43 protein-coding genes and 3 pseudogenes (2 of these 46 cut by a window edge) are annotated in these 57,671 nt (G+C 70.7%); 17 read left to right on the forward strand and 29 right to left on the reverse strand.

The window, feature by feature from the left end; all coding sequences use genetic code 11:
- Positions 1 to 917 carry the end of an FG-GAP repeat domain-containing protein gene (locus tag ACIA8E_RS25765; protein WP_399301683.1) on the forward strand. The gene continues 2,023 nt to the left of window position 1, outside the view, so 917 of the gene's 2,940 nt are visible here — the last part of the coding sequence; its start codon lies beyond the left edge, outside the window; the stop codon is at positions 915 to 917.
- 86 nt (positions 918 to 1,003) lie between these two features.
- A complete protein-coding gene (locus ACIA8E_RS25770) occupies positions 1,004 to 4,366 on the forward strand; it encodes an ATP-binding protein (RefSeq protein WP_399301684.1) in 3,363 nt (1,120 codons plus the stop codon).
- Between the two features lie 26 nt (positions 4,367 to 4,392).
- On the opposite strand, the gene ACIA8E_RS25775 is transcribed toward ACIA8E_RS25770, so the two are convergent.
- From ACIA8E_RS25775 to ACIA8E_RS25810, 8 genes and pseudogenes are all read right to left on the reverse strand, one after another.
- Positions 4,393 to 6,279: an ABC transporter ATP-binding protein gene (locus ACIA8E_RS25775; protein WP_399301685.1), complete on the reverse strand. Its 1,887-nt coding sequence runs from the start codon at positions 6,277 to 6,279 to the stop codon at positions 4,393 to 4,395.
- A gap of 205 nt (positions 6,280 to 6,484) precedes the next feature.
- Positions 6,485 to 7,870, reverse strand: coding sequence for an ABC transporter ATP-binding protein (locus ACIA8E_RS25780; protein WP_399301686.1), 1,386 nt, complete (start codon positions 7,868 to 7,870; stop codon positions 6,485 to 6,487).
- Positions 7,871 to 8,008: 138 nt separating this feature from the next.
- Positions 8,009 to 9,280 (reverse strand): MFS transporter, encoded by a 1,272-nt coding sequence (locus tag ACIA8E_RS25785; protein WP_399301687.1) that lies wholly within the window; start codon positions 9,278 to 9,280, stop codon positions 8,009 to 8,011.
- Between the two features lie 3 nt (positions 9,281 to 9,283).
- Positions 9,284 to 10,708, reverse strand: a complete 1,425-nt coding sequence (locus ACIA8E_RS25790) for a CitMHS family transporter (RefSeq protein WP_399301688.1) — start codon at positions 10,706 to 10,708, stop codon at positions 9,284 to 9,286.
- A gap of 121 nt (positions 10,709 to 10,829) precedes the next feature.
- Complete coding sequence (locus tag ACIA8E_RS25795) at positions 10,830 to 13,109, reverse strand: molybdopterin-dependent oxidoreductase (protein WP_399301689.1); 2,280 nt, start codon at positions 13,107 to 13,109, stop codon at positions 10,830 to 10,832.
- A gap of 199 nt (positions 13,110 to 13,308) precedes the next feature.
- Positions 13,309 to 13,929, reverse strand: a complete 621-nt coding sequence (locus tag ACIA8E_RS25800; protein ID WP_399301690.1) for a TetR family transcriptional regulator — start codon at positions 13,927 to 13,929, stop codon at positions 13,309 to 13,311.
- Positions 13,930 to 13,975: 46 nt separating this feature from the next.
- Positions 13,976 to 14,191: pseudogene (locus ACIA8E_RS25805) on the reverse strand (hypothetical protein); the annotation flags it as partial.
- 53 nt (positions 14,192 to 14,244) lie between these two features.
- Entirely contained in the window at positions 14,245 to 14,448 is a 204-nt protein-coding gene (locus ACIA8E_RS25810; RefSeq protein WP_399301691.1) for a hypothetical protein, read from the reverse strand.
- A gap of 389 nt (positions 14,449 to 14,837) precedes the next feature.
- Between ACIA8E_RS25810 and hmgA the strand changes: the two genes are divergently transcribed.
- The 3 genes from hmgA to ACIA8E_RS25825 all read left to right on the forward strand — a co-directional run bounded on the left by hmgA (position 14,838) and on the right by ACIA8E_RS25825 (position 18,314).
- A complete protein-coding gene (hmgA, locus tag ACIA8E_RS25815; protein WP_399301692.1) occupies positions 14,838 to 16,175 on the forward strand; it encodes a homogentisate 1,2-dioxygenase in 1,338 nt (445 codons plus the stop codon).
- 63 nt (positions 16,176 to 16,238) lie between these two features.
- Positions 16,239 to 17,024: a GntR family transcriptional regulator gene (locus ACIA8E_RS25820; protein ID WP_399301693.1), complete on the forward strand. Its 786-nt coding sequence runs from the start codon at positions 16,239 to 16,241 to the stop codon at positions 17,022 to 17,024.
- Positions 17,025 to 17,096: 72 nt separating this feature from the next.
- Positions 17,097 to 18,314, forward strand: a complete 1,218-nt coding sequence (locus ACIA8E_RS25825; protein ID WP_399301694.1) for a type ISP restriction/modification enzyme — start codon at positions 17,097 to 17,099, stop codon at positions 18,312 to 18,314.
- A gap of 21 nt (positions 18,315 to 18,335) precedes the next feature.
- Here the strand turns inward: ACIA8E_RS25825 and ACIA8E_RS25830 are convergent, their stop codons facing one another.
- A complete protein-coding gene (locus ACIA8E_RS25830; protein ID WP_399301695.1) occupies positions 18,336 to 19,043 on the reverse strand; it encodes a TetR/AcrR family transcriptional regulator in 708 nt (235 codons plus the stop codon).
- 64 nt (positions 19,044 to 19,107) lie between these two features.
- On the opposite strand from ACIA8E_RS25830, the gene ACIA8E_RS25835 reads away from it, so the two are divergent.
- Both ACIA8E_RS25835 and ACIA8E_RS25840 read left to right on the forward strand, forming a co-directional pair.
- Positions 19,108 to 20,085: an ATP-binding cassette domain-containing protein gene (locus tag ACIA8E_RS25835; RefSeq protein ID WP_399301696.1), complete on the forward strand. Its 978-nt coding sequence runs from the start codon at positions 19,108 to 19,110 to the stop codon at positions 20,083 to 20,085.
- Positions 20,082 to 20,909, forward strand: coding sequence for an ABC transporter permease (locus ACIA8E_RS25840; protein ID WP_399301697.1), 828 nt, complete (start codon positions 20,082 to 20,084; stop codon positions 20,907 to 20,909). The genes ACIA8E_RS25835 and ACIA8E_RS25840 overlap by 4 nt, the downstream gene beginning before the upstream one ends.
- A gap of 106 nt (positions 20,910 to 21,015) precedes the next feature.
- On the opposite strand, the gene ACIA8E_RS25845 is transcribed toward ACIA8E_RS25840, so the two are convergent.
- Positions 21,016 to 22,761 carry an amidohydrolase gene (locus ACIA8E_RS25845; protein WP_399301698.1) on the reverse strand — a complete coding sequence of 582 codons (1,746 nt, stop codon included), beginning with the start codon at positions 22,759 to 22,761 and terminating at the stop codon, positions 21,016 to 21,018.
- Between the two features lie 213 nt (positions 22,762 to 22,974).
- Here ACIA8E_RS25845 and ACIA8E_RS25850 point away from each other — a divergent pair.
- A pseudogene (locus ACIA8E_RS25850) lies at positions 22,975 to 23,144 on the forward strand (CoA transferase); the annotation flags it as partial.
- A gap of 60 nt (positions 23,145 to 23,204) precedes the next feature.
- Here ACIA8E_RS25850 and ACIA8E_RS25855 read toward each other — a convergent pair.
- Positions 23,205 to 23,468: a hypothetical protein gene (locus ACIA8E_RS25855; protein WP_399301699.1), complete on the reverse strand. Its 264-nt coding sequence runs from the start codon at positions 23,466 to 23,468 to the stop codon at positions 23,205 to 23,207.
- Between the two features lie 278 nt (positions 23,469 to 23,746).
- Between ACIA8E_RS25855 and ACIA8E_RS25860 the strand changes: the two genes are divergently transcribed.
- Entirely contained in the window at positions 23,747 to 25,387 is a 1,641-nt protein-coding gene (locus ACIA8E_RS25860; RefSeq protein ID WP_399301700.1) for a serine/threonine-protein kinase, read from the forward strand.
- A gap of 19 nt (positions 25,388 to 25,406) precedes the next feature.
- Here ACIA8E_RS25860 and ACIA8E_RS25865 read toward each other — a convergent pair whose 3' ends face one another.
- Positions 25,407 to 26,216, reverse strand: a complete 810-nt coding sequence (locus tag ACIA8E_RS25865) for an SGNH/GDSL hydrolase family protein (protein ID WP_399301701.1) — start codon at positions 26,214 to 26,216, stop codon at positions 25,407 to 25,409.
- A gap of 264 nt (positions 26,217 to 26,480) precedes the next feature.
- Here ACIA8E_RS25865 and ACIA8E_RS25870 point away from each other — a divergent pair, with 264 nt between their 5' ends.
- Positions 26,481 to 27,575, forward strand: a complete 1,095-nt coding sequence (locus tag ACIA8E_RS25870; RefSeq protein ID WP_399301702.1) for a DUF5925 domain-containing protein — start codon at positions 26,481 to 26,483, stop codon at positions 27,573 to 27,575.
- Positions 27,576 to 27,725: 150 nt separating this feature from the next.
- Here ACIA8E_RS25870 and ACIA8E_RS25875 read toward each other — a convergent pair whose 3' ends face one another.
- Positions 27,726 to 28,100, reverse strand: coding sequence for a GntR family transcriptional regulator (locus ACIA8E_RS25875; RefSeq protein ID WP_389035247.1), 375 nt, complete (start codon positions 28,098 to 28,100; stop codon positions 27,726 to 27,728).
- A 69-nt stretch (positions 28,101 to 28,169) separates the two neighbouring features.
- Here ACIA8E_RS25875 and ACIA8E_RS25880 point away from each other — a divergent pair, with 69 nt between their 5' ends.
- Positions 28,170 to 29,090 (forward strand): GNAT family N-acetyltransferase, encoded by a 921-nt coding sequence (locus ACIA8E_RS25880; RefSeq protein ID WP_399301703.1) that lies wholly within the window; start codon positions 28,170 to 28,172, stop codon positions 29,088 to 29,090.
- Positions 29,071 to 29,580, forward strand: a complete 510-nt coding sequence (locus ACIA8E_RS25885; RefSeq protein WP_399301704.1) for a DUF402 domain-containing protein — start codon at positions 29,071 to 29,073, stop codon at positions 29,578 to 29,580. The genes ACIA8E_RS25880 and ACIA8E_RS25885 overlap by 20 nt, the downstream gene beginning before the upstream one ends.
- On the opposite strand, the gene ACIA8E_RS25890 is transcribed toward ACIA8E_RS25885, so the two are convergent.
- Positions 29,490 to 31,055 carry a trifunctional class I SAM-dependent methyltransferase/NUDIX hydrolase/VOC family protein gene (locus ACIA8E_RS25890; RefSeq protein ID WP_399301705.1) on the reverse strand — a complete coding sequence of 522 codons (1,566 nt, stop codon included), beginning with the start codon at positions 31,053 to 31,055 and terminating at the stop codon, positions 29,490 to 29,492. The genes ACIA8E_RS25885 and ACIA8E_RS25890 overlap by 91 nt on opposite strands.
- Positions 31,056 to 31,453: 398 nt before the next feature.
- On the opposite strand from ACIA8E_RS25890, the gene ACIA8E_RS25895 reads away from it, so the two are divergent.
- Both ACIA8E_RS25895 and ACIA8E_RS25900 read left to right on the forward strand, forming a co-directional pair.
- Positions 31,454 to 32,131: a GAP family protein gene (locus tag ACIA8E_RS25895; protein ID WP_399301706.1), complete on the forward strand. Its 678-nt coding sequence runs from the start codon at positions 31,454 to 31,456 to the stop codon at positions 32,129 to 32,131.
- A gap of 524 nt (positions 32,132 to 32,655) precedes the next feature.
- Complete coding sequence (locus tag ACIA8E_RS25900; protein WP_399301707.1) at positions 32,656 to 33,690, forward strand: lytic polysaccharide monooxygenase; 1,035 nt, start codon at positions 32,656 to 32,658, stop codon at positions 33,688 to 33,690.
- A gap of 19 nt (positions 33,691 to 33,709) precedes the next feature.
- Here the strand turns inward: ACIA8E_RS25900 and ACIA8E_RS25905 are convergent, their stop codons facing one another.
- From ACIA8E_RS25905 to ACIA8E_RS25920, 4 genes and pseudogenes are all read right to left on the reverse strand, one after another.
- Positions 33,710 to 34,603, reverse strand: coding sequence for an esterase/lipase family protein (locus tag ACIA8E_RS25905; RefSeq protein WP_399301708.1), 894 nt, complete (start codon positions 34,601 to 34,603; stop codon positions 33,710 to 33,712).
- A 190-nt stretch (positions 34,604 to 34,793) separates the two neighbouring features.
- Positions 34,794 to 35,801, reverse strand: a complete 1,008-nt coding sequence (locus ACIA8E_RS25910; protein ID WP_399301709.1) for a hypothetical protein — start codon at positions 35,799 to 35,801, stop codon at positions 34,794 to 34,796.
- Positions 35,798 to 39,295, reverse strand: coding sequence for a DNA polymerase III subunit alpha (locus ACIA8E_RS25915; RefSeq protein ID WP_399301710.1), 3,498 nt, complete (start codon positions 39,293 to 39,295; stop codon positions 35,798 to 35,800). Before ACIA8E_RS25915 ends, ACIA8E_RS25910 begins: the two co-directional genes overlap by 4 nt.
- Before the next feature lie 324 nt (positions 39,296 to 39,619).
- Positions 39,620 to 39,811 (reverse strand): annotated as a pseudogene (locus ACIA8E_RS25920) (glycosyl transferase); the annotation flags it as partial.
- Positions 39,812 to 39,822: 11 nt separating this feature from the next.
- Between ACIA8E_RS25920 and ACIA8E_RS25925 the strand changes: the two are divergent.
- Positions 39,823 to 40,137, forward strand: coding sequence for a hypothetical protein (locus ACIA8E_RS25925; RefSeq protein ID WP_399301711.1), 315 nt, complete (start codon positions 39,823 to 39,825; stop codon positions 40,135 to 40,137).
- An 81-nt stretch (positions 40,138 to 40,218) separates the two neighbouring features.
- Here ACIA8E_RS25925 and ACIA8E_RS25930 read toward each other — a convergent pair whose 3' ends face one another.
- Positions 40,219 to 41,304, reverse strand: coding sequence for a S1 family peptidase (locus tag ACIA8E_RS25930; protein WP_399301712.1), 1,086 nt, complete (start codon positions 41,302 to 41,304; stop codon positions 40,219 to 40,221).
- A gap of 391 nt (positions 41,305 to 41,695) precedes the next feature.
- Here ACIA8E_RS25930 and ACIA8E_RS25935 point away from each other — a divergent pair, with 391 nt between their 5' ends.
- Positions 41,696 to 42,571: an alpha/beta fold hydrolase gene (locus tag ACIA8E_RS25935; protein ID WP_329164545.1), complete on the forward strand. Its 876-nt coding sequence runs from the start codon at positions 41,696 to 41,698 to the stop codon at positions 42,569 to 42,571.
- Positions 42,572 to 42,628: 57 nt separating this feature from the next.
- Here the strand turns inward: ACIA8E_RS25935 and fxsT are convergent, their stop codons facing one another.
- From fxsT to fxsA, 4 genes are all read right to left on the reverse strand, one after another.
- The gene (fxsT, locus tag ACIA8E_RS25940) at positions 42,629 to 46,564 is read right to left on the reverse strand and encodes an FxSxx-COOH system tetratricopeptide repeat protein (protein WP_399301713.1); all 3,936 of its coding nucleotides are present in this window, start codon (positions 46,562 to 46,564) and stop codon (positions 42,629 to 42,631) included.
- Entirely contained in the window at positions 46,548 to 47,903 is a 1,356-nt protein-coding gene (fsxC, locus tag ACIA8E_RS25945) for an FxsC protein (RefSeq protein WP_267008147.1), read from the reverse strand. The genes fxsT and fsxC overlap by 17 nt, the downstream gene beginning before the upstream one ends.
- A gap of 212 nt (positions 47,904 to 48,115) precedes the next feature.
- Positions 48,116 to 50,377, reverse strand: a complete 2,262-nt coding sequence (fxsBH, locus tag ACIA8E_RS25950) for a radical SAM/SPASM protein FxsBH, inactivated beta-hydroxylase extension form (RefSeq protein WP_399301714.1) — start codon at positions 50,375 to 50,377, stop codon at positions 48,116 to 48,118.
- 31 nt (positions 50,378 to 50,408) lie between these two features.
- Positions 50,409 to 50,576, reverse strand: coding sequence for an FxSxx-COOH cyclophane-containing RiPP peptide (gene fxsA, locus ACIA8E_RS25955; RefSeq protein WP_399301715.1), 168 nt, complete (start codon positions 50,574 to 50,576; stop codon positions 50,409 to 50,411).
- A gap of 212 nt (positions 50,577 to 50,788) precedes the next feature.
- Between fxsA and ACIA8E_RS25960 the strand changes: the two genes are divergently transcribed.
- The gene (locus ACIA8E_RS25960; protein ID WP_399301716.1) at positions 50,789 to 51,715 is read left to right on the forward strand and encodes a DUF4231 domain-containing protein; all 927 of its coding nucleotides are present in this window, start codon (positions 50,789 to 50,791) and stop codon (positions 51,713 to 51,715) included.
- Between the two features lie 52 nt (positions 51,716 to 51,767).
- Here ACIA8E_RS25960 and ACIA8E_RS25965 read toward each other — a convergent pair whose 3' ends face one another.
- The 6 genes from ACIA8E_RS25965 to ACIA8E_RS25990 form a co-directional block, all read right to left on the reverse strand.
- Entirely contained in the window at positions 51,768 to 52,247 is a 480-nt protein-coding gene (locus ACIA8E_RS25965) for a hypothetical protein (protein ID WP_399301717.1), read from the reverse strand.
- A gap of 208 nt (positions 52,248 to 52,455) precedes the next feature.
- Positions 52,456 to 53,355 carry a S1 family peptidase gene (locus ACIA8E_RS25970; protein ID WP_399301718.1) on the reverse strand — a complete coding sequence of 300 codons (900 nt, stop codon included), beginning with the start codon at positions 53,353 to 53,355 and terminating at the stop codon, positions 52,456 to 52,458.
- A 296-nt stretch (positions 53,356 to 53,651) separates the two neighbouring features.
- A complete protein-coding gene (locus tag ACIA8E_RS25975) occupies positions 53,652 to 54,476 on the reverse strand; it encodes a DUF1684 domain-containing protein (RefSeq protein ID WP_399301719.1) in 825 nt (274 codons plus the stop codon).
- A gap of 4 nt (positions 54,477 to 54,480) precedes the next feature.
- A complete protein-coding gene (locus ACIA8E_RS25980) occupies positions 54,481 to 55,824 on the reverse strand; it encodes an NtaA/DmoA family FMN-dependent monooxygenase (RefSeq protein ID WP_399301720.1) in 1,344 nt (447 codons plus the stop codon).
- Positions 55,821 to 56,888, reverse strand: a complete 1,068-nt coding sequence (locus ACIA8E_RS25985; RefSeq protein ID WP_399301721.1) for an LLM class flavin-dependent oxidoreductase — start codon at positions 56,886 to 56,888, stop codon at positions 55,821 to 55,823. Before ACIA8E_RS25985 ends, ACIA8E_RS25980 begins: the two co-directional genes overlap by 4 nt.
- Before the next feature lie 21 nt (positions 56,889 to 56,909).
- Positions 56,910 to 57,671: the 3' portion of an ABC transporter substrate-binding protein gene (locus ACIA8E_RS25990; protein WP_399301722.1), read on the reverse strand. Its footprint extends 213 nt past the window's final position; only the last 762 of its 975 coding nucleotides appear in the window; its start codon lies beyond the right edge, outside the window; it ends in the stop codon at positions 56,910 to 56,912.

Consider the following 57,671-nt stretch of genomic DNA (forward strand, 5'->3'; position numbering starts at 1 on the left):
ACCTCAACGGCGACAAGCGAGCCGACATCGTCGTGCCGACCGACAAGCTGCGGGCCTACCGCGGTGACGGCTCGAAGCTGTGGACCTACGCGGCGCCCGACAGCGCGGGCAGCGTCGTCTTCGGTGACCTCGCGGTGGGCGAGGGGCGGGTGTACGCGCAGTACGCGAGCGCCGACGCCTTCGAGAAGGAGTCACCCGCGGCCGACGGTGTCGCACTCGATGCCAAGAAGGGCACCGTACGCTGGACCGCCGCGCCGAAGGCCCCGGCCGAGAGCGTGGACGGCAAGCTGTACGGAGCCGTCCTGAACCACGGCGTCTTCACCTCGCCGGAGATCCCGTACGCCGGCGGTCACGCGGTCGTCTACACCTGGCTCGCCGCGACCTCGACGACGGCGGAGGGCACGCCTGACGGTTCCAGCCTGCGTGCGGTTGTCGAGATCCGCGACAGCCGCACGGGCGAGGTCCTCCACCACGGCGTCGCCGGAGGCCCCTGGAACGTGGGCAGCTACTTCACCGGACCCGAGGGGCTCGTCCTCGCGGGGACGGCGTCCTTCCGCACCTACTCGGCCGACGGCCAGGACCACCGTATCTACACGCTGCCGTCGACGGAGACCGGCGGGTTCCTCACCGGTCCCGGCGGACGGCGCCTCCTCGTGGGCGGCATCCAGGGCGGCCTCGACCTGTGGGATCCGTCCGTGCTGACGACGGGCGACGACTACCCCGCCGCCGTGGGCAGCACCACCTTCATCGGAGCCCGGGAGTACTTCTCCGGCGACCTCGACGGTGACGGTGTCGACGAGGTCGTGAACCTCGGCTTCGACGAGACCGGCTTCGACCGCATGACCGAGCTGCTCGGCGGCCGGTATCTGCAGCAGTTCACTGCCATCTCCCAGATGACGGTGTCCACGCTCTCCTGACGGGCCTCGTCCTGCCGCGGGCCCCTCGGACTCCGGTCCGGGGGGCCCGCGGTCTGCGCGGACCGGCGCGTTACAGTGGCGCCCTCATGAACGCGGAGCACACGGGACACGGCACACAGGCCGGCCCCCCACTCCTGCGCCTGCACCTTTTCGGTGGGTTCCGGGTGACTCGCGATGGCGGGCCCCCGCTCGCCGACAAGTGGCCGCGCCCCAGCGCCCGCGCCCTCGTGAAACTCCTCGCCGTCTCCCCCGGCCACAGCCTTCACCGCGAGCAGGCCATGGAGATCTGCTGGCCGGACTCCGACGCCCAGGCCGCTCTCGGCAGTCTGCGGGTCGCCCTGCACGCTGCCCGCCGCGCCATCGAGCCGGAGCTGGCCGCCCGCGCCTCGTCGTCCTATCTGACCGGCGAGGGCACCTTGCTGCGGCTCGACCCGCAGACCGTGGTGATCGACGCCGATCAGGCCGAGACCCTCGCCGAGCAGGCCCTGGCCGAGGGTTCGGCCGAGTCGCTGGCCGCCGCACTCGCCGCGTTCACCGGCGAGCTGCTGCCCGAGGACCGGTACGCACCCTGGGCCGAGGCCCGGCGCGAGCAGCTGTCCGCACTGTGCGACCGGGTACGAATCGCCCTCGCCGAAGCCCACCTCGCGGACGGCGAGACCGAACTGGCCACCGAGGTGGCGCTGCGCGCCGTGGCCGCCGCGCCCGCCGAGGAGCGCGCCCACCGGGTGCTGATCGACGCCTATCTGCGGCAGGGCCTGCGCCGGCAGGCCGTGCGCCAGTACCACCTGTGCCGCGAAGCGCTCGACGCAGAGCTGGGCGTGCGCCCGGGGCCCGCCACCGAGCAGCTGCATCTGCTTGCCCTGGACGCGGCCACGGCGGTGCTGCCCGCCGTCTCCGCTCCCGTGCTTCCCGCCGCGATACGCACCCCGCCCGGTCCTCCGCTGCGCGGCCGCACCGACGAGCTCGATGTGTTGCTGTCCGACGACGGTCCGCCGGTACGGCTCATCGAGGGCGAGGCCGGGGTGGGCAAGACCCGGCTGACGGCGGAGGCGGCCCGGCGGGCGGCCGAGGACGGGACGACCGTGCTGTGGGGCGCGGGTCACGACGCCGAGGGCCACACGCCGTACGGCGCCTTCGTCGAGGCACTGGACGCCTGGATGGCCGACAGACCGTCCGCCGAACGGGCCGGAATCGGCAGCGAGTACCCCGAACTCGCCTCGCTGCTCCCCTCGTTGGGCCAGATCGACGCGGGCGCGGAACGCAGCCCGGAGGAACAGCGCGACCGGCTGTTCCGGGCGACGGCCGGGTTGCTGGGCGATCTGGCCGCCACCGCGCCGGTGCTGCTCGTGCTGGACGATCTGCACGCCGCCGACTCGGGGACGTACCAGCTGCTCAGCCATCTGGCCCGGCGGGCGGTGGCCACCGGCGCCGACTGGCGGTTCGCCGTGACGTACCGGGCCGAGGAGTTCGCGGCGGCGGACCCCAGGCGCACCGCGTTGGACAGTCTGATGCGTCAAGGACTGGCCCGCACCCTGGAGCTGGGGCGGCTCGACCGTGCGGAGTGTCTGGCGATCGCGGCGGACGCGGGCGCCAGGACCGGGCTCGACCGGGTCTGGGAACTGTCGCTGGGCAACCCCCTCTTCGCCCTGGAACTGGCCCGGACCGTCCACGAGGGCACGAATCCCGCCGCGCTCAGCGCGCCGGAGGGCGTACGACAGCTGGTGGCGGCGCGCCTGGCACGGCTGGGGCCGGCGGCGCGACGGGTCGTGGAGGCCGTCTCCGTGGCAGGCGGCGGCGCTGCGCTGTCCGAAGTGCTCGACATGACCGAGCACGGGCTGCATCCGCCACTGTCGTCCGCCGAAGCGACGGATGCCGTGGACGCGGCGATCGCGGCGTCGGTGGTGGCTGAGCGGACCGTGGTGGTCGGCGGGCGGCCACTGCCCGGTCTCGCGTTCCGGCATCCGCTGGTCCGGCTGACCTGCTACGACGGGCTGTCCACGGCCCGTCGCCGGCAGCTGCACTCGGCGTACGCGGAGGCGGTGCTGCGGCGCAGGCCGGACGCCGTGGACACCCTGGCCTCACATCTCGCCCGCGCCGATGACCCCCGGGCCACCCACTATCTGCGACAGGCGGCCGAGCGCGCGGCCGCCCTGTGCGCCAATGACACCGCGGACCGCTACTACGCCGAACTGACCGCCCGGCTCGACGCGTTGGCCTCCGACGCGGCGCAGGCCCGGATCGACCGCGCCGTCGTGCTGCGCCGGATGGCCCGCTACCAGGAGGCGGCGGCAGTGCTGCGCGAGGCGCTGGACGACATGGTGCGGCGCGGCGACGAGGACGGTCAGGTGCTGGCCGCCGCCCGGCTGACCGAGGTGCTGGTGAAGTACCGCGGCACCGACGAGGGCGAGGAGCTGCTGCGCACCTACCCGCCCGGTCCGCGCACCCTGCCGCTGGCCTCCGCGACCCACCATCTGGCGGCGGCGGTCCTGCGGTTCGTGACCGGCCGGTACGGGTCGGCGCACACCGCGGCCCGTACCGCACAGGACGCCGCGGACGCCATACCGGGCAGCGAACGCCGAGGGCTGCTGGCCCGCGCCCTGGGGATGCAGGCGACCTCGCTCGGCCTCGCGGGCCGGTTCGCGCAGGCCCGCGAGGCGGCCGATCTGGCGCTGCCGCATGCCGAGGCGTACGGCGACCAGGAGTTGCTGGCCACCGTCGTCTCCGTACTGCGCGAACATGCCCGGCGATCGGGCCGGCTCGCCGAGGCGGTCTCCTTCGGCCGGCGGGCCCAGCGGCTCGCCGAGCACACCGGCGACCCGACCGCGGTCGCCTTCGAGCGGGCCAACCTCGCCGAACTCCACTTGCTTCTACGGGAGTTCGAGGAGGCCCGGGAACATGCGGAGGCCGCGGCACAGGAGACCGACGGGCAGCCCGCATGGTGCACCCCGTACGCGCTGGCCGCACTGGCCCGGTTCCGGATGAGGACGGATGAACCGGGCGCCGCGGAGCTCCTGGCCCGCGCCGCGGAGGTGGCCGAGGCGCAGGGCGACCGGCAGGCGGTGTACGAGGTGCGGACGGCGCAGGCCGAGCTCCTGGTACGCACCGGACGCCCGCAGGAGGCCCTTGCACTGCCGACCGACGACAGCGGTCCCGATTCGGCCGCACTGCTGGCGTGGTCGGAGCTGCTGTCAGGACGCCCGGAGCGCGCGGTGCGGCTGGCGGTGGATGAGGCCGTGCGCGCCGAAAACGTCGGCGAACAGCTGTCGTTGACCGACGCGCGTACGGTTCACGCGGCGGCACTCGCGGCGCTGGGCCGGGCGCAGGAAGCGCACGACGAGTTCGGCCGCGCCGCCACCCTCGCGGCTGAACTCCCGTATCCGGCTGGGTCGTTCGCGGTGGCGCAGGCCGCCGGGGCGGACTGGGCCACCCGTCCGGTATTCCCCGGCTGACCTGCGGCACCGGCGGCTTCGCCGGTTCAGCCGAGCTCCGCGGGCTCCGCGCCCGGACGCTCGAACTGGGTGCGGTACAGCTCCTCGTACCGGCCGCCGGCCGCGAGGAGTTCCTCGTGGGTGCCCCGCTCCACGATCTGCCCGTTCTCCACGACGAGGATGAGATCCGCCGTCCGTACGGTGGAGAGCCGGTGGGCGATCACCACCGCGGTGCGTCCCTGGAGGGCTTCGGCCAGTGCCTCCTGGACGGCCGCTTCGGAGGTGTTGTCCAGATGCGCGGTGGCCTCGTCGAGGATGACGACGCGCTGGCGGGCCAGCAGCAGCCGGGCGATGGTCAGCCGCTGGCGTTCGCCGCCGGAGAGGCGGTATCCGCGTTCACCGACGACGGTGTCGAGCCCGTCGGGAAGTGAGGCGACCAGACCGTCCAGACGTGAGCGGCGCAGAGCGTCCCAGAGGTCTTCCTCCGTGGCTTCGGGGCGGGCGAGCAGGAGGTTGGCGCGGACCGACTCGTGGAAGAGGTGGCCGTCCTGGGTGACCATGCCGAGCGTGTCGCGCAGGGTGTCGGCGGACAGGTCGCGCACGTCGATGCCGCCGATGCGTACGGAACCCTCGTCCGTGTCGTACAGCCGGGGCAGCAGCTGCGCGATGGTCGACTTGCCCGCGCCGGACGATCCCACGAGTGCCACCGTCCGGCCGGGTTCGGCGCGGAAGGAGACGCCGCGCAGCACTTCGGCGCCGCCGCGGGTGTCCAGGGTGGCTACGTCTTCGAGCGAGGCGAGGGAGACCTTGTCGGCGGACGGGTAGCCGAAGCGTACGTCGTCGAATTCCACGGACACCGGCCCCTCCGGGACCGCCCGTGCGTCCGGCTTCTCCTCGATGAGCGGCTTGAGGTCGAGGACCTCGAAGACCCGCTCGAAGCTGACGAGCGCGCTCATCACCTCGACGCGCGCCCCGGCAAGGGCGGTCAGCGGCGCGTACAGCCTGGTCAGCAGCAGGGCGAGAGCGACCACCGCCCCGGCATCCAGCTGTCCACGCAGTGTGTAGTACCCGCCGAGCCCGTAGACGAGGGCGAGCGCCAGCGCCGATACGAGGGTGAGCGCCGTGATGAACGCGGACTGGGCCATGGCCGTACGGACGCCGATGTCACGGACTCTGCCCGCCCTGGCGGCGAATTCCGCGGATTCGTCGGCGGGCCTGCCGAAGAGCTTGATCAAGGTGGCGCCGGGCGCGGAGAAGCGCTCGGTCATCCGGGTTCCCATCGCCGCGTTGTGGGCGGCGGCCTCCCGCTGGAGTCTCGCCATCCGCGTCCCCATCCGGCGTGCGGGCAGCACGAACACCGGCAGCAGGACCAGCGCGAGTGCGGTGATCTGCCAGGAGATGCTGAGCATCACGCCGAGGGTGAGAAGGAGGGTGACGACGTTGCTGACGACGCCCGACAGGGTGTTGCTGAAGGCGCGCTGGGCGCCGATGACATCGTTGTTGAGGCGGCTGACGAGCGCGCCGGTGCGGGTGCGGGTGAAGAACGCGATCGGCATGCGCTGCACATGGTCGAAGACCGCGGTCCGCAGATCGAGGATGAGCCCCTCACCGAGGTTGGCGGAGAGCCAGCGGCCGACCAGCCCGAGTCCGGCCTCCGCGACGGCGATCACGGCGATGAGCACGGCCAGTCGCGTGACGGCGCCCGCCTCCTTGCCGGACACGATCGCGTTCACGACGCGGCCGGCGAGCACGGGGGTGGCGACGGCGAGCAGCGCCGTCGCCACGCTCAGTACCAGGAACAGGGCGACCCGGCGCCGGTGCGGGCGGGCGAACGCGGCGATGCGCCGCAGGGTGTTCCGGTCGAAGGGGCGTCGGTCCTGCTGCGCGTTCATGACGTTGTGGAGCTGCGTCCACGCGGTGGCTTCCATGCTCATGGGAAGACCGTACGACCTCCACCGGACTTGAGGTCAACGCCCGGGTCCGACCGCTGCCCGGCGCCCCGGAAGGGTGCCCGCACCGCCCGCACAGTCCAGCCCGGCCCGCGACACTTCCGGTCGCACGACGGGACTGTGCCGGCATGTGCCGGCATCTTCCAGACGTCGAGTCCTAGACGTGCCGGCATCTTCCAGACGTCGAGTCCTAGACGTCGAGTCCGGGGATGTCCTTCGGCAGGGGGCAGATCCGGCGGCCGTAGTGGTCGAAGACGTACAGATGCGCGAGGTCGACAAGGAGTGGCACCTGTCCACCGATGCGCAGCCGCATGTCGGGGCCGGTACGGACGACCAGGTCGCTGGCCGTGATCGCGGGGCGGTCGGGGGTGCGGATGGCGGGCCGCCCACGGTCGGGTTCCGGTTCGTCGAGGGCGACGACGGGGCCGCTGATGTGGCCGGTGGCGCGTCCCCTCAGCCGTTCCAGTACGCCCACCCCACCGCCGGAACCAGCGCCGATGCCGCTGCTGCCTGCGGCGCGGCGGCGGCGCTGGGCGGCCCTGTCGGGACGGGCCGATTCGAGGTCGGGCACCACGGCGGGCTGCGACCCCGTGTTGAGGTGGACCAGTGCCTCGTGGCCCTGGTACTCGACGTGTTCGACGATGCCGCTCAGCGCGACCTCGCCGGGGCGGGCCTGGCTGTGCGCGGCGATCCTGGCCGCCTCCGAGCGCAGTCCGACAATGACCTGGCGGCCCTGCTGGATACGGAGCAACTGGTGGTCGGGGCTGAGCGGTTCGGGCAGTGGCAGCCGCTGGCGGCCGAGGTCGATCGACATGCGCCCTTCGAGGGGTGCGTGGACGACGGCCTGGAGGAGGTTGATGCGCGGGGTGCCGACGAACGCGGCGACGAAGACGTTCTCCGGCAGGGCGTAGACCTCGCGCGGCGCGCTGACCTGCTGGAGTCGTCCGCCGCGCATCACGGCGACCCGGTCACCGAGGGACATCGCCTCGGCCTGATCATGCGTCACATAGACGGTGGTGACACCCAACTCCCGGGTCAGCTGCGAGATTTCGGCCCGCAGATGGTTGCGCAGCTTCGCGTCGAGGTTGGAGAGCGGCTCGTCCATCAGGAACACGGAGGGCCGGCGCGAGATGGCCCGGCCCATGGCGACGCGCTGACGCTCACCGCCGGAGAGCTGACCCGGGTAACGGTCGAGGACGCTTTCGATGCCGAGCATCCTGGCCGTGTTCTCGACGCGAGCGGTGTGGTCCTGGCCGGGGTTCTCCAGCTTCAGCGGGAAGCCGATGTTGGCCCGGTTGGTCATGGTCGGGTAGAGCGCGAAGTTCTGGAACACCATGGCCATGCCGCGCTCGCGGGGCGCTATGTGATTGGCCGGTTCGCCGTCGAGCAACAGCTCACCCTCGGTGATCTCCTCCAGGCCGGCGATCATGCGGAGCACGGTCGACTTGCCGCACCCCGAGGGGCCGAGCAGGACGACGAACTCGCCCGGGTCGATGGAGAGCGAGAAGCGGTCGACGGCACGCTGGGTCCGTCCGTACGCCTTGCTGACGTTGTGCAGGGAGATGGCGCGAGTCATGTGTGGGTCCGCCCGGGAGGATGGTGAGGCAGAGCGGTGGGGAGCGGCTGCAACGCGCTGAAATTAGCCCACTACCCGGGGTGCTGGGAATGACTCGTGCAAAGGTTGCGCAGTACTGGGGTGGGTGAGCCGGAAGCATCAGGTGCGATTCCGGTTCACGGCGGGCAGTTCGGACCTGGGAACGGGTGCGGGTGCGGGCGCGGGAACGGCCGGGGTCGCATCGGCGGTCCTGGCGCGCCCTCCGCGCATTCCCAGCCCTGCCCCCGCGAGCAGAAGCGCACCCAGCATCACGAACGGCGCGGCGGTACCCGCCACTCCGGCGATCACACCGGCGGACGCGGGGGCCGCGACCTGGCCGAGCCGGTTGCCGGTCAGCCGGAGAGCGAGCGCGGTGGAGCGGGCCTCCGCCGGGGCCGCCTGGACGACGGTGGTCATCGACAGGGGCTGGCCGACCCCTAGGCAGAAGCCCAGCACGGCGAGCATCGTGGCCATGGCCCAGACGGGGACCGGCAGGGCGATGCCCGCACAGAGCAGCCCGGCCAGCAGACAGGTCGTGGTGAGGAGCGCCGTACGGCCCAGGAGGCGCAGCATCGGCGTCATCACCAGGCGGCAGGCGATGGTGGCGGCGGCCCGCAGGCTGAGCAGCAGCCCGATGGTGGCGGGGGCGATGGAGCGGTGCTCGCCGACGACGGGCAGATAGGCGGTGAGGATGTCGGTCGCGGAGAGCACGGCGAGGCTGATGAAGATGCCGGCCGGAACACCGCGGGTACGCAGGATGCGGCCGACGGGCACCTTGTCGGCCCGGGCCGCCGCGCGGGCGTCCGGCGCCGTGCGGTGTTCGATGCGCCAGAGCGAGACGAAGGACGCGGCGGCGACGGCCGCCGAGACGACCAGGGCGAGTGCGCTCGTACGGGCCAGGGCGCCGTCCCGCTCGGAGATCACGTACCCCGCGGCGATCGGCCCGATGAGCTGGCCGAGCGAGGCGCCGATGGTGAAGTGGCCGAAATTTCGGTCCTGTTCGGCGGGGGCCGACTGACGGGCGACGATCGACTGGGCGCCGATCACGAAGCAGAGATGGCCGAGCCCCATCACACCGCTCCACGCCGCCATCGCCGGAAGGGAGCCGGCCGTACCGCTGAGGGCGCAGCCGCCGGCGATCAGGACGACACCGAGCGGCAGCAGGGGTGCGCACCGGCCATGGTCCGTCCGGCGGCCGAGCGGGACTGCGGCGAAGAGCGGGAGGAGTGCGTACACCCCGGTGATCACGCCGATGGCGCGCTCGTCCGCACCGAGCGAGAGAGCCCGGTAGGAGACGGCGGGCCGCGCCATCGACACCGCCCCCTGCGCGAAGGCGAAGGCGATGACGAGGCGCAGCAGCCAGCTCCTGCCGGGCTCTTCCGTGTCGGCCATGGATCAGATGATGCCGAAGAGGAGGCCGGCGCAGAGCACCACCAGTGAGGTGAGCGCGGCCCATTTGACGGTAAACCTGGTGTGGTCGCCGAATTCGACCTTCGCCATGCCGACGAGCACATAGACGGCGGGGACCAGCGGGGACGACATGTGGAGCGGCTGGCCGACCAGGGAGGCGCGGGCGATCTCCAGCGGGGAGACGCCGTGGGCGGCGCCGGCCTCGGCGAGCACGGGGACGACGCCGAAGTAGAAGCCGTCGTTGGACATGAAGTAGGTGAGCGGGATGCTCAGGATGCCGGTGATGATCGCCATGTGCGGGCCCATGCCGTCCGGGATCGCGCCGACGAGCCAGTCCGCCATGTGCTCGACCATGCCGGTGCCGGAGAGCACGCCGGTGAATACGGCGGCGGCGAAGACCATGCCGGACACGTTGAGGACGTTGTCCGCGTGGGCCGCGATGCGGGCCCGCTGGTCGGGCATGTGAGGGAAGTTGACGGTGAGGGCGAGGGCCGCGCCGAGCAGGAAGAGCACCGGGATCGGCATCAGTTCCATGATCATCGCGGTGAGGAGGGCGACGGTGAGGCCGGCATTGAACCAGTAGAGCTTGGGCCGCAGAGTGGCACGGTTCGGGTCGAGGCCCTTGAAGCCCTCGTCGTCGTCCGCGTCGCCGTGGGCCGCCGCCGCGGGCTCGGCGTCCGCGCCCGTACCGGTTCCGCCGGAGGTCTTGCGGGTACGGTCGCTGCCGTCGGCCGCCTCGCCCGCACCGACGAGAACCGTCTCGGGCTCCTGGACCATGGCCTCGTCGAGGGTGAGGAAGCCCAGCCGCTTGCGCTCGCGCCGGCCGAGGACGACCGCCAGGAGGATGACCGCGAGCAGTCCGACGCCGAGCGCCGGGATCATCGGGACAAAGATGTCGCCCGCGTCCAGCTTGAGCGCGGTGGCGGCGCGGGCGGTGGGGCCGCCCCAGGGCAGGGTGTTCATGACACCGTTCGCCGTCGCGGCGACACCGGTCATCACGACGAGGCTCATCTTGAGGCGCTTGTAGAGCGGATACATCGCCGAGACGGTGATCATGAAGGTGGTGGAGCCGTCGCCGTCCAGCGAGACGATCGCGGCGAGCACCGCCGTACCGACGACGATCCGCATCGGGTCGGCCTTGCAGAAGCGCAGGATGCCCCGGACGATCGGGTCGAAGAGGCCGACGTCGATCATCACACCGAAGTAGACGATGGCAAACATCAGCATCGCGGCGGTCGGGGCCAGGTTGCCCACGCCGTCGATCACGTAGTCACCGAGCTTGGCGCCCTGCCCGACGGCGACACAGAACAGTGCGGGGATCAGGACCAGCGCCGCGATCGGCGACATCTTCTTCATCATGATCAGGACCAGGAAGGTCGCAATCATGGCAAAGCCGAGGATTGTCAGCATGTGGGATACCTATCGTTCACCTTTGAACTCCCACCGGAGTCGGCGGTCCGGATGACGTTAGGGCGCGTCTTGGTGCATTAACAAGACGTTGACATGTGAGCAATACGAGCAAAACCCCAGGTCAATGGCCAGGTGGGGTGCTCGGCGCCACCGCGACGGGGATGCCGTTGAGGACGGCGGTGCCGGACAGCGGGTCGAGCAGGGTGCCGTCGAGGAGCTGGTTGACGTTGACTCCTGGGGCGGCGGACGCGACGGACGTCCGGGTGCCGGGCCGGTCGTGTCCCCATCCGTGCGGGAGGCTCACCACTCCGGCCCGGATGCCCTCGGTGATCTCCACGGGTGCGGTCAGTGCGCCGCCGGCCGCGGTGATCGTGGCGGGGGTACCGTCCGCGAGTCCGAGCCGGGCCGCGTCGGCCGGGTGCATCTGGAGGGTGCAGACATTCGAGCCGCCACCGAGCGAGGCGACGTTGTGCATCCAGCTGTTGTTGGAGCGCAGATGGCGGCGGCCGACGAGGACGAGCGAGTCGGCTCCCGGCCGGTCGGCGAGCGCGGTGCGGAGCCTCGGCAGGTCGGCGGCGATCGCCGCGGGGAGGAGCTCGATGCGCCCGCTGCGGGTGGTCAGGACCTGCGGGATGCGGGGCCGGAGCGGGCCGAGATCGATGCCGTGGGGATGGGCGAGGAGCCGGTCCAGGGTGAGGCCGCCGGGGTCGACGCCGAAGCCTTCGCCGTACGGGCCGAGGCGGAGCATCAGGTCGAGGCGGCGTTCCGGCCCGGTGCGGCCGGTGAGCGCGGCGGCGAGTTCGGCGGGGGTGCGGCCGTGCACGGGCGAAAGAGGATCGGCGACGGCCTTGGTCAGCGCCCGGTCGATGATCATGGCGTCCACGGCGGCCACGGCGGACCGGTCGGCTCCGCGCATCCCGGAGACGGCGAGGACGAGCCGGGCGAGGATCTCGCTCTCGTCGAGGAGGCCGTCGTCGAGCGGGACGGCGGGGCGGGTGTAGCGGACCTGGTTGCGTACGGCGAGTGCGTTGAACGCGAAGTCGAAATGGGCGCTCTGCGACGGCGGCGGCGGGGGCAGCACCACATGGGCGTGGCGCGAGGTCTCGTTGAGGTACGGGTCGACGCTGACCATGAAGTCCAGCCCGGCCAGGGCCCGGTCCAGACGGTCGCCGTCGGGTGCGGAGAGCACGGGGTTGGCGGCGAGGACGATCAGGGCGCGGATCCGGTCGTCCCCAGGGGTCTCGATCTCCTCGGCGAGTGCGGCGACGGGCAGTTCGCCCTTGGCCTCGGGGTGCCCGGAGACCCGGCTCGTCCAGCGTCCGAGGGCGAAGCCCTTGCCGGGGGCGGCGGGCCTGGGGGCGCGGGCGGTGGCGGAGAGCGGGAAGAGGGCGCCACCGGGGCGGTCGAGGTTGCCGGTGAGGATGTTGAGGACGTCGACGAGCCAGCTGGCGAGGGTGCCGTGCGCCACGGTGCAGCTGCCGATGCGCCCGTAGACGGCGGCGGTGGGGGCGGCGGCCAGCTCCCGGGCGATCGCACGGATGGTCGCGGCGTCCACGTCGCACGCCCCGGCGACCGCCTCGGGGGTGAACTCCCGCACGGCATCGGCTACTTCGTCGAGCCCTTCGAGATGGTCGGTGAGCGTACCGGGGTCGGTCAGCTTCTCTTCGAAGAGTACGTGGGTGAGCGCGGCGAGCAGGAGTGCGTCGGCGCCGGGTCGGATGGCGACATGCCGGTCGGCGAGGCGGGCGGTCCGGGTGCGGCGGGGGTCGACGACGGTGAGGGTGCCGCCGCGACGACGCAGCGCCTTGAGCCTGCCGGGGAAGTCGGGAGCCGTGCAGAGGCTGCCGTTGGATTCGAGCGGGTTGGCGCCGAGGAGCAGCAGATGGTCGGTGCGGTCGATGTCCGGCACCGGGATGGTGTTGGGGTCACCGAAGAGCAGTCCGCTGGAGACGTGTTTGGGCATCTGGTCGAGGGTGCTCGCGGTGAAGAGGGCCCGGGTACGGAGCGTGGCGAGCAGGGTGGACGGATAGAGCGCGCCGGCCATGGTGTGCACGTTCGGGTTGCCGAGGACGACACCGACGGACTGTTGCCCGTGCTGCTCCGTCAGTGCGGGCAGGGCTGCCGCGATCGCGTCGAACGCCTCGCTCCAACTGGCCTCCTGCAGCACGCCGTCCTTGCGGACGAGGGGGGTGCGGAGCCGGTCGGGGTCGGCGTCGAGCCCGCCGAAGGACGCGCCCTTGGGGCAGATGAAGCCCCGGCTGAAGGCGTCGTCCCGGTCGCCGCGGGCGCCGGTGACCCGTGTCCCCTCGATGGTGAGGGTGAGTCCGCAGGTGGCTTCGCACAGGGGGCAGATGCGCAGGGCGGTGCGGGACTCGCGGGAACTGCTGGAGTCGTGCGGCATGGGCCCTCCCCGGGGCGGCAACAGCGGAGACGCGGGCAAGCACGGCCGAGCATACCGACCGGTACGCATGGTGGGGAGGTGTTGTCGCGGCGATGTTGCCGGGCGGGGGATCTCGTCGGACTTCCGCGAACCGGGGTGCGGCGCGGTGCGGTGCCGTGCGGTGGGTTGCCCTGCCGTGGGGTGCCGTGCGGCGTCGGATTCAGTCCAGGACCCGGGCCAGGTACGCCTGGATCAGGACGCGGGTCTCGGCGACGATGGCGTGATCGCCCGACGGCTCGGTACGGAAGGCGAGTTGGAGGAGCGCGTCGGCGGCTTCGACGCAGACCAGGATGGTCCGGAGCAGATCTTCGTCAGGGGTGCGCCCCAGATGGCCGGAGAGCAGGTGGGTCAGCCGGTCCGCGACGCGGTGGTTGGCGTCGGAGGCCGGGTCGTCCACGGGGGCCGGAGCGCTGAAGTCGACGAGCGCGAAGCCGGGAACGGAGCGCTTCATCTCGAGGTATTCGTCGAGCACGGCGTCGATGGCGCTGCGCCAGTCGGCCGCCGGGATGGTGGCCAGGCGGCCGGTGATGCGCTCCGCGTAACTGTCCAGGTTGCGCCGGGCCAGGGCGTCGGCGAGGGCGCGCTTGTTGGAGAAGAACCGGTAGACGGATCCGATCGGGACTTCCGCGCGTGCCGCGACGGCCCGGGTGGAGAGCTGCTCGTAACCGTTCTCGTCGAGGAGTTCGGCGCAGGCGTCGAGTATCCGGGAGAGGCGTTCGGCACTGCGCTGCTGCACGGGGGCGCGGCGGAGGTTCGTATTCGCATGGGGCACGGGCTCCATGATGCCGTGGCTCTCCTCTGCGGGACGGGCGGGTGCGCACCTGCGGTCAGGCCAGCAGCAGGGTCAGTCCGCCGATGGTGTACGCGATCATCAGGGCCAGCAGGGGGAGTTGCCCCACGACGACGCGAGCGGGCGGGAAGAGGCGGACGGACCGGTCGTGGGCGGCGACGACGCCGAGGACGTACCCGATGACGATCGCGGCGACCTTGAGCGTGGCGATGCCGCCGGGGACCAGGGGCGGTTCGGGCGGGACCGGGTTGTCAAGACGTCGTCGATGACCAAACTTCCTGGACCAGCGCGTGCAGCAGGTTGAAGCTAATGCGCCGGGCACCCGGGCAATTCCGGGGCCGGGCATCCGTGCAGCTTCTCCCCCGGCATCATCAGCCACCAGGCATGGAGAAGGTTCCACATCGCCCGGGCGGCATGCGCCTGCTCATCAATCTTGAAAGACAGGACAGCAGGTAGCACGAGCCGGGCCTTGTGCCCGAACTGCCGTTTCCCCACGACCTGCTCGCTCATGAACGCGAAGCCAGCACCCACCATCGACACCCCATCCAACCTGAACAACAATGCACGAGTTTGCCTCCACACCACCCACGACCGGCACATTTACATACTCATTACCACCAGGAATCTTCGAGTAGCGATCACTGCCTCCATGCCGACGCGATACGCAGTGACCTCGCAGGGCTCCCAGCCCAGCAAGAGAGAAGTCTTCGTGTCCACGACATGTGCGGGAGAGTAGAGCATTGTTCAACTTTTGGAACCCCCTCGTGCGCTATGGACCAGAGGATTTCCGGCACGACCTCACCCCGGATCCGCGGCGCGCCACCGCCCCGCCCCGTTGACGTGCCCCGATCTGATTCCTACGGTGGCCCATAGGATTTCTTCGGCACCGGGAGCGCGGCATGGGCGGCACCAGCGGCATCGAGCAGGCGAGGAAGACGGCGGAAGCGCTTGCGCACTCCCCCGGTTTCGGCAATGAGCACAACTCCGAGGCGGTCCCGGGGGCGCTGCCGCACGGCCGTAACTCGCCGCAGCGAGCGCCCCTCGGGCTCTACGCCGAGCAGCTCAGCGGCTCGGCCTTCACCGAACCGCGCGCCCATAACCGCCGTTCATGGCTCTACCGGATCCGCCCCTCGGCCGCCCACCCGCCGTTCGTCCGGATCGACAACGGCGCGGTGCGCACCGCCCCCTTCACCGAGTCCGTCCCCGATCCGAACCGGCTGCGCTGGGACCCGCTCCCCGAGCCCGCGCCCGGTACGGACTTCCTGGCAGGCCTGTGGACCCTCGGCGGCAACGGCGACGTCACCCAGCGCACAGGCATGGCGGTGCATCTCTACCACGCCAACACGGCGATGACCGACCGGGTGTTCAGCGACTCGGACGGCGAGCTGCTGATCGTCCCTGAGCGCGGCGGCCTGCTGCTCCGTACCGAACTGGGCCTGCTGCGCGCCGACCCCGGCCACATCGCACTGATCCCCCGCGGCGTCCGCTTCCGCGTGGAACTCCTCGACGACTCCGCCCGCGGCTATGTCTGCGAGAACTACGGTCAGCCGTTCGCGCTACCCGACCTCGGACCGATCGGCGCCAACGGCCTTGCCAACGCCCGGGACTTCCTCGCCCCCGTCGCCGCGTACGAGGACGAGGACCGCCCGGTCCAGGTGATCAACAAGTTCTGCGGCAACCTCTGGTCCGCGACGTACGACCACTCGCCGCTCGATGTGGTCGCCTGGCACGGCAACCACACCCCGTACGTCTACGACCTGCACCGCTTCAATGTCATCGGTTCCATCAGCTACGACCACCCCGACCCGTCGATCTTCACTGTGCTGACCTCGCCGTCCGACACCCCCGGTCTGGCCGGTGTGGACTTCGTCGTCTTCGCGCCGCGCTGGCTGGTCGGCGAGGACACGTTCCGGCCGCCGTACTTCCACCGCAATGTGATGAGCGAGTACATGGGGCTGATCGAGGGCGCCTACGACGCGAAGACGGCCGGCAAGGGCGGCTTCGTGCCGGGCGGCGGTTCGCTCCACAACATGATGTCGGCGCACGGACCGGACCGGGAGACCTTCGACCGGGCGAGCGCTGCGGAGCTGAAGCCGCAGAAGATCGACGACGGTCTTGCCTTCATGTTCGAGACCCGCTGGCCGGTCACGGCGACCGGGCAGGCGGCAACCGCCGACCATCTGCAGCGCGGGTACGACGACGTGTGGCAGGGTCTCGAACGCAACTTCCGGCCATAGGCGAAGGCCGCCCCTTCCAGCCCCGCTCGTCGCGTCCGCAGTGTCGCAGTACGGAGAGTCCAGGTGACCCAGGTGCCTCAACTGCCCCAGACACCCCGGGTGACGGCCTTCGCCCCCGACTCGCTGGTACTGAACCGCAAACTGCCGCTGTGGTATCAGGTCTCGCAGTCCCTGCGCGCCTCCATACTCGGCCGCGCCCAGGACGCCTCGCTGCGGCTGCCGACCGAGGAACAGCTCGCCGCGCACTACGGCGTCAGCGTCCTCACGATGCGGCAGGCGCTCAAGGAGCTGGAGACGGAGGGGCTGATCAGCAGACACCGGCGGCGCGGCACCTTCATCGAGCCGCGCGCCCGGCGGGTGTCGCCGGTGCGGCTGCTCGGCTCGATCGATGCGATCGTCGCCCAGCAGTCGGGCGAGCGGACCACGGTTCTCGGCCATGGTCCGCTGGCACTGACGGGCGATCTCGTGGAGTACTTCCCGGAGTGCCCGGAGGTGGTCGGCTACCGGCGGCTGCGCTGTGACGGCGACAGCGGTGAGCCCACCAACTGGGCGGAGAACGCCGTGCATCCCGAGGTCGCGGCCCGGCTCGATGCCGCCGATCTCGAACGCTGGCCGATGACGAAGGTGCTGCGCGACCGCGTCGGCGTCCGGATCTCGAAGATCACGGACACGGTCGAGGCACGGCTCGCCGACCCGGCCACCGCCGAGCTCCTCCAGGTCCCGCTGCTCAGCCCGATCCTCTTCTACACGGGGGTGACGTACGACGAGAGCGGCCGGGTGGTGGATGTGGCGCAGATCCGGTACCGGGGTGACCGGTTCTCCTTCTCGGTGACGGTGGAAGCGCACTGACCGGCCACCCTCCCGCGTCACGCCGTTACGATGCCGGGGGCGGGCAGACGTGGCGACGGGGAGGACGACACGGTGGCAGCACGGGCGGGCGCCGGAGCCGGCGGGGACGACGACATCCCATTGCTCGACGACCTCATGCCATGGTCCGTACGACCCCTGCGCACCGGGCGCCAGTGGGTGACGGCTCCGGACACCGCTTCCCTCAAGGCCCGTTGGGCGCGGCTGGTGAGCGCCGAGGGAGCCGAGCGCGAACGGCTCTTCAGGCCCACCCGTTCCCGTAGCCCGCAGACTCCGGTCGCGGCGTTGCCCGGACAGTCCGGCTCCACCGCCCGGTTCGCCCGGGAGTCCGGCCCGTGCCCCGAGCCGGTACGGATCCTGCACGGCCCGTTCGACGAGCAGTGGCTGATCCCCGACCACCGGCTGATAGACGCCGCCCGCCCGGAGCTGTGGCGGGTCGCCGACGGCCACCAGCTCTTCGCCGTCGAGCACGGGTACGTCCCGCAGGACGCCGGTCCCGCCCTGTCCGTGACGGCACTGCTGCCCGACGGCCACTCCCCGGCGGGCCGCCCCGGCCGGATCCGGCCGCTCTACCGGCGGCCCGGTGGACTGGAACCCAATCTGGCGCCCGCTCTGCTCGGGCTGCTGCGTGCCCGGCACGGGGACACGGTCACCGCGGAGTCCGTGCTGGCGTGGATCGTCACGGCGGCCCGCCACTCTCCCGCCGGGTGTGTCGTACCGCTGCCCGCCGACACCGCACGCTGGTGGGCCGGGGTGGAGCTGGGCCTGGAGCTGCTGCGGCTGCAGCTGCGCGGTGCCCGTGGCGGGGAGCGCCCCCGGCTGCCCGGCGGGCGGCGCCCCTATGTGCGGGCCGCGGTACCGGCCGCGCCGGGCACGCTGGAGTACGACCCCGGTGACGAGGCGCTCCTGCTGGGTACCGGACGCATTTCGCCGGTACCGGCGGGGGCCTGGGAGTTCCGGGTGGGCGGGGTGCGGATGCTGGAGCTGTGGTTCGAGCGGCGGGCCTCGTCGGACGGGGCGGACGGGCTGGAGGCGATACGGCCCCGGGGCTGGCCCCAGGAGTGGACCTCGGAGCTGCTGGAACTGATCACCGTGCTGGCACTGATCACCGAACTCCGGCCCCGGCAGCTGGCGTTGACCGACGGCCCGCAGCTCACCACCGGTGAACTGCGGGCGGCCGGTGTCCTGCCGGTCGCGGCGACGGCCCGCCGGCCCGCGTCGGTGCTCGACCATCAGGAGGAGGGGCCGGACGGGCAGTTCGCGCTGCTGTGACGGCATCGGGGCGCATGCGCGCTACCGGTCGAACGAGTCCAGTACCCGGTGCAGCGCCCGGTCGAAGACGCCGTCCAGATCGATCGGCCCGGGGTCCTCGGCGAATCCCGCCGCCATCCGCGGATACTTCCCGGTCGCGATCTGGCTGATCAGATAGCCGGTGCGCGCGGCGTGCTCCTGTTCCTCGGACCAGGGCAGCGACCGACTGCGCTCCGCCGTGGCGATCTCGTTGGCCACATAGGTGGTCACCACGCCGTTGACCATGGCGATGAGTTCCATCTTCTCGCCGAACCGTGCGTCGACCCCGTCCAGGCAGCTGAGTGTGTACTCCAGATACCGCAGCGCGTTCGGGCTGAAGCCGTACACGGGTGACATGAGCCGCGGCACCCAGGTGTGGCGGTGCATCATCTCGCGGGCCTGATGGGCCAGCGCGATGAGATCGGCGCGCCAGTCGCCGGACGGCTCCGGGAACTCGTACCCGCCGCTGACCGCGTCGAGCATCAGCTCGTACAGGTCCTCCTTGCGGGGCACGTAGTTGTAGAGCGACATCGTGCCGCAGCCGAGCTCCGACGCGACCTTCCGCATGGACACCGCGTCGAAGCCCTCCGCATCGGCGATACGGACGGCGGCTGCCGCGATGTCGGCGCGGCTGAACGCGGGCCTGGGGCCACGGCCCGCACGCTCGGGGCGCGCCCAGATCACTTCGGGTACAGCGGGTCGCCCCACCATCGATCATCACCTCGTTCACCATCCTAGTTACGTACACCGTACGTAGTGCGATACGGTGGGCCGCATGACAACTACGTACGCTGTACTTAGTGAAGGTCTGGAGAAGCACTACGGCGATGTCCATGCGCTGCGCGGGCTCGATCTCGCTGTCGCCGAGGGCGCCGTCTGCGGAGTGTTGGGGCCGAACGGCGCGGGCAAGACCACCGCCGTCCGGGTGCTCACCACGTTGACCGCCCCGGACAGCGGCAGCGCCAGGGTCGCGGGGCACGACGTGGTGCGCGAGGCGGCCTCGGTACGCGCGGCGATCGGCGTCACCGGGCAGAACGCCTCGGTCGACGGCGAGCTCACCGGCCGGCAGAACCTGCGGCTCTTCGCCAAGCTCCTACGGTTCCGCGGCGAGGCCGCGCGCATCCGCGCCGACGAACTCCTGGAACGCTTCGAGCTGACCGACGCCGCGGACCGCCCGGCCCGCACGTACTCGGGCGGCATGCACCGCCGCCTCGACCTCGCCGCCAGCCTGCTGACCCGGCCGAGGGTGCTCTTCCTGGACGAGCCGACCACCGGACTCGACCCGCACAGCCGCAACCAGATCTGGGCGGCGGTACGCGAACTGGCCGGCCGGGGCACGACCGTCCTGCTCACCACGCAGTATCTGGAGGAGGCCGATCAGCTGGCCGACGACATCGTGCTGATCGACCGGGGCCGGACCGCCCACCGCGGCACCCCCGCCGAGCTGAAGGCCCTCATCGGTTCGTACGCCGAGGTGGTCGTCCCCCAGGCATCGGCGCTCATCCCGGCAGCGGCCGTCCTCGACCAGCTCACCGGCGCCGAACCGGTGCTCGACCATGAGCGCCGCACCGTGGGCGCCGTCGCGACCGACGCCACGCTCACCCTCCCCCGTATCGTCCGCGAACTCGACGCGGCCGGCGTACCGCTGATCGATGCGAGCCTGCGCCCGCCGACGCTCGACGAGGTCTTCCTCCGCCTGACCGGCCGCGGCGACGGCCGCACCTCCCCGCCCCTGAAGGAGACGGCAGCATGAGCAGCACCGTACTGGCCCATGAGCAGCGCACCGGACCCGCCACGAGCACCCCGATCGCCGACAGCCTGGCCGTGCTGGGCCGCCATCTGCAGCGGATCAAAGCAGCCCCGGGGGTGGTGATCCTGACCCAGACCATGCCGATCACGATGCTGCTGTTCTTCGGCTACGTGTTCGGCAGCGCCCTGGCCATGCCCGGCCAGGAGTACCGCGCGTTCCTGGTGCCGGGTCTGCTCGCGTCGACGGCGGCCAACGGCATCATGACCGGGATGTTCCAGTCCGCGCAGGACTGCCACCGCGGGGTGATGGACCGGTTCCGCACACTGCCGATGAGCCGGCCCGCCGTACCCTTCGGCCAGACCGCCGCCGATCTGCTGACCACGGCCATCGGCATGGTCCCGCTGATCCTGGTCGGACTCGCGGTCGGCTGGCGGATCGAGGGCGGCCCGCTCGCCGCTCTCGGCGCCTTCGGGCTGCTGCTGCTCCTCCGGTTCGCCACCTCGTGGATGGGCTGCTGGCTGGGCCTGCTGATCCGCAACGAGGAGGCGGCCGGCCAACTGGGCAGTGCCACTTTCGTCCTGCCGCTGCTGTCCAGTGCGTACATCCCGACCGACAACCTGCCGGGCTGGCTGCGGACGGTCGCGGAGTGGAACCCGATCAGCGCCATGGCCGCCGCCACCCGCGACCTGTTCGGCAACGCATCACCGCCCGCCGACGCCGCCTGGCCGGTCACCCACCCGGTGGCGGGCACACTCGCCTGGTCGGCGGTGCTGCTCGCGGTCTTCGTACCGCTGGCCGTACGGCGCCATGCGCGCGGCGGCGAGTGACCCGGGCCGGCTCCGGCGGCCCTGAGCGCCGTTCCCGCCGCCGGGCAGGCGTCACCCGGTGCCGTGGCACCGGGGCATGCTGCGCACCCGCCCCGGCGCCCGCCCGCTACTTCTGCGGTGTCAGCTCCGGTCCCAGCGAGGAGAACTTCTCGTGCGAGACGACCCGCTTCGGCGGCCAGGTGATGTTGTTCGGCGGCCACTTCTGTCCGGTCTTCTTCAGGAACCAGGCCGGCGGCTCGTACATCGGCGGCTCATAGCCTTCCGGCAGCGCCGTCTTCCACTCCAGCCCCTTGGTGCGTTCCGCGAACTCGGCCTTGATCGCCTTCAGCCGCTCCGGCTGCGTGATCAGATCGACCGCGGTCGCCGCCAGATACTTCGCCGCCGCGAGCACCGCCCCCTGACCGGGAGCGGCGGCCGCGCACGCGGCCGTGGACCAGGTGTGCATCTTGGTGCCGATCGGGGCCAGGGCCGCGCCCATCGACACGGTCGGCACATTCCAGCTGATGTCCGCGACATCGGTCGAACCGCCGCCCATGAAGACCGGGTTGGGCGGGGTGAGCGCGCCGACCTTGTCGTGCATGCCGGCGGCCGGCAGTCCGAGTGACTCCTGGAGTTCCTTCGCCAACGCGTGCGCCTCGTCGGTGAACGCGGGCGGACCGATCTGCGTCATGTTCTCGTGCAGCAGTTCGGCGAAGGACTTCGACGGCAGCTGGTTCCAGCAGGCCGAGGTGATCCGGTGTCCGACCGTGGTCTGGCTGGCCTTCGCCGCCGCTTCGGAGACCGCGATCACCTTGTCGAGCAGCACCTGGACGCGGGCCGGGCTGCCTTCGCGTACGTAGTACGAGATCTCGGCGATCTCCGGGGTGACATTGGGGATGTCACCACCGTTGTTGATCACCCAGTGGAGCCGGCCCGACGGGGCGAGGTTCTCCTCGCGCAGGAACTCCGACATCGTCGCCATCATCACGGCGGCGTCCAGCGCGCTCTTGTTGCCGAGCGGGGTGCCGCCGTGTCCGGCGACCCCGAGGAAGGTGAACGTCACTGCCGTCATCGCGGTGGTGGTGCCCCAGCCGGTGGCGTTGGCCGTGGACGGATGCCAGTCCAGGAAGGCGTCCAGGCCGTCGTACACGCCCTTGCTGACCGCGTACGTCTTGCCGATCAGTGCCTCCTCGGCCGTCGAGCCGAAGAACTTCACGGTGACCGGAAGCCGGTGCTTCGTCGCGGCCTGGGCGACGGCTGCCGCGGCGGCCGCCGCGGCCGTTCCCAGCGCACTGTGACCGCAACCGTGTCCGGGGCCGTAACCGGGCGCGAACGGGTCGTGGATGTACTCGCGCGGGTCGTGGTGGCCGACCCCCTTGTTCTGCGAGAGGCCGGGCAGCGCGTCGTACTCCCCGCTGAAGCCGAGGACCGGGCCGCCGCTGCCGTGGCGGAACGTGGCGGTGAACGCGGTCGGGAAGCCCGCGGTGCCGAACTCGACGTCGAAGCCCGCCTTCTCCAGGAATCCGGCCTCGGCCAGTGAGGAGTTCCACTCGCGCAGGCTGAGCTCGGCGTGGTCCCAGATCTCCGCGTTGAGCCCGGTGATCCGACCGCTGTTGCCATCGATCCAGCCCATCGCCGCCTGCTTGGCCGGGCTGTCCTGCGCCAGCCCCTTCGGCGCCTCGTAACCGTCGTCCGTCGTGGCGTCGGCCGCCTCGGAGGCCGCGGCCATCGCCGGGTCGGCGTCGGCCGCCATCACTGCGGTGGTCACCCCTGCCGCGCCGAGCATCTGCATGATCCGTCTCCGGCTGAGGACCGGACCGGCCGCCATGGCCGCTTCGTGCGCGTGCTCGTGCTGATCGTGCAGGTCACACATGTACGCCTCCGGGGGTGAGGTGCCGTGTACGTGCCAAACGATCAGCACCCTGGCCCTGGAAGTTTTCGACGTCAACATCTCGTGATGAAAAAGTTGTTACGTACACGGGCCCCCACGCACCCCCATCCGCCCGTACGACGCACGGCGGGTGTGGCACCGGCGCGGCGAACAGGCGCCGAGGCTCATGGAGTTGACAGGCGATCCAGGCATGGGCGCACCGTGCTGCCACCGATCACGATGCCGGGACGGGGCGGCACCGTGGGCGGAAGCCGGGGATGGGGACCGAACCGGCGCTCGGCGAGCACACCGAAGCGCTGCTGCGGGCCGCGGGGATGACGGACGAGCAGGGAGCAGCGCTGCGCCGGGACGGTGTGATCGCCTGAGCGGCCCGAGCGGTGGGCCGGATCAGTCAGGGGCCGGATCGGTGGTGACGGGCCGTCGGGTCAGTGGCGGCCACCGAAGAGCGAGCGTCGCAGTCGCCGCAGCGGCGCGAAGAGCGAGACACGCGCGCTCTTGCTCCGGCGGGTGTGCGCGGCGTCGCGCGAGGTGAGCTCGAGCATCAGCATCGTCGCTTCCGCGGTCTCGCGCTGCGGGACGGCGGGACCGCCGAGCACTGCGAGATGGCGGTCGAGGCGCGAACTGGTCGCACTGCTCCCACATGTGATGGCAGGCACACGCGGCCTGCTGCGCATCGCTATCTGTTCCATGTCACTCCCCACCCGTACGAGGGCACCCGGCCCGGGCAGGTTAACCCTATCCCCCCACTATGACACTCGTGTATCCCGGTCGTCGGATTGAGCACACACATACGGAGGTTGACGATCGGGTCCATAATTCGCTCCATTCCAGGGCGAGTTGGACAGATCGGGAGCGGTTGCACCGCAGCGGCGGATTGTTGCGCAAGGGGGTCTGGAACGGGCCGGTCTGAGCTAGCGTGGAGAGGTTTCCGCCGTGCTGCCGCCACTCCTGCGGATGGGGGATCACCGTGAGCGAAGTGCCGGGCGACGACCGACTGATCGCGGGCCGCTACCGCCTGCTGGGGCCCCTCGGCCAGGGCGGGATGGGGGTCGTGTGGCGGGCGCGCGACGAGGTGCTGGGGCGCGAGGTCGCCGTGAAGGAGGTCCGCGCTCCGTCGGGGCTCGCCTCCTCCGACGTACAAAGGCTGTACGCGCGCCTGGAGCGGGAGGCGTGGGCGGCGGCCCGGGTCTCGCACCGCAATGTGGTGACCGTCTACGACGTGGCGACCGAGGACTCCCGCCCGTGGATCGTGATGGAGCTGATCCGGGGGCTCGCGCTCTCCGAAGTGCTGGACGCCGAGGGGCCGATGACCCCTCAGCGCGCCGCGCGCGTCGGCGCGGAGGTGCTGGCCGCGCTGCGCAGCGCCCATGCCTCCGGGGTGCTGCACCGTGATGTGAAGCCCGGCAATGTGCTCCTCGCCAACGACGGGCGGGTGGTGCTGACGGACTTCGGTATCGCCATGGTCGAGGGGACGTCCGCGCTCACCATGACGGGCGAGCTGATCGGGTCGCCGGAGTTCCTCGCGCCGGAGCGCGCGCTGGGGCGCACGCCGGGGCCCGAGTCGGATCTGTGGTCGCTCGGAGTGCTTCTGTACGCCGCGACCGAGGGCAATTCGCCGTTCCGTCAGAGCACACCGCTCAACACCCTCCGGGCGGTGGTCGACGAAGAGCTGCCGCCGCCCCGGCGGGCCGGCCCGCTCGGCCCGGTCGTCGAGGGGCTGTTGCGCAAGGATCCCGCCGAGCGGCTCTCCGCCGAACAGGCCGAGCACCAGCTGCGCATCATCGCGGCGGGCGGGGCGCTGCGCACCACCGGGGCGGGTACGCCGGATCCGTACGGTCCGACGACGACGGCCGGCACCATCACACCCCGGGCACCTCTTCCCGCACCCCTGCCGCCCTCCCCGGACCTGTCCACGACGGCCGAAGTCGCCCCCGCCGGGCCGCCGCGCCGGGCGGTCGCGCTGCTCGCCGTGGGCGTGGCGGTGCTGCTGCTGGCGGTCGGCGGGATCATCTGGACGCTCGCGGACCGGGGCGGCGACGGCGACACGGGAGGTGCCACGGGAAGCGGCCCGGGTGCGACCAGCAGCGCTCCGCACACGACGCCCGGCGCGCAGGAGGCGCCCGGACCCGCCGGAGCGCAGGGCGGCAGCAGCTCCACCGGCGACGGCGACACCGCGGGCAAGGCCGTAGGCGGCGGGAGCAGCCACAGCAGTACGAGCAAGCCGCCGCCGCAGACCGTGACGGTGTATCTCACCTCGGTGCGCGGCAGTTACGAGGGCAGCTGTCCTCCCCCGCACGCATCGGCGCCTGCGGTCGAGGCGACCGTCACGGTGGGGCGTACGCCGGCGGAGGTCGAGTACCGGTGGGTGCTGAAGGACGGCACGAGTTCCGACCCCGGCTGGCAGTCGCTGTCCTTCGGTTCCGGCGACGGGCGCGCGAAGCAGCTGTCGCACACGGAACTGACGTACCAACAGGACACCACGTACCACGGAACGATCACGCTGGAGGTCAGGAGTCCGGTGGTGGTCACCTCGAACGGGGTGGAGTTCTCGGTGACCTGCCGGACGGAGACCCCGTCGAGCGGGGTCTCCTACCCGGCGGAGGACTGACCCGGGCGGTCCGCCCGGGTCAGGCGGCGGAGCTGAAGGCGGGCAGGTAGCCGCCCGACTGTCCGGCGGCGGTGGGGTGGTACGACTCACCGATGTCGAGCCAGTTGACGCTGTGCAGCCATGCGCTTCCCGAGCAGATCTCGTGCCCGGCGAACCTCCCGGCGACATCGCTGAAGGTGAAGCCGTGGTCGGCAGCACGCTTGGCGGTTGCCGCGTTGAGGTAGTCGGACGCGCTGTTGATGGCGGAGCGCTCGGTCTCGCTCAGACCGGCGATGCAACTGCCGCCGAGCTTGTAGAAGCGGGGGTAGCCGAGGACGACGACACGGGCGGACGGCGCCTTGGACCTGATCGCCGTGTACACCGAGTCGAGCTTGCCGGGCAGGGTGGTGTCGACGTAGCTGCGGGCTGTGGCGATCCGGCTGAGGCAGGTGGACTCCGACTGGAGCACACAGGTGGTCATGACATCGGCGAAGCCTGCGTCATTGCCGCCGATGGAGATCGAGACGAGGTCGGTCGAGGAGCTGAGCGGGGAGAGCTGTCCAGCCGTCACATCGTCGGTGCGGGCACCCGAGCAGGCGGTGAAGGCGAACGACGAGGGCGAGTTGGCGTTCGCCCAGAGGGCGGGGTAGGCCTTGGTGCTGCGCTTGCAGTCACCACTGGCACTGTCGTAGCTGCCGGACCCGACCCCCGAGGAGTACGAGTCGCCGAGGGCGACGTAGTCGACGGCCTGGACGGACGATGCGGCGTTCGCGGTGGCTGCCCCGGTCAGGGCGAGTACGGCACCTAGCAGAAGCGAGGACGAGAACGCCACAAGTCTGGACATTTTCATGGAACCTCCCTTGGACCGAACTGGCAGGATCTCTGCCTACTCAGTGGTAGCAGCAGCACCGCCGGTCCGGAAGTGTCCATGCCAAGTCGATCGGATGAGCGCTTCCTGACGGCCTCCTGAGGTCCCGTCACACCGGAATCCGGCATTCTGTGCACCGGTGGACAAAGCCGCTGCCGCGGAGTGAACGGCCCATGTGCGGGCCGGTTGACGGGAGGTGGCGAAACCTGGGTGCGCCGGGTGCCGCCGTGCCGGATCATGGGCGCCATGTCTGCCAACCCTGAGGACGCTCTGCCGATCCGGCTCACCGTCGACGACAGCGACTCCCCTGCCGACGTCGTCGACGCGCTGTTCCTCGGCCGCTTCGCGACGGGCGAGCAGCCGTACTCGCACAGTTCGTCCCTCGACCGGGTGAAGTCAGGGGCGACGCTGCTGCCCCCCGCCGCCAAGGTGCTGCGCGCAGCCCGCGACGACGACCGCAGCGCCACACTCGCCGAGGGCGACGGCTGGACACTTCTCATCTCGCGGTGGAACCGCGGCGCCGACGTCACCGTCACCGCGACCACCCCCGAGCTGGCGCAGCAGATCCTCGACCAGGCGACGGACGGCGCCCAGGACGAACCGGAACCGCAGCCCGAGAACGTGACGATGGGCTTCTGGTACGTCTCCCCACGCCGCGGCCCGCACCGCACCACCCGGCAGATCGCCGCCGGCACCTGGGACGAGGTGCGCAACAACTACACGGCACCGGTGTCCGATGCCATGGACCGGCTGATGAAGGTGACCCCGGACGACATCGCGGGCCGGCTGCTCCTGCTGCACGGGCCGCCCGGCACCGGCAAGACATCGGCGCTGCGCACGCTGGCTCGGTCCTGGCGGGACTGGTGCCAGGTCGACTGCGTACTCGATCCGGAGCGGCTCTTCAACGACGTCGGATATCTCATGGACATCGCGATCGGCGAGGACGACGGTACGACGAAGGGCCGGTGGCGGCTGCTGCTCCTGGAGGACTGCGACGAACTGATCCGCGGCGAGGCCAAGCACACGGCGGGCCAGGCGCTGTCCCGGCTGCTGAACCTCACCGACGGGCTGCTGGGCCAGGGCCGCAACGTGCTGGTGGGGGTGACGACCAATGAGGACCTGGAACGGCTCCACCCGGCGGTGGTCAGGCCCGGCCGCTGCCTGGCCCGGATCGAGGTCGGCCCACTGAGCCGCCGGGAGGCAGTGGCCTGGCTGGGTACGGAGGAGGGACTCGGCCGGGAGGGCGCGACGCTGGCCGAGCTGTACGCACTGCGGCGCGGCACCGGGCCGGCATCGGTTCCGAAGCAGGACGCGGGGGCGGACGCGGGACTGTACCTCTGAGGTGTTGTCCACGATCGCCGGACAGGCTTGAAATCAGGCCCGTCCGGCAGTCTGGGACAGCCCTTGAGCCCCCCGGCGTCCGGGAACATCCTTCGAGCCCGTCCGGCGCTCGATGACGGAACGGCTACCGGAACGCCGCTCTTCCCCCTGTCACCCCTCGTACGCCACCCGCACCGCATCCTCCACGAGCGACGCCGCCCGGGCGCGGGAAAGCCCGAGCCGCCTCGCCTGCTCCGCGTACTCCCGTGCCGCAGCAGCCGCCTTGCGGTCCGCCGTATCGCCCGCGGCGGCGATGAACGTACCGTTGCGCCCGCGCGTCTCGATCACCCCGTCCGACTCCAGCGCCCGGTACGCCTTGGCGACGGTGTTCGCGGCGAGGCCGAGCTCCTCGGCGAAGCCGCGTACGGTCGGAAGTCTGTAGCCGACGGGCAGTTCGCCGGACCGGGCCAGTTCGGAGATCTGCGTGCGCAGTTGCTCGTACGGGGCGGTGCCGGCGTCCGGATCAATGGCGATCTTCAAGGTCACGAACCGATTCTCCCCCACCGCCGGAAATTGGGAGGCGACCGGGCCGGACCGCCGCGTACCGTCCGGCGCATGACCGTCATCGTGCGCGACTTCCTGCCCACCGACGCCGAGGCCTGGGTACGGGTGCGGCGAGCCGCACTCCCGTACATGGTGACCACGCCCGAGCAGGTCGTCTTCGAGCAGGCGACCGCCCACCCCGACAAGCGGTACCGGCTGCTGATCGCCGAGGAGGACGGAGAGATCATCGGCACCGCGCAGGTCGGTATCGCCTATGACAGCCCGGAACCCGGCCAGGGATTCTGCAATCCCTACACACTCCCCCGCCGGACGGGCCGCGGGGCGGGCTCGCTGCTGGTGCGCACCGCCGAGGAGTATCTGGCCGGTGCGGGGGCCGTCGCCGTCTACACCTGGGTGCTCGACGAACCGGCGAACCGGGTCTTCGCCGAGAAGCGCGGCTATACACCGAGCCGCCCGGCGCACTTCCTCCATCTCGACCTGGCGCACGGCACCCTGCCGTCCCGTCAGGAGCTCCCGGCCGGTGTGGAGCTGCGTACGGCCGCCGACTTCGCCGACGACCCGAGGCCGCTGTTCGAGGCGGACGCCGAGTCCACGGCGGACGAGCCGAGCGACACCCCGGCCGAGCTCGCGGACTACGAGGACTGGCTGCAGCACACGTGGAACAACCCCGGTCTCGACCGGGAGCTCACCTCGGTCGCGGTGGTGGACGACCAGGTGGCGGCGTTCAGCGCGGCGAACACCGACGGTCTGACCCGCTACTGGTCGGGGATGACGGGCACTCGCAGGGCGTACCGCAACCGGGGCCTGGCAAAGCTCGCCAAGAACGACTCTCTGCACCGGGCACGCGCGGCCGGCTACACGGACGCGTACACCGGCAATGACGCGGACAACGGCCCGATGCTGGCGATCAACACATGGTTCGGCTACGGGATCTGCGCCACGGAGGTACGGCATGTACGCAAGCTCGGTTGAGGTCGCTCTGGTCAAGGCGGGCCGGACGAAGATCCGCTACCCGGCGGACGTCGTCCGCGACGACGGCACCCGGGTGACGGTGACGGCCCCGTGGGCCGCGCCGGGCGTGCGCGACTTCGGCTTCGTACGGTTCGAGCCGGGCGATGTCTTCACCGAGCACTACTGGCGCGACCGGTGGTTCGCGGTGAAGGAGGTCCGTACCGGCGGGGGGACACTGAAGGGCTGGTACTGCGACATCACCCGGCCTGCCGTGCTGCGCGACGGGGAACTGCTCGTGGAGGACCTGGATCTCGACCTGTGGGTGTCGGCGGACGGCTCCTCCGTACTGCGACTGGACGAGGACGAGTTCGAGGAGAGCGGCCTGGCCGCACGTGATCCGGCGGCTGCGGATGCCGCCCGTCAGGCGCTGGACGAGCTGGAACGCCTGGCCCTGGCGGGCGGGCTCGCGGAGCTGCTGGCCCCGCCGAGCCCGTCCGGCGACACCCCCTGACGCACCACCAGCTCCACCTCGAACCCCGCCGCGTCCTCCAGATACGCGGCACAGTGCCCTTCGCCGCCCGCATACGGATGGCGGTCCGGGAACATCAGTCGCCAGCCGTGGTCCGGGGCCCGCGCCGCCAATGCGTCCAGCGTGGCCCGGTCCCGGACATGGAACGCCAGATGGTTCAGACCCGGGCGGTGCCGGTCGTGCGGCCCCGGGGTCGGATCGGCCGACTGCTCGATCACCAGATAGCTGTCGCCGCGCCGCCAGCTGCGGCCGCGCTCCCAGCTCTGGTACGGCACATGGCCCAGCTCGCCGAGCAGCCAGCCCCACCTCGCCTCGGCCGCCGCCAGGTCGGGCACCCACAGCTCGATGTGATGCACCCCGCCGGTGCGGGCCCCGGCCGACGGCAGCGGGACCGCGCGGCGGATGCCCTGCGGCTGGTACGCCACGGTGTCGCCGTCCTCGTGCCAGTGGATCAGAAAGCGCTCCCCCGCACGGTATCCGTCCAGCCCCGCACGGCAGTACGCGACGATGTCGTCGGGCAGGGCGTCCAGCGGGAACCAGGCGAGTCCGGAGCACTTCTCCGGTTCACGGTTGTACGGCGGACGGTCCGGGTCGTACTCCGCCTCGAAGAACCAGCCGGTCCGGGGGGCGCCGCCGGGACCGCGGTGCTGCATGACCAGCGCGACCCGCAGCTCGTCCGGGTCCAGTTCGACACCGATCTCCTCGGCGGCCTCGCGGATCATCGCCTCGCGGACGTCCTCGCCGTCCTCCACATGTCCGGACGGGCCGTTGAACAGTCCGTCCGCGTACCCCGTGCCGGAGCGGCGGGCGAGCAGGACGTCGGAGCCGCGGCGGAGGATCAGATGCACGTCGACGACCTCGGTGTGCCGGTGCGGCGGTTCGGCGCGGGCCAGCAGGGCGTAGCGGTCGTCGTCGACGTGCTTGCCCCACAGGTCCGGGTCGTCGGAGAGCCGCTCATGGTGGATGCGCTCGGTGAACGGGGCGAGGAGTCCGGTCAGCTGCTCGGCGGAGAGACCCACCCCGCCCCACACCCCTTCGATCATCAGCAGCCGCCCGCCGGGCCGGAGCAGTCCGAACCAGTGGCGCAGGACCGCCGCGGGGTCGGGCAGCAGCCACACCACATGGCGGACCATGACCACGTCGAACTGCTGCTTCCCGACCGGCGGTCGGGCCGCATCCCCGACCAGCGCCTCGGCGCCCGTCCCGGCGAGCTTGGCCCGCGCCCGCTCGACCATGCGCGGCGACCGGTCGACGGCAGTGACCCGGTGGCCCTGCCCGGCGACGAGCAGGGCCAGACTTCCGGTGCCGCATCCCAGGTCGAGCACATCGGAACGCTCGCCGGGCAGCCAGCTCTCCAGCCGCCGCGCCCATGCGTGCCGGACCACCGGATCGAGCAGCCCGTGGTCGGGCTCCTCGTCGAAGGAGTCGGCGGCGGAGTCCCAGTCGATCGTCGTCATACGCCGATCGTCCCAGCCACCACCGACACAGTCGATCAGCAGACCGACCGCTCGCGGTGGCGGATGGGGGTGCACGCGCTGTCCGCGCGCCGCTCCACCGGCTCGCCCGCGTACGGCTGACGGCGCGGAGCGCAGGCGCCGGGCGGTGTCTTCCTCGAACGAAGAGTCCCACGCCCGCACGGGCACGCGGTGGGCACCCGTCGAGGGCGGGGCGCGGCGGATGCCGGTCGGGTGCCGGTCACCCGTTCGTCGCCTGAATCGCGCCGCCGGGCGAATGTGCCGTCGATGATGTCCACGGAGAGGTGTCCGTTTCCGGGACACCCGCGTCGCTGCCGTCGGCCCGGCGGGTTGATGAGCATCTGTTCACTGCGGCCGCTGATCGCCGTCTGGAGGCCGGTATGGGGAAGGTTCTCGGTGATGTGCTGGGGTACGCGGCCGGTGTCATGATCAGTCCGCTCCCGATCATCGCGATGATCCTCGTCCTGGCAACACCTCGGGGACGTCTCGGCGGATCGGTGTTCGCCATCGGCTGGGTGGTGGGGCTGTCGGCCCTGGGGGCGGTGATGCTGGCAATCGGCGGGCCGGGAGGCGCATCCGCCGACGGACAGCCTGCCACCTGGGTGGGAGGTCTCAAGCTCGGCTTGGGAGTGCTGCTCGCCTTGTTCGGTGTCCGGCTGTGGCACCGGCGCCCCAGGGGTGTCTCGCAGGTGGAGCTGCCGAAGTGGATGGGCGCGATCGACCGCTTCACCCCCGTGAAGATCCTCGGACTTGCGCTCTTGCTGTCGGCAGCCAATGTCAAGAATGCCGCGTTCACCGTCGCCGCGAGTGCCTCGATCAGCTCTTCAGGAATTCCTGTCGGGGAGCAGATCGCGGCGTTGGCAGTGTTCGTGGTCATCGCATCCCTCGGGGTGCTGGCTCCGCTGGCGGTCTTCCTGGTCGCGGGCGAGCGAGCCAGGAGCACGCTCAGCGGCTGGAAGAACTGGGCCGCACAGCACAACACCGCCGTGATGGCGGTGCTGTGCTTCGTGATCGGGCTGAAGCTGCTCGGGGACGGCATCGCCGTCCTCGCCGCTTGACTGTCGGGGATGCGCCTCGAGCAGGTTCGCGCGCGTGAAGTCACGCCCCTGTTGCCCTACTCGCCCCCGGCTTCGTCGCGGTGGTGGCCCGGGTCGAGCACTTCGTCGGCGCTGCGGGGTCCGGTGCGCGCGATCCTGACCGCGCACTGTCTGCCCCACCACTGCCGGCCGAGCGGAGGAGCCCGTTTGCCGAGGCGGAAAGCGACCTCGAATCGGAAACCCGAGTGATCTTTGCAGCGAACGAGGCCGAGGCATGACGAGAGGAGTCAGGGCCGCCCGGGTGGCTCCCGGGAGCCGGGCCGGGAGCCACCCAGCACAGCGTCGGACGGTCTCCCCCGGACGACCCATGCCGCATCGAAGCTGCTGACAGGGGCCCACGGGCGGGCTTTCCTGAGCCCCTTCTTAGACGCTCCTTAAGCCCGCCATAACGATCGCCGAGTACCCCTTCCAGCAGCCTTTTCCGGGTCGGCGGGCGGCTAGCTTCTCCTGCACGCAGACGTGAACCGCCGAAGGAGAAACACACCATGACCGTGATCAGGACCGCTCGCCGCAAGGCCGCCGCAATCGTCGCGCTCGGTGTGGCGCCGCTCGCGCTGACCGGTCTGTCCGCGGCTCCGGCCGCCGCACATGGCTCGCTGACGGATCCGGTCAGCCGGGTCTCCGCCTGCTTCGCGGAGGGGCCCGAAAATCCGAAGTCGGCGGCGTGCGTGGCCGCGGTCGCGGCGGGCGGGACGCAGGCGCTGTACGACTGGAACGGGGTCAACATCGCCAATGCGGCAGGAAATCACCGGCAGTTGATTCCGGACGGCAAGCTGTGCAGCGCGGGCAACGACAAGTTCAAAGGGCTCGACCTGCCGCGCGCCGACTGGCCGTCGACCAAGATGGCGGCGGGCAGCCACACTTTCCGCTTCCGGGCCACCGCACCGCACAAGGGCTCGTTCGAGCTGTATCTCACCAAGGCCGGTTACGACCCGACGAAGCCCCTGAAGTGGTCGGATCTGGAGTCCGAGCCGTTCGCCACGGCCGCCGACCCGAAGCTGGAGAACGGATCGTATGTGTTCGACGGCACCGTGCCGAAGCGTTCGGGACGGCAGCTGATCTACACCGTCTGGCAGCGCTCGGACTCCCCCGAGGCGTTCTACGCCTGCTCCGATGTGGTCTTCGGGGGCACCGACGGCGGTGCCGGCGGCAGTGGTTCGGTGGGCGCGGTCCCCGCGCCGACCGCGTCCGCGCCGTCCGAGCAGGAGATCGCCGGGGGCGCCGGCAAGTCGTCCGTGGAGCACGGCGGTCATGGTGACGACGATGCCGGCACGGGCGCGGAGGTCACCCAGGCGGCTCCGGCCGCCGAGGCGTCGGCCGGCCCGTCCGAGGCGAACGCACCCGAGCCGGACAGCGCCACCGGCCCCGCCCCGGCGGGCGAGAGCCTCGCCGAGACGGGTGGCGACGGCAGTACCCCGTACCTTGCGATCGGCGGTGCGGCCGCGCTCGCCGTCGGTGCGGCCGCCATGTTCGCCTCGGTCCGTCGCCGGGCCGGTGAAGCGGCCCGGCGCGGACACTGAGAGGCGGTTCGGGCCTGGCCTAACCGATGACGGAGGCGCAGGTGGTCGGGGTGGCGTGCGCCGGGTCCAGGGCGTTCGCCACCTCGTGGTAGGCGATCAGGTCCACGGTCCCGATCGCCACATGCTCGGACAGGTCGACCGGGCACAGGTCCTGGAGCAGGACGTTGCGTACGTTCGGCCCGTTCAGGTACTGCGTGCGGTAGGGGGTCACGACCTCGTCGTACCTGGTCGCGATGACCGTGTACCGCACCCCGGGCACGGTGTCGCCGCCCGCGTTGAGCTTGGTGATGAAGGGGGATCCGGCCATCTGGTCGGCGAGGCCGGGCGTGTGGGCGTTCAGCAGGTCCTCGGCACCCGGGAAGTACGGCAGCAGGTTGGTCAGCCCGAGGAGGGTGGTGCCGTGGTTGTCGGGGGCGAGTCCGATCAGGGCGTTCACCTTGGCGGCGCCACTGAGGAACTTCAGGTAGTAGTTGGGCATCATGCCGCCCTGGGAGTGGCCGACGATGTCGGCCTTGGGCGCTCCGGTGGCGGCGAGCACCTGGTCGACGAAGGTGGCGAGCTGCCCGGCCGATTTGTCGATCGGGCCGAGGCCGTTGAAGAACGGCACGCCGGGCAGCTGCCCGTAGTCGAGCGAGTAGACGCAGTAGCCCCGGCCTACCAGGTACGGGGCGAGGACGAGCCAGTTGTCGACCGAGTTCCCGAAGGTTCCGTGGACCAGGACGACGGGGCGTGGGTGGGCTGCGGAGGGTTTGCAGGAGTAGTCGTTCCAGCCACGGGAGGGGGCTGTGGCGGCGGTGGGGGTGGCTGCGGTGGCGGTCGCCGTGGGGGTGGCGAACGCTGCGACGGCGAGGAGCAGTGCGGCGAGTCGTCTCCGCGCACGTGGGGTGCGCGGCGCACGTGTCCAGGGCAGCATCGTGTGGTCTCCTTGCGGCTCAAGGGAGTTGCGATGTCACTGCGCCCTGCGGCCCGGACCACAAGTTCTGTACCGACGTTCTATGTGCTCATGCCAAATTACGCGCGAGTAAGGCAGCGAGGGAAGTTACGCGTCGGTAAAAACTGACGCAGCATCACTCCAGATCCAGGTCGATCCACATGCCGGCAGGTCAGGCAGCGAGTCGGCCCGGCATCACGGCCTGCGGGCCAAACCTTGCCCGCAGCCGGTCCGCCACCGCCTCGATCCGCCGCGCCCGTTCGTCCACCGGATCGAACGACAGCTGATGGGCGGCCCGTTCGCGGCCCGTGAGCCCCTCGGCGCGCAGCCCGATCCCCCGCACCCGGGCCCGCTGCAGCCCGAACGAGTCATGGATCCGGTAGGCGAGTCCGGTGAGCTCTGCGGAGTGGGCGGTGGGCTCACGGAGCGTGCGGCTGCGGGTCAGCGTCGAGTAGCCGGTCCGGTCGGCGTAGCGCACGGAGACCGCGAGCGCCCGGCACACCTGGCCGTCCCCGCGCATCCGGGCCCCCAGCTCCTCGGCGAGCGACATGAGTGCGCGGCGCTGCCGCTCCGGGTCCAGTTCGTCGCGCGGGAAGGACCGCTCTGCGGCGACCGACCGGGCGGCGGCGTTCGGCACGACCTTCGTACGGTCGATGCCGTGCGCCCGCTCCCACAGTTCGCGCCCGGTCCGTACGCCGGTGATCCGTTGCAGGGTGGCGAGCGGAGCCGCCGCGATCCGGCCGACGGAGTCGAGCCCGTATCCGCACAGGGTGCGGGCGGTAGCCGCCCCGACACCGTCCAGTGCGACGGCCGGCTCGGCCGCGAGGAATGCGGCACCCCCGCCGCCGGGCACCACAAAAGTCGTCCCGGGCGCGGCCCGCCGCGCCGCCATCCGGGCCAGCATCGGGTTCTCGGCCGCCCCCATCGCACAGTCCACCCCGTGCAGGGCGAGCGCACGGACCCGGATCACCGCCGCCAGCCCTGCCGCGTCCCGCCCGAAGTAGCGCAGCGCACCGCTCACATCGGCGAGCGCCCCGTCCGGCGGCGCCGCCTCGACGACCGGGGTGAATGCGCCGAGGAGAGCGAGCAGCCCGGCGTAACCGGCGCTGTCCGGAAGGCCGCCGCCGACCTTGCGGAACCGCAGGTACAGGATCCCCGGCTCCTCGTACGTGTCGCTCATCCCGCACTCCCCGGGGACTGGTGCCACAGCTTCCTTCCGGTGGCGACGCCTTCGCCGGGCGGCTGGAGGTCGGACCAGGGGTTCATCTCGTATCCGGTCGGCAGGTGGATGCGGCGGCCGTTGTCGGCCACCCGGTCGCCCGGGGGCTCCTCCTCCGCTGCGGGATCCTCCGCCAGCCGGGCCGCGACCGCGTCGAGTCCGCCGGTACGCCGCAGTTCGGCGAGTTCCGCCAGGTTCCAGGCGGCCTCGCCGACCACACTGAGACTCTGCGGCCCGCGCCGCTGCACCACTCCACGCACGAGCAGCAGCCAGGAGTGGAAGACGGTGTGCGCGCAGGCGGCGTGGCTGTCGTCGAAGAAGGCCAGGTCGACCAGGCCCGTACCGTCGTCCAGGGTGGTGAAGATGACCCGGCGGCCGGACCGGATCGGCGGGGTCTGAGTGGCCGCCTTGGCGCCCGCGACCAGCACGGTCTCCCCGTGTCGCGCCTCGCGCAGCCCCTTGGCGGAGACCGCGCCGAGCTCCTTCAGGAACGCATGGTGATCGCCCATCAGATGACGGGAGACGTCCATGCTCAGAACGCCGAGCTCGGCGCTGAGGCGCTCCGCTTCGTTCAGGTCGGGCAGGCCGATGGAGCCGGTCTTCCGGCCGTCGTCGAGCGGGAGTTGCGCGCCACCGGATCCGGACCTCGCCCCGGTTCCCCGCTGGGCACGGTGGAGTTCGGAGAGATGCAGCAGCAGATCACGGCGGTTGGCACCGAAAGCGTCCAATGCGCCGACCTGGGCCAGTCGTTCGGCGGCCGGCCTGCCCGGCCGGGCCCGCTGCCAGAAGTCCAGCAGCGAGGTGTACGGCTGCCCGTCCTCGATCCGGGCGACCTCGGCCTTGTTGATGCCATGGACGTCCGAGAGCGCCAGCCGCAGCCCCCACACCCCGGAACCCTCCTCCTTGCCGGACACCAGTTCGATTCGATGGGCGGCCGCCGACCTGTTCACATCCAGCGGCAGCACCGGCACACCGCGCCGCCGCGCGTCCGCGAGCAGCAGCCGCTTCGGGTACATCCCCGGGTCATGGGTGAGCAGCCCGGCGTAAAAAGCCGCCGGGTGGTGCGCCTTGAGCCACGCCGACTGGTACGTCGGTACGGCGAAGGCGACCGCGTGCGCCTTGCAGAAGCCGTACGAGCCGAACGCCTCGATGATCTCCCAGGTCCGGGCGATCACTTCGGCGCTGTAGCCCTTCGCCGCCGCCCGCTGCGCGAACCCGGCCTTGATCCGGACCTGCTGCTCGGGGTCGGAGAGCCCGCGCCGCACCCGGTCGGCCTCGTCCCGGCCGCAGCCGGTCATGATGTCGACCATCTCGATGATCTGCTCGTGGAAGACGACCACGCCGTATGTCTCGCGCAGCGGTCCCTCCAGGTCGGGGTGGGGGTAGCGGACGGGCGCCCGGCCGTGCCGGGCCTCGATGAACGGCCGCACCATGTCGGCGGCGACCGGCCCCGGCCGGAACAGCGAGATGTCGACCACCAGATCGTGGAAGGTGGCGGGCTGCAGCCTGCCGACCAGATCGCGCTGGCCCGGCGACTCGATCTGGAAGCAGCCCAGCGTCTCGGCGGTCCTGATCAGCCGGTACGTCTCCGGGTCGCCGGGCGGCACGGCGTCCAGGTCGATCTCCTGGCCCGAGGCCCGCTTCACCTCCATGACCGCGTGCGCCATCGCCGACTGCATCCGTACGCCAAGCACATCGAGCTTGAGCAGCCCGAGGTCCTCCACGTCCTCCTTGTCGAACTGCGCCATCGGGAAGCCTTCGCCGCTGGTGGGCATGACGGGCGTACGGCGCAGCAGCGAGGCGTCCGAGAGGAGCACCCCGCACGGGTGCATGGCGATGCCGCGCGGCAGGGCGTCCAACGCCTCCACCAGCTCCCAGAGCCGCCCGTACTTCTCCTTCTCCCGCGCCACCCCGCGCAGTTCGGGCAGCTCCTCCATGGCCGCACGGGCATCGCGGGCCCGGATGTGCGGGAAGGCCTTGGCGAGCCGGTCGGTCTCGGCCGGGTTCATGGAGAGCGCGGCGCCGACGTCCCTGATGGCATGGCGCACCCGGTAGGTCTCGGGCATGGCGACGGTCGCGACCCGCTCGGCGCCGAAGCGTCCGATGATCGCGCGGTAGACGTCGAGGCGGCGGGCGGACTCGACGTCGATGTCGATGTCGGGCAGCACGAAGCGGCGCTTGGAGAGAAAGCGCTCCATCAGCAGCCCGTGCTCGACGGGGTCGGCGTGGGCGATGCCCAGGAGGTGGTTGACCAGGGAGCCGGCCCCGGAGCCGCGCGCAGCCACCCTGACCTTCATCTCCCTTACGTCATCGACGACTTGGGCGACCGTCAGGAAGTAGGAGGCGAAGCCGTGGTAGCCGATGATGTCCAGCTCGTGGTGCATCCGCTCCCAGTAGTCGCGCCTGCGGTCGTAGCCGCGCAGCACCATGCCGGCGGCGGCGCGGGAGGCCAGTACGTGCTGGGCGGTGCGGCGGCCCGCGCCGACGAGGTGCGGCTCGGGGAAGTGGACGGTGCCGAGGCCGAGGTCACGCTCGGGGTCGACGGCGCAGGCGTCGGCGGTGCGCCGGGTCTCCGCGAGCAGCCGCGCTCCGGCATCGCGGCCGAGTCCGGCGGCGGAAGTGATCCGCTCGGCGGTCTCCCGCATCGCACGGTCGTCCTTGAGCCAGCGCTCACCGCTGTCGAGTGGGGCGCGGCGCGGATCGACGGGGACGAGCCTGCGGGCCGCGTCGAGCACGTCGGCGACCGGGCCCTGCCCGGCGTCGGCATACCGGACGGCATTGGTCAGCACGGCCCGTACCCCTTGTTCGGCAGCGAAGCCGACGGTACGGGCGGCGAGCCGCAGCGACCCGGGGCCGGTGCCTTCACGCCCGTGGTGGACGGCTTCGAGGCGCAGGTCGTCGCCGTAGATCTCCCGCCAGGGTGCGAGCAGCACGGCGGCCCGGTCGGGGCGTCCGGCGGCCAGTGCCCTGCCGACCTCGGAGGCCGGGCCGAGCAGCACGGTGAGCCCTTCGGCGGGCAGCGCCGACCGATCGACCAGGGGCTGCCCGGCACCGGCCTGCGGATCGCCGGTCACGGCATGCGCGGCGGTGACGAGGCGGCACAGCTCCGCCCAGCCGCGTGCGCCGTCCCGGGCGAGAAAGGTGACCCGGGGCGCCGATTCATCGACGAAGGCGCCGCCACGGACCGGGGTCCGCAGCCGGTTCGTACGCCCGCCCTCCGGCGTACGCTCCGCGCCCTCCGCCCCCACCGCGAGCCCCACCCCGAAGAGCGGCCGCACCCCGGCCCTGTCGCAGGCCTTGGCGAAGCGGACCGTGCCTGCGAGGGTGTCGCGGTCGGTCAGCGCGAGGGCATCCATCCCCCGCTCGGCAGCGCGCTCCACCAGCCGCTCCGGGTGCGAGGCCCCATAGCGCAGGGAGAACCCGGAAACGGTGTGCAGATGCGTGAACCCGGGCACCCGCACCTCCTGGACCGATCCGTACTCACCACCCCCTCGCTCTCCACCATAGACCAAGTTTCGAACATCCGTACGATAATCGAGGCGCCCCCGCTCTTCCGCCATTCGACCCGCCCCCGCCTGCGCGAATGCCGGACTCTCCCGGACCGTGGGGCATGACTTTCGCTGACGAGGTGAGGAACGCCGTCACCGCACGGGCCGCGCTGCTGGTCGTCGGCGCAGACACCGCAGCTGCTGTTCATCGCCTCCTGCGTCGGCGCGCCGGACGACACCGAGGGAGCGGCGACCGCCCCCGGTGGCTCGAACCCTGCCTGAGGGCAGGGATCAGCCCAGCATCTCCTCGACGAGACCGGCTGCCCGTGCCGTACCGCCCTCGGCCCGCGCTTCGGCGCGGAGCTGCGCCGAGCGCCGGGCGACATCCTCGTCGGCGACGAGTTCGGTGAGCGCGGTGCGCAGGGCCACGGCGGTGGCCTGAGCGGTGTCGATGCGGCGGGCCACGCCCAGGCCGACGAGCCGAGGCCCGCGACGTGGACAAGCTTCCGGGGAAGCTCAGCCACTACGACGTGAACGGCGCGACTGTCGAAGCCAACGACCTCGTTTCACGGCTCACCGTGCCGTGCCGAATGCCAGGCGAACTCACGGCGCCGTCCCAGAAGGTGCTGCTCCAGGGACAGGCTTCCAACACCCTGCTCAACGGGACCGACGTCCAGCAGAAGACGGTGGACCAGCAGGTCACCTTCCTCTACCTCATGACCCGCAGAGCCACCGACGCACTCGGCTGCCAAAACGACCCGCTGGCGAAGAAGCCCGTGGTGAACGCATCGGCCGAGCCTTCCGCATAGCAGCGGTGGGCCCGCTTGCCCCCGTGGGGGAGGCAAGCGGGCCCTCGCTCGCTTCGCTCACACGAGTGAGCGAGGCCGGCATCAGCCGATCTCGGCCCCGAATGCCGCCAGCGCCTCGGGCACCGGCTGGAAGAAGGTCTCCCCGCCCGAGGAGCAGTCACCGCTGCCGCCGGAGGTCAGGCCGATCGCGGTGTCGCCCGCGAAAAGCGAGCCGCCGCTGTCGCCCGGCTCCGCGCAGACCGTCGTCTGGATGAGGCCTTCCACGATGTCGCCATTGCCGTAGTTCACCGTGGCGTCGAGGCCGGTGACCTGGCCGTCGTGCACCTGGGTGGTGGAACCGCTACGGGTCACCGTCATGCCGACGGTCGCCTCGCCCGCCTTGGTGATCGGCTGGGTGGAGCCGTTGTAGAGGTCGACCTCGCTGGGGTGCGGCGTGTCGGAGGTGTACTTCACCAGCCCGAAGTCGTTGCCCGGGAATTCGGATCCCGCGTTCGTTCCGATCTCCGCGCCGCCCTGCGAGTCGGACCAACTGCTGATCGCCTCGGTGCAGTGTCCCGCGGTCAGGAAGTACGGCTCACCGTCCTTGACCACGTTGAAGCCGAGCGAGCAGCGCCCGCCGTTGCCCCAGATCGCGTCGCCGCCGGCGATGAACGGCTTGAACTCCCCAGCGGTCTTCTTGAGTTCGGCCTTGCCGCCCAGCCCCTCGACGACCGTGCTGAGTCTGTCCCAGGCGGCGCCGTCGACCGTGCGGTCGGCGGTGACGACCACCTTGTTGCTGACCGGATCGACGGCCCATGAGGTGCCGGGGATCGCGGCCTTGGTGGTGAGGGTCTGCCGGGCCGACTTCAGCTCGGCGAGCGAGTTCGTCACGACCTTCGCCCTGCCGCCCGCCTGCCGCACCTGCTCGGCGGCGGCCCGGTCGACCACGTTCACGACCAGGTTCTTCGACTTGGCGTCGTAGTACGAGCCGGCCGCGTCGCCGCCCAGATCCTGCCCGAGAGTGGTGGCGAGCTTTCCGGCCGCGTTCGCCGTCAGGGTCCGGACGGTGAACTGCGGTACGTCGTCACTGGCGTTCGCACTCTGGAACGTGACTCCCGCTGCGACCAGGGCGACGACGGCCGATCCGGCCATGACCGCGCGCTTCCTGGATATGCGTCGATGCTTCAACTTCTACCTCCTGTGGGGCCGTACACAGGCAAGTGGGGTGCCTTGGGTACGGAGGATGGAGCCGCCCACTATTCCGACCGGGCAGATAGCACACAAGGTCGACTTCAGGACGCACACACGACACCACCGTTTCGCCGCGCCGTGTTCACTTACCCGGCGTCACACCATGTCGGTTCCGATTGCGAACACCGCGTGCAACCGACCGGTCGGCAGTGGGTGAGGACTGGACCTGTCCGGTATTGGCCCTTGCGGGTCCGGTTCACGCCCCTGACGGATGCGCGGTCAGGCTTTACCTCAACAGGGGGCCTCTATAAGGCCGTTGATGGGTAATCATCGAATCGGCGGGAAAAGCCGGGCACGCAGTGCCCGCACCGAGCTGAGGAGGCACGGAGTGCGCAGTCGGGTGCGCGCGGCGGACGGGCGGCATCTGCTGGTCGAGCGTCTGGGGGATCCGCGGGGCAGACCGGTCTTTCTGCTGCACGGAACGCCCGGAAGCCGACTCGGTCCGGCTCCGCGCGGCATGGTGCTGTACCAGCGCAAGACGCAGCTGATCACCTACGACCGGCCTGGATACGGCGGCTCCGACCGGCTGCCGGGCCGCAGTGTCGCCGATGTCGTGGAGGACGTACGGGCCATCGCGGACCATATCGGGCTGGAGAGGTTCGCCGTGGTGGGCCGCTCCGGCGGCGCCTCGCACGCGCTGGCCTGCGCCGCGCTGATGCCCGAGCGGGTCACCCGTACCGCCGCACTGGTCGGGCTGGCCCCCTGGGGCGCGGACGGCCTCGACTGGTTCGACGGGATGGCCGCCTCCAATGTGCTGGCGTACTCCACGGCGGCGGCCGACCCGGACGGGCTGGCGGAGTCGTTCATCTCCCGGTCCGCGGTGATCAGACAGAATCCGGTTCGGCTCATCGACGATCTACGCCGGGAGCTGACCGATTCCGACCGGATGGTGGTGAACGACGCCGGGGTCCGCTCCATGCTGCTGAACAACTACCGCGAGGGGCTGCGCACTTCGGCATACGGCTGGATCGACGACGCGATCGCGTTCAGCCGCCCCTGGGGGTTCGACCCGGCGGACATCACGGGTCCGGTGCTGCTGTGGCACGGTGAGAAGGACGTGTTCTCACCGGTCGGTCACTCACGCTGGCTGGCCGAGCGCATCCCGCACGCCACCGTCGTGCTGGAACCGGCGGCCGCGCACTTCGACGCGCTGCACGCGCTCCCCCGGATCCTCACCTGGCTGCTGGACACACCCGCCGAGTGAGAGCCGGGTGAGCAGCGGGACCGGGAGCGTCCGGCGGCGGCCGGACGCTCCCGCGACTCACACCGCGAGCGGCTCCAGTTCGCGCTGGAAGCGCTCCTCCTCCCGGGCGATCCGGGTCAGCGGATGGTCGTCACCGAGCTGCCGGGACAGCTCCTCGACCGTCTCCGACCTGACCCGCAGCGCCTCGTCCTTGCGCCCCATCGCGTCGAGTGTCACCGCCATGTTCGACATCATCGCGAGGGTCTCCGGGTGATGTGCCCCGAGCACGTCCCGGAGCTGTCCGGCCACCCGCCGTTCCGTCTCCAGTACGAGTTCGAGATCGCCCCGTTCGGCCGTCGCGTTGGCCAGGTTCATCACACTGAACAACGTGTTGGGATGCTCGCGCCCGTACACCTCCCGCATCGTGGCGACCACCCGGGTCAGCACCCTCTCCGACTCCTCCGCCGCCCCGGCCCCCGAGTGGTAGACGCCGAGGTTGTTCAGGGCGGCCAGGGTGTACGGGTGCCTCTCCCCCGGTACCTTCATGTACTGGTCGACGACCTCCTGCGCGGCATCCCTGGCCTCGGTCGCCTCGCCCGCCGCGAACAGGTCGGCCGCCATGTTGAGGTCGCAGGCCAGCGATTCGGGGTTGGCCGAGGTGTATTTGGCCCGGTACCTGGCACGGGTGGCCACCGTGAGCCTGCGGGCGTCCTCCAGTCTCCCTGCCCTGCGCAGCGAGACCGCGAGGCTCTTGGCCGCACTCAGAGTGCCGGGGAAAGCGCGCCCGAGGGTCGCCTTGTAGCTGTCGTAGGTACGGCTGAGGATGGCGACGGAGTCCTCGTACCGTCCGACGTCACGCAGATCGCGGGCCAGGTTCATGGCGGAGGACAGGCTGTACGGATGCTCCGCGCCGAGCACCTCCACGCGCCGGTCGTACACGTCCTGGTCGATCTCGCGCGCCCTGGCGTACTGCCCGACGACCCGCAGGGTGAACGCCAGGTTGTTGGCCGCGGCCAGCGTCCTCGGGTGCGAATCGTGGAAGATCTGGCTGAATCCCTCGGTGGCCTCGGTCGCCAGCTCGATCGCCCTGGTGTACTCCCCCAGCGTGCCGAGGTCCGTCGCGAGGCTGCTGGTGCTCATGTACGTGTGCGGATGCTCGGGTCCCAGCATCTCCCGCTGACGGCTGAGGGTGATCTCGTCGAGTTCCCTCGCCTCCACGTAACGGCCGCGCGAGCGGTAGATGTTGGAGAGGTGGAAGCAGAGGTAGAGGTACTGGATGTCCCGCTCCCCCAGCGTCTCCTTCCAGAGGGCGCGCAGCTCCTCGCAGAGGGTGGTGGCCGTCCTGAAGTCACCGCGCTTCCATAGATAGCGGACCCGGTCGATCAGGAGCCTGCGGGCTTCGGGCTCCTTGCAGTTGCGTGCGTCGGACGGGCCGAGGTGCGGCCAGATGGTGGCGAACTGCGGCCAGGTCGACGGGTTGTCGATCGGCTCGTCGTCATCGGGCCGGGCGCCCGCCAGAATGCGGTGCACGACATGCCGGGCGTCCTGCTGCTCCTCCTCGCTGAGCTGCGCCCGGATGACGGCCTGAACCAGGCGGTGCACCTGGATGGAGTTGGAGACCTGGTCGACCTTGGCGAGGGCGAACCGGCCGATCTCCCGGATGACCCGGCCCAGCACCAGCTTCTCCTGGAGCGAGGCGTCGTACGGCTTGAGCGCCTCGATCATCTCCTTGCTGTACAGGAGGTTCCCCGAGATCGGCTCGGGGGCGAAGAAGGCACAGAGCTGCAGCAGCCGCACCGCGGCGGGTGAACGCTCCTTGAGACGTTCGATGGAGATGTTCCAGGTCGCGGCGACCGGCTCCGGGTAGCCGGCGGGCTGGTTGAGCGCCAGGACCTCGGGGGCCTGCTGGGCCAGCTGCTCCAGATAGGTGTCGATCGGGGTGGCGGTCTCCGCGATCCAGGCGGCCGCCTGTTCGACGGCGAGCGGCAGGTCGCCGACGGCGGTGGCCACCTGGGCGGCGTCCTCGTCGCTCAGCCCGGGGGCGCGGCGCTGGAGGTGTTCGATGGACTCCTCCCGCAGGAAGACATCGACGGGCAGCGCATCGCCGTGCTGGGACCATGCCTGGTTCCGGGAGGTGACCAGGATGTGGCCGGAGCCGCCCTGCGGGAAGTAGCGCCGCAGCCGTTCGGGATCGTCCGCGTTGTCGAAGACCAGCAGCCAGCGGTCCGAGGGGACCCCGCGCCGCAGCAGATCGACGGCCTCCTGGGAGGCGGCCGCCATGTCGTCGCCGCCCTGGGCGCCGAGGCGGACGGCGAGCTCGGCGAGCCCGGCCACCACGTCGTCGATCTGCTCGGACGATATCCACCACACCAGGTCGTAGTCGGCCATGAAGCGGTGCACGTACTCCAGGGCCACCTGGGTCTTGCCGACGCCGCCGAGCCCGTAGAGGGTCTGCGGCTGGGGAAGCACGACGGCCATCCCGCCGCCGAGCTGGTCGCGCATCCGCTCCAGGACGAGGGAGCGGCCGGTGAAGCCGGGGTTGCGCGGGGGTGCGTTCCAGATCCTCGGGACGGTTCCGGGGAAGCGCGGTCCGGGCGACACACCGTCGGTGAGCTGGACGGGCCGGTCCAGGGCGCGCAGCAGGGCGGTCGTGGCGTGCACCTCGTCGAGCCGGAAGAGGTCGACCGGGTTGCGGTCGATGTACGGCGCCGACAGCCGTACGTCACCGACCCTGAGCGGCAGCAGCTGGCGCCGGGCGGCTCCGGGGTCATCGGCGACGGCCCGGTCCCAGAGGGTCACCGCACGCTGCGACTTGAGGTAGGCGCTGGAGAGCAGCACCACGGTACGGGTCGCGTTCTCGGCGACCGAGGACCCCGGTTCCAGGGCCTCCCGTTCCGCGGACACGTCGCGTGGCACGACACGGAACCCGGCCCGGGTGAGGACTGATTCGATCCAGTCGGCCCACATCCGGTTCTCCGCCACATAGCTGAGGAACAGGTCGGCGGGCAGCGCGGGCCTGCGCCGGGTGAACGCGTCGCGGATACGCAACCGTACCTCTTCGCCGACCGGCGGCATCGAGGTGATCTGCTGGTCGGTGATGACGGAGGTGAGCCGTTCGAAGGCGGAGAGCAGCGAGTTGGTGAGACCGGCCTCGTCGCCGAAGGTGGCCAGGGTCTCCTCGTAGGCGTAGTAGGGACGGTACGGAATCTCCACCGCACCCCAGTAAGCGGTGAGTTCGTCGCCGGACAGATCGCGCGGCAGCCGGTCGAACTTCAGCCGGGCCAGCGCCCGTCCGGCGTCGGCCTTCTCCTTCTCGCCCTCGTCGATGCGCATCGGGACGGGGAAGATCGAGATGGGACGGCCGGTGTAGCGCTCGGAGATCTGCCGGGCGACGGAGGCGGCACCGTCGATGGACTGGTCGCTGAGGGTGAAGCAGTCGACGAGGACGTCGGGCAGATGGACGGTGCAGATGTCGGCGATGTCGCTGAGGCCGGTCCGGCTGTCGATGAGGACGTAGTCGTAGTTGGCCTTCATGTCGTCGCGCAGGGCGTCGAAGAAGTGGCCGCCGCCGAGCCGGTCGTAGAAGTTGTCCCAGTCGAAGGTGGAGACGGTCGCGGAGTACTCGCGGTTCTGCCGTCCGGCGGAGACGAAGTCGAGCGTTCCGCCCTGTGGGAACTCCCAGCCGAGCGTCTCGGGTGTGAGGGAGACCGCGTGCGGCTGGATCCGGGCGTAGTCACGATGCCAGTCGTCGGCGCGCTGGACCGGGCTGGTCGCGGCCCAGGCGTACTCGGTGATCAGATCGATGACGCCGGTGGTGGCGCCGAGGGTCGAAGGGTCGAGGAACGGGTGGAAGAACCGGTGGAGTCCCGGCGCCTCCAGGTCCCAGTCGACGGCCAGTACCCGTTTGCCGTTGGCGGCGAGTATCCAGGCGGTGTTGGCCAGGGCCATGGTGCGCCCCGTACCGCCCTTGTACGAGTAGAAGGTGACGATGCGCCCGTCACGACTGGCCGTCATCCGTGTCCTCCGCATCCGTCGCAGGGTGGTGTGTCTCCGGTATGAAGTGCGTCTGCGCCATCGGCCCGGTCAGCCGGGTCCGTTCGGTGTGTCCGCCGCCCGTCGCGGGTGGGTAGACCGCGGCATGTCTCAGGTACTGCTGGGCCGCCGCCTCGACCACCTGCGGCAGAACCTGGCCGAAGGCCTCCATGCTCGGTACGCCCCGGGCGGCGGCGCGGCAGTAGGCCCGGCCCTGGCGCATCTTGGTCGGCATCGTCTGTTCGAGCTTCGCGGTCAGCTCGGCCTCGGCGGCTCTGCTCTGGGGGTCCTCGCGGTTCCACGGCACGACCATCGTCACCCACGGGCGGTTCTCGGCGTCGAAGGCGGCGAGCCGCCGGCGCCGGTCCTCGTCCTGCAGGGCCCAGCGGTCGACGAGCAGGATCTCCGGTCTGCTGGGCGGTTGTTTGCCCTCCGGAGGGCCGGACTCCTCGTCGAAGGAGGCGATGGTGGCCTGGTAGTTGAGGGAGCGCACCAGGTCCTCGGCGACGTAGGCCAGGGGCCGTGCCGAGGCGGGGTGGTAGGGGTTCCAGTCCTGCGGGTTGTCGCCGTAGTAGTCGACGCTGCGCCCTTCGGGGAGGTCGTGGCGGGTGGCCGCCGCAATGGTCACCTGCATGGGGCGGGGGCCGGTCACTCCGCTGCTCGGTGAGCCGAAGGCGCTGGGGGCCAGGCGGTAGTCGACGGGACGGCCGGTGCCGATCCGCATGGTGTCGGCGACGTTGACTATGCGTTTGGCGAGCTCGTACACCGCCCGCTCGTACTCCTCGGCGAAGAGTCTGAGCTTGATCAGTCCGTACAGCCCGTCGCTGACGTAACGGTCCCCGAAGTCGCGGTGGTTGAACTGTAACCGCTCGGCGGGGCCCGGCAGTTGGCTGGGCGGCACCGGCACCCACAGGGCCGGGACGATGGCCTCGGCCGGCTGGTTGTGGCGAGCCCGGTAGTGGATGGCTCGCTGGGCGAAGGCGTACCACTCCTTGCCGCACATCTCGCTGGCGAAGTAGCGGGGCGAGAACAGCGGGACGAACACCCGGCAGGTGGCGAGCACCTCGCCGAGCCGTTCCGACCAGCCCTCGCCGGAGCGTATCTCGCGGTCCATGAAGCCTGCGGGCGCGCCCGCGGGCAGGTCGGTCATGGCCATCACATGGCCACAGAGATCCTGGAAGAGCCGTTCGACCCACATATCGGGGTCCGTTCCACCGCCGTACCCCGGTGTGTGCGCATAACTCAAGAAGAAGTACGGCCGATGGTCCGCCGCTCGCTGCTGCGTTGTTGCGTGCACACGACCCCCGTCCTGTGTGAGCACCCGCACCCGAGGAGTGAAAAGAATGCGAGCGAATTCATCATTCCGGAGCGGACCTTGCTCCACCCCCATGGCGTTCGGTCATTCAACGCCCCTTTTCGGTCATCCGTGCCCGACGCCATCGATCGCGTCCTTGATCGAACTCGCTCGTGGGTCGCCCCCTCCCGGTTGTCCCGTGTATGTGCCGGAGTCCGGACTGAACCGGAATCCCCGCTTCAGACCTCTTTTCTCATCAGGTCGAGCAGCTGCTTTCCGCTGACGGTGAGCTCGGCTGCGCGCTCCAGCGTTTCGATGGCCTGCGGTACGCCGTCGAGATAATGCGGCTCGAATGCCCCGAGCGCCACCCGTTCGTACGTTTCAGCCAGCAGCCGGGAAAACGGAACCAGTTCCTCCTGCCACGGCGTTCGATGTTCCCAGGAGCCGTCCGCCGCGTAAAGATCCGTGACGTCGAGCAGCGCCCGGAGCTTGGCCCGGCGAAAGCCCCGCAGCAGAGCGTGCGGCAACTGCTCGGTGTTGTCGTCCGGTCGGATGCCCAGCGCGCCGTATCCGTGACGTCCCACCGAGGGTTCCCCCGGCGCCGGGCCGCTCAGTGGCGTCACCGTGGTCAGACTTTCGGCCATCTCCGCGGCGTGCCGCGGTGCGCGCTTCGCGATCTGTGCCCAGGCCCGGTCCAGTCCGGCGCCGAGGCGGTCGGCCTCGTCCTGCCGGAGCCGGGCGGCCGGGCGGGCGGGGAAGCAGTCGCGGTACGGGTCCAGGTCGTCGAGCACCCAACGGAGAGCCGAGCCGGGCGCGTCACCGCCACCGAGCCGGCGCACCGGCAGCCAGCCCCGACCGGCCGCCCCGCCCCGCACGATCTGCCGTTCGAAAGCACCCTGACGGCCGTCACCCGCGCGGCGCACCAGGAAGCCGTCATCGGTGACGCGCACCTGGGCCGTGCCGTCCTGCGGCCCGTCGATCCGCAGCGAGCCGAGGCCGGGCAGGGCGAGCATGCCGTCCCGGTAGGCGACCGGTACGGCCAGATCGAGCCCGGCGCGGACCACGGCAGCCGCGATGTACGACGACAGGCGCCACGCGACCCTTCCGGCGCCAGGCCTCTCCTCGTGCACCGCGGAGAGTGCGTCATGCAGCCAGCTGCGGGCGTAGGGGTGCGCGAGCGCCTCGTCCAGGCCTCGCGATCCGTCCTCGGAGCCCTCGACCTTTGACGCCAGTTCCCAGGCAGCCGCCCAGTGGTCGCCGCCGCGTCCGTCCAGGTCGCTGTGGAGCACGGCGAGCGCGGTGCGGGTGAGGTCCCGCTGTTCGGCGCCCAGCTCGGCGGGGTCCGCCACCGCGGCCGGTACCGCGGAGGCCGACGTCCGCTCCTCGATGCCGCGCACCAGCGCCTCGAGATCGTCGCAGTACACGGAAGGGTGGTCGAACGCCCGGTCGGGATCCACGGCATCCAGCGACTTGTAGCGGTGCGTGTAGAGACCGCCGCCGCACGAACGCACGACGGGGCAACTGCGGCAGGTCTCGCTGACGCCGTCCAGCCCGAGCTGCCGGGCCCGGACCCCGGGATGGGCCGCGACCTCGTCGAAGGCGTGCGTGAAGACGTCGAACCCGGTGGCCGCCGCACCCTCGTAGGCGCTCTTGAGCGAGTCGACCTGCTCCAGCTGGCCGTCGGTCTCGACGACGACGAGGTCGGTGGGGGCGAGCCCGAGGGACTCGGTGAGGCTGGGACCCCCGCTCAGCGTGGACACGACCGAGGAGAAGAGCCGCACGGGCACCGGGCGCCCCTGCTCCTGCCAGCGGTCGAATACCGCGAGGAGCCAGTCGGCATAGGCGGTGCGCGAGCCGTCCGGGCGCGGCGGCGGCTCGTCCCAGGTGGCGTGCGGAAGAAGGAAGTCGATGAGCGGCGGATCGAGCTCGACGAGAGCGTCGAGGACCGCACGCGGGTCGTTCTCGATGTCGATCGTGCACAGGAGCCCGAGGTTCAGATGGCGGTACCGCTCCTGGCGGAGCAGCTCGACGGCCTTGAGGACCAAGGGGTGGCTGCTGCGTCCGTCGGCGAACCGGCGGTGCCGGTCGTTTGCCTCGCGGTCGCCGTCGAGGGAGATGCCCACCTTGACGTCGTACTCGCTGAAGAGGTCGAGATAGCGGGGGCTGAGCTGCAGACCATTGGTGTGGATACGGAGGTCGAGCTCGGAGACGCCGTCGAAGGCGGCGGTGAGTTCTTCGCAGATGCGCCTCAGTCTCGCGGGGCCCGCCAGTAGAGGCTCCCCTCCGTGCAGGATCACTGACACGGAGGGCAGTGCATGTGTCTTGGCATGCTCAGCCAGGCGCTGAGCAGTCCGGAAGATGACTTCGTCAGAGATAGTTTTCGGACGGGTACGCCAGCTCTGATCTGCATGTTCATAGACGTAGCAATGGTCGCAGGCAAGATCGCACCTGCTGTGAACCTTGAGAACGATTTCGCGGAAAGGGACCAGGGGTCCTGTCATTCCACCAGTCTAGCCAGCCCGGAGGGGGTGGCTAGAGAGCCGAGTTGAAGGTCGATGCCTGGGTCGGGCGACCGGTGGACGCGGCAAACACCCGCCCGAGCTTGCTGGCGGCTTCCTTGCCACGCGCGTCGATCTCGGCGAGCGGCATACGGCTCTTCTTCGCAACGGCGAAGGAGAGGGAGGATTCAGAGTTCTTCACGGCCGTCCTTGAGGGGATTGTTCCGGACAGGGAAACTGCACCGGCCAGCTGCACCATTGCAGTGTCCGGCGGCACGACTTTACTCTCATGGCCTCTGTTGGCAACTGAGGAAGCCCTCTTGCAACGCGAGCGTCACGTGAGACTGCCACAGACACAACGGAATCATCCATTCCGCCATATGAGTGAAGACAAAACCGCAGACGGGAGTGAAGATGACGGCGATTCCCGGACCACTGCAGAGCCTGGTCTTCCGGAACGCTGATCTACCGGCGCTCTTTCACCACACGGACGCCATCGCGATCGCACGGCAGCGGGAGGCGGTGAATACCACCCGCTGGCAGCTGATCCTGCTGGTCGTGGGCGCGATACCGGCAGCGCTTCCCTGGCACTGGGAGGTTGCTGACACGTTCCAACTGACCGACTCCGTCGGCGTGTTGGCCTACCTTGGTGTCCTGATCACGACCTACCTCTCGTCCCGCCGCAAAGCAAAGTCGCATTGGCAACTAAACCGCTCCGCGGCAGAGTTCATCAAGTCGATGTGCTGGCGTTACTCGGTGCACGGTTCTCCTTTCGACACCGGCACCCAGCACCCCGAAGCAGTGTTCGCAAATCGTCTCGAAGAGGGACTGCAGGAGCTGCGGAAGGTGGGGTGGCCTGACCCCCGCGAGCGTATGACGGATTCGGGCGGACTCATCACGGATTCCATGCGCGAGTTACGGGACAAAGCGTTCACCGTACGCAAGGAGACATATGTACGGGATCGGCTGATCGAACAGCGCAGTTGGTACCGGCGCCGCCAGGAGGTGTCCCGGCGCGCCACCCTGGTCTGGTCGACCACGATCGCCGCGCTGACCGCCTTCGCCCTGGTCCTCGCCCTGTTGAGGATGTTCTCCGTCGGACAGTCCTTCGCCGCGACCGGGGCGCTGTCCGCGGCTGCCGCGGCCTGTCTGGCCTGGAGCGAGATGCGCCGCCACCATCCGCTGATCTCCGCCCATTCGCTGGTGGAGAAGGATCTGGAGTCGATGCAGGTCGCGATGGAGACCACGCTCACCGAACGGCAGTGGCCCCGGGCAGTTTTCGAGACCGAGCGCATCGTCTCCCCGCAGCACACCGACTGGCTCGCCCGGCACCAGACGTGACGGCGCCGGCCGTAGTGGCCCGATCGTGTACGAAGCGGTTGGTGACGACCTGTCAGGCGCGCTCCACTCCGTCGCGCCAGATCACCGTCACCGGGCGGCCGAGCGTCCGGGCGTATCTCACGATGTCGCCCGTGCCGCCGAAGCCGCGGGCCGGCCGGCCGTCCCAGACCGCGAGCAGCCGGTCGCAGTGGTCGGCGATGTAGGCTCCCGCCGCGTAATACGCCTCGTCGGTGGAGTGCGGGAAGTCAAGCCGGACCTCGCGGGCAGCGCGGCCCTTGAGGCTTCGGTAGCGGGCCAGTTCGGGCCCGTCGGCGAAGCAGGCCTCGTAGTCACCGCTGGGGATGACCACGGTCAGTTCCGCCCCGCAGGCGAGTGCCAGGTCGGCGAAGAGCTGGTCCGCTCCCACAGCCAGGCTGGAGAGGGCTTCCAGGGAGCCGTCGAAGCCGCAGAGCACCGTTCGTATCCCGGCCATCACATGGGCGTGCGCTTCCTGGGGGATGCTGCGATGTCCGGTCACTCCGATACGTTTCACGGACTGGAACCCCCTGGGGTGTCTGCCGGGGGTCCCGGAGGGCATCCCTCCGGAAGGCACAGCATCCGCCCCCGTTGTTCCTGCGCGACCGTCCTCCCCCACATCCTCTCAAATGCCGCGGGGTGAACGGGAGCCCCCGCCCGGAATTCGGGCGGGGGCTCTGGCGTTGCCGAACGTGGTTTCGAGAAGGTGCGCGAGGTGCCGGGCGTCAGTAGACGCTGACGCCGTATGCGCTGAGTGCCTCCGTGACCGGCTGGAAGAACGTCGTACCACCGGAGCTGCAGTTGCCGCTGCCGCCCGAGGTGAGTCCGATCGCCCTGGTGCCGGAGTAGAGCGGGCCACCCGAGTCGCCGGGTTCGGCACACACGTTTGTCTGGATCATGCCGTAGACGATGTCGCCGCCGCCGTAGTTGACCGTGGCATTGAGGGCGGTGACGGTTCCGCTGTGGATGCCGGTGGTGGAGCCGCGGCGGGTGACGGACATACCGACCGTGGCGTTGGCCGCGCTGGTGATGTCCTGGCTGCCGACGGTGCCCTCGTGGGCGACCGAGGCGTTGTCGTACCGCACGATGCCGTAGTCATTGGTCGGGAAGCTCGATCCGACCGTCGGGCCGATGCTCGTGGAGTTCGACGAGTTGGTGTACCACGGCGGGTTGCCGTCGGTGCAGTGACCGGCGGTCAGGAAGTAGTAGGTGCTGCCGCTGCGGACGTTGAAGCCCAGCGAACAGCGCCAGCCGGGCGCGTAGATGGCGTCGCCGCCGGAGAGCAGCTTGTTGAACGTGCCGGACGTGCGCTCGATCCGCAGAGCGCCGGCGTTGGCTCCCGCGGACTTCTTGATCTGTTTGATCTCGGCCTGGGAGACCGTGCTGTCGACCGTGACCCTCAGGGTCTTGGTCGCCGGGTCGACGTTCCAGGCGGTGCCGGCTATGTCCGCGCCGAGCACGGCGTCGCTCGCGGCGGTGAGCTGGTTGGCGCTGAACGTCCCGGTGGAGTTGGCGTGGGCGCTGGGCACGGCGAGAGCGGCGACAGCGACGAGGCCTGCGGAGATCGCGACGGCCCTGCTTCGTCTCGCCACGCTGCTGAGGGGGGTGGTGCGCTTGATCCTCACTTCTGGTTCCTCCCAAGGGGAAACGGGGGTCCGCCCGTGGGGTGGTCGGACCCGTGAGGCGCAGTCGGGCGCACGGCCGTGCTCCGCATTCCGGATACGGCGTGCCCCTGACAAGCGCTGCTCGGGAGTATTCAAGGCGTCAACTTCTGGCGCAAGAGGGCCTTTTGGCCTGAGGTCGTCGCCCCGTGCATGCGGCCGACAGGCTCCGGACACGCGGCAGGCACCGTCAGCTCGCGAGCTGACGGTGCCTGCCCGGATGAAATGTGAGGGTGCGTCGCCGGTACGTCAGCGGTACGTCAGTTGTCGATCCGGTTCCGCTCCCCCGCCTCGACGGCGACGGGAAGGGTGTTGCCGGGAGGTGGGAAGGGGCAGATGAAGTGGTCGGCGAAGGCGCACGGCGGCAGCACGGCGCGGTTGAGGTCGACCGTCATACTGCCGTCCTCGGCCGGCGCCGCGGGCCGCAGGAAGCGGAAGCGAAAGCTGCTCTTCCCGCTGGTGGCGTCGGCGAAGACCGCCCAGAGCGAGCCGTCCTGCTCGACCGCGACCTGGAGGGTGTGCTCCGTTCCGTCCACCTCGAAGGCGATCTCACCGCCGAGGCCGAGCCCGCGCTCGACTCCGTCGGCGTTCTCGACCCGGACCGAGCGGGTGGTGTCGTACGGACGGAAGATGCCCGTCAGCGCCCAGCGGGCGTCGTACGACGTCGCCTCGATGGCCCGGAAGGACTTCCGCGCCGTGGAGTCCGGGTCGAAGTCCCTTACCGCCCACAGCCCTTCGCGGCACAGTACGACCAGCCGCCGCTCGGCATGTGCGACGCGGGAGGTTTCGATCGCGCCGCGGTCCGCGGTGAGCCGCACCTCGCCGGTGAAGGGCTTGCCGTCGACGGTGAGCCCGTCCTCGGCGGTGGCTGTGAGCACCAACTCGTCGCCGTCCTCCCGCCACTGCCCGGGGACGGCCGGAATTCGACCCTCCGGGTGGTCGGACAGCCAGTGCGTGCCGGTGAGGGAGAGTGGTCCGTACGGTGCCGAGACCGTGGCGGTGCGCTCCTCTTGCCAGCGGATCCACTCCTCCTCCGCCTGCTGCACCTGCTCCACTTGTTGCGCCTGCTGTGTGTCCGTGCTCATGCGATCAATCCTTCCCTACCGGATCGGCCAGCCCGAGATGGGACCGGAGAGTGGAGCCGGTGTACTCGGAGCGGAAGGCTCCGCGTTCCTGGAGGAGCGGGACGACCCGGTCGACGAAGTCGTCGAGGCCGCCCGGGGTGAGATGCGGTACGAGGATGAAGCCGTCGGCCGCGTCGGTCGAGACGAACTCGATGAGCTCCGAGGCGACCGTCTCCGGGCTGCCGATGAACGACTGGCGCCCGGTCGTCTCGATGACCGTCTGCCGGATGGACAGCCCCTTGGCCTCGGACAGCCCGCGCCAGCGAGCCGCGACGGCGATGGGGCCTCCCCCGGTCGAGCGAAGCCGAGAGCTTGGGGAAGGGTCGCCGATCCTGACCCGGCCCTGGACCAGTCCGGAATCGGGGTCAGGGTCGATCCCGGGGAGCGGCCCGTCGGGATCGTACGAGGAGAGGTCGCGGCCCCAGACCTGTTCCAGGGCTAGGATCGCGTTCTGCGGGGAGATCTGCTGGCGGCGGATCTCGGCCGCCCGTTCCTGGGCCTCGGCGTCGTTGTCGCCGAGGACGAAGGTGACCCCGGGCATGATCTTCAGATCGCCGGGTTGCCGGCCGTACTTCGCCAGCCTCGCCTTGACGTCGGCGTAGAAGGTGCGGCCCGCCTCCAGGGTGCCGTGGCGGGTGAAGATGACGTCGGCGGCGGACGCGGCGAACTCGCGGCCCTCCGCGGAGTCCCCGGCCTGGATGACGACCGGGTGGCCCTGCGGGGAGCGCGGGACGGTGAACTCGCCCTCGATGGTGAAGTGCTGCCCCTGGTGACGGAAGGGGCGTGGGGTTCCGTCGGGGGTCCAGGTGTCCCACAGTTCGCGGGCGGTGGCGACGAACTCGGCGGCCCGGGTGTACCGGTCGGCCCGGTCGAGATAGCCGCCGCGCCGGAAGTTCTCCCCGGTGAAGGCATCGGAGGAGGTGACGACGTTCCAGGCGGCCCGGCCGTCGCTGAGATGGTCGAGGGTGGCGAGCCTACGGGCCAGTTCGTACGGCTCGTTGAAGGTCGCGTTGACGGTGGCGGCGAGGCCGAGCCGGTCGGTGACGGCGGCCAGGGCGTTCAGCACCGTGAGGGACTCGGGTCGGCCGACCACGTCCAGATCGTGGATCCGCCCGTTGCGCTCGCGCAGCCGGAGTCCCTCCGCGAGGAAGAAGAAGTCGAACCTGCCGCGCTCCGCCGTGCGGGCGAGGTGCTCGAAGGAGGAGAAGTCGATCTGGCTCTTCGAGCGGGGGTCGGTCCAGACGGTGGTGTTGTTCACGCCGGGGAAGTGGGCTGCGAGATGCATCTGCTTCGGCGTCGGTGCGGTCATGCTCGTCCCTCCGCAAGGGCGTATCGGTTGGACGGGCGCGCCAGTCCCAGGTGCTCGCGGAGCGTGCCTCCCGGGTAGAAGGTGCGGAACAGGCTGCGGTGCTGCAGCAGGGCAACGGTTCCGTTGACGATCCGTTCGAGATCGCGCTCCGGTGTGATGGGCGTGAGGTGGAAGCCGTCGACGGCTCCGGCCCGGTGCCACCGGGCGATCAGTGCGGCGAGGTCGACCGGGCCGCCCCGGTAGTACGAGCCCCCGGCAGCGAGCGGCGGCCCGCTCTCCAGGCCGGGTTCCGGCGCGGTCTCGGCGTCCCCGAGGTCGACGGTGAGCGCCACCAGCACCCGCAGGGTGTCGGGGTCGCGGCCGTACGCCGCGGTGCGGCGCCGTACATCCGCCCGGATGCCCGCGGCCTGCTCGGGCGTGGTGGCCCGTACGAGTACGACATCGGCGTGGCGTGCGGCGGCCTCCTGGCTCGGTCCACCTGTCCCGTCGATCACGGTGACCGGATGGCCCTGTGGGGGCCTGGGCACGATGGCCGGTCCGCGGACGGTGAACGTCGCGCCCTCGAAGTCGACGTAGTGCAGTTTGTCGCGGTCGATGAAGCGGCCGGTGGCAACATCCCGGATCTCCGCGTCGTCCTCCCAGCTGTCCCACAGCCGGGCGCCGACATCGGCGGTCTCGCCCGCCTCGCGCCACAGTTCCGCGGCGGGCGCGGCGGACCGCCGGCCGAACAGCCGGGCCTCGGCCTCGGTCGTCGACACCTCGGCGCTCCAGCCTGCCCGGCCGCGGCTCACCCAGTCCAGGGTGGCCACGGCGGACGAGACATGGAACGGCTCGGTGTGGGTGGTGGTGACGGTCGGCACCAGCCCGATCCTGCGGGTGGCCGGCGCGACCCGGGAGAGCACGGCGAGCGCGTCGAGCCCGGGGCGGGCGAACGAGTCGCCGAGGGTCACGAAGTCGAGTGTCCCGCGCTCGGCGAGCCGGGCGAGCTCGACGTAGTGCCGGGCGTCGTAGTGGGGCGGGCCGCCGATCTCGGCGGCCAGATGAAGAGCGGTGGTGGCAGACATTGCTGTGCGTACCTCTCGGGCTCAGTTCTTGGGCTTGGGAAGGCCGGGCGGGTTGATCTCGGACTTCTCGACGGCCTCGTTGGAGAGCCCCCAGCGCCTCAGCACCTTGGTGTACGAGCCTTCTTCGATGATGTGGTCGATGGCGGCCGCGTACGCCTCGACCAGGCCGCTGTCCTTCTTCGTGGTGGCGGCGATCTTCCCCTGGAGTCCGTCGCCGCCGCCCGACAGCGTGCCGACGACCTCGGACCGGCCCGCCGACGCCACGTGGTAGTTCACCGACGGGCTGGGGCCGAGATAGCCGTCGATCCGGCCGGACTGCAGGGCCAGGTAGTAGTCGGTGTCCTTCTGGAAGTACTTGATGTCCACCGGCTTGCGTCCGGCCTTGACGTTCTGCTCGCTCCAGTCGACGAGGATCTTCTCCTGGTTGGTGCCGGACGCGACGGCGACGGTCTTCCCCGCCACATCCCTGGGGCCCTTCACCTTCCAGCCGGAACCCTTCTTGGCCTCGAAGGCGATGTTGTCGAGCCGGTAGGTCGCGAAGTCGTACTTCTCCTTGCGTTCTTCGGTGACCGTGACGTTCGACAGGACGCCGTCGAACTTGGAGCTGTCGAGGCCGACGAAGAGGTTCTCCCAGGAGACCTCCTCGAACTCGGGCTTCAGCCCGAGCGTGTCGGCGATCAGGGTCGCGATGTCGATCTCGGAGCCGATCCGGGTCTTGTCGTCGGTGGCGTAGAAGCCGAGCGGCGGCGAGGCGTCGGCGCTCGCGCCCAGCCGCAGCGTGCC

It is taken from the genome of Streptomyces sp. NPDC051664, assembly GCF_044453545.1.
Classification (GTDB): domain Bacteria; phylum Actinomycetota; class Actinomycetes; order Streptomycetales; family Streptomycetaceae; genus Streptomyces.

Coding starts and splice junctions, on each gene's coding strand:
- ACIA8E_RS25810 (WP_399301691.1), bottom strand. CDS start 14,448: ATGAGCGAGCAGGTCGTGGGGAAACGGCAGTTCGGGCACAAGGCCCGG.
- ACIA8E_RS25985 (WP_399301721.1), bottom strand. CDS start 56,888: ATGTCTGCCACCACCGCTCTTCATCTGGCCGCCGAGATCGGCGGCCCG.
- ACIA8E_RS25780 (WP_399301686.1), bottom strand. CDS start 7,870: ATGACTCGCGCCATCTCCCTGCACAACGTCAGCAAGGCGTACGGACGG.
- ACIA8E_RS25835 (WP_399301696.1), top strand. CDS start 19,108: ATGACAACTACGTACGCTGTACTTAGTGAAGGTCTGGAGAAGCACTAC.
- ACIA8E_RS25865 (WP_399301701.1), bottom strand. CDS start 26,216: ATGAAAATGTCCAGACTTGTGGCGTTCTCGTCCTCGCTTCTGCTAGGT.
- ACIA8E_RS25960 (WP_399301716.1), top strand. CDS start 50,789: ATGACGGCGATTCCCGGACCACTGCAGAGCCTGGTCTTCCGGAACGCT.
- ACIA8E_RS25870 (WP_399301702.1), top strand. CDS start 26,481: ATGTCTGCCAACCCTGAGGACGCTCTGCCGATCCGGCTCACCGTCGAC.
- ACIA8E_RS25785 (WP_399301687.1), bottom strand. CDS start 9,280: ATGGCCGACACGGAAGAGCCCGGCAGGAGCTGGCTGCTGCGCCTCGTC.
- ACIA8E_RS25885 (WP_399301704.1), top strand. CDS start 29,071: ATGTACGCAAGCTCGGTTGAGGTCGCTCTGGTCAAGGCGGGCCGGACG.
- ACIA8E_RS25845 (WP_399301698.1), bottom strand. CDS start 22,761: ATGTGTGACCTGCACGATCAGCACGAGCACGCGCACGAAGCGGCCATG.
- ACIA8E_RS25895 (WP_399301706.1), top strand. CDS start 31,454: ATGGGGAAGGTTCTCGGTGATGTGCTGGGGTACGCGGCCGGTGTCATG.
- hmgA (WP_399301692.1), top strand. CDS start 14,838: ATGGGCGGCACCAGCGGCATCGAGCAGGCGAGGAAGACGGCGGAAGCG.
- ACIA8E_RS25795 (WP_399301689.1), bottom strand. CDS start 13,109: ATGCCGCACGACTCCAGCAGTTCCCGCGAGTCCCGCACCGCCCTGCGC.
- ACIA8E_RS25975 (WP_399301719.1), bottom strand. CDS start 54,476: ATGAGCACGGACACACAGCAGGCGCAACAAGTGGAGCAGGTGCAGCAG.
- ACIA8E_RS25775 (WP_399301685.1), bottom strand. CDS start 6,279: ATGAGCATGGAAGCCACCGCGTGGACGCAGCTCCACAACGTCATGAAC.
- ACIA8E_RS25770 (WP_399301684.1), top strand. CDS start 1,004: ATGAACGCGGAGCACACGGGACACGGCACACAGGCCGGCCCCCCACTC.
- fxsBH (WP_399301714.1), bottom strand. CDS start 50,377: ATGACAGGACCCCTGGTCCCTTTCCGCGAAATCGTTCTCAAGGTTCAC.
- ACIA8E_RS25830 (WP_399301695.1), bottom strand. CDS start 19,043: ATGGTGGGGCGACCCGCTGTACCCGAAGTGATCTGGGCGCGCCCCGAG.
- ACIA8E_RS25905 (WP_399301708.1), bottom strand. CDS start 34,603: ATGCTGCCCTGGACACGTGCGCCGCGCACCCCACGTGCGCGGAGACGA.
- ACIA8E_RS25790 (WP_399301688.1), bottom strand. CDS start 10,708: ATGCTGACAATCCTCGGCTTTGCCATGATTGCGACCTTCCTGGTCCTG.
- fxsT (WP_399301713.1), bottom strand. CDS start 46,564: ATGACGGCCAGTCGTGACGGGCGCATCGTCACCTTCTACTCGTACAAG.
- ACIA8E_RS25880 (WP_399301703.1), top strand. CDS start 28,170: ATGACCGTCATCGTGCGCGACTTCCTGCCCACCGACGCCGAGGCCTGG.
- ACIA8E_RS25980 (WP_399301720.1), bottom strand. CDS start 55,824: ATGACCGCACCGACGCCGAAGCAGATGCATCTCGCAGCCCACTTCCCC.
- ACIA8E_RS25890 (WP_399301705.1), bottom strand. CDS start 31,055: ATGACGACGATCGACTGGGACTCCGCCGCCGACTCCTTCGACGAGGAG.
- ACIA8E_RS25910 (WP_399301709.1), bottom strand. CDS start 35,801: ATGAGCGACACGTACGAGGAGCCGGGGATCCTGTACCTGCGGTTCCGC.
- ACIA8E_RS25800 (WP_399301690.1), bottom strand. CDS start 13,929: ATGGAGCCCGTGCCCCATGCGAATACGAACCTCCGCCGCGCCCCCGTG.
- ACIA8E_RS25855 (WP_399301699.1), bottom strand. CDS start 23,468: ATGGAACAGATAGCGATGCGCAGCAGGCCGCGTGTGCCTGCCATCACA.
- ACIA8E_RS25840 (WP_399301697.1), top strand. CDS start 20,082: ATGAGCAGCACCGTACTGGCCCATGAGCAGCGCACCGGACCCGCCACG.
- ACIA8E_RS25900 (WP_399301707.1), top strand. CDS start 32,656: ATGACCGTGATCAGGACCGCTCGCCGCAAGGCCGCCGCAATCGTCGCG.